Source organism: Curtobacterium sp. MCBA15_016 (assembly GCF_001865105.1).
GTDB lineage: Bacteria > Actinomycetota > Actinomycetes > Actinomycetales > Microbacteriaceae > Curtobacterium.
Map to the genome: position 1 here is coordinate 1 of NZ_MJGR01000004.1, position 54,991 is coordinate 54,991.

62 protein-coding genes (1 of these 62 cut by a window edge) are annotated in these 54,991 nt (G+C 72.8%); 29 read left to right on the top strand and 33 right to left on the bottom strand.

Annotation, left to right across the window (positions count from 1 at the left end):
- Positions 1-54: 54 nt before the first annotated feature.
- The gene (locus tag BIV03_RS02595) at positions 55-384 is read right to left on the bottom strand and encodes a hypothetical protein (protein ID WP_071294543.1); all 330 of its coding nucleotides are present in this window, start codon (positions 382-384) and stop codon (positions 55-57) included.
- 30 nt (positions 385-414) lie between these two features.
- Complete coding sequence (locus BIV03_RS02600) at positions 415-2,085, bottom strand: sodium:solute symporter family protein (RefSeq protein ID WP_071294544.1); 1,671 nt, start codon at positions 2,083-2,085, stop codon at positions 415-417.
- 139 nt (positions 2,086-2,224) lie between these two features.
- On the opposite strand from BIV03_RS02600, the gene aroQ reads away from it, so the two are divergent.
- Together aroQ and BIV03_RS02610 are read left to right on the top strand one after the other, a co-directional pair.
- Positions 2,225-2,668: a type II 3-dehydroquinate dehydratase gene (aroQ, locus tag BIV03_RS02605; protein ID WP_070418316.1), complete on the top strand. Its 444-nt coding sequence runs from the start codon at positions 2,225-2,227 to the stop codon at positions 2,666-2,668.
- A 96-nt stretch (positions 2,669-2,764) separates the two neighbouring features.
- The gene (locus BIV03_RS02610) at positions 2,765-3,817 is read left to right on the top strand and encodes a Gfo/Idh/MocA family oxidoreductase (RefSeq protein ID WP_071294545.1); all 1,053 of its coding nucleotides are present in this window, start codon (positions 2,765-2,767) and stop codon (positions 3,815-3,817) included.
- A gap of 35 nt (positions 3,818-3,852) precedes the next feature.
- Here the strand turns inward: BIV03_RS02610 and BIV03_RS02615 are convergent, their stop codons facing one another.
- The gene (locus BIV03_RS02615; RefSeq protein WP_071294594.1) at positions 3,853-4,449 is read right to left on the bottom strand and encodes an NAD(P)H-dependent oxidoreductase; all 597 of its coding nucleotides are present in this window, start codon (positions 4,447-4,449) and stop codon (positions 3,853-3,855) included.
- Positions 4,450-4,537: 88 nt separating this feature from the next.
- Between BIV03_RS02615 and BIV03_RS02620 the strand changes: the two genes are divergently transcribed.
- A complete protein-coding gene (locus BIV03_RS02620; protein ID WP_071294546.1) occupies positions 4,538-4,999 on the top strand; it encodes an MSMEG_6728 family protein in 462 nt (153 codons plus the stop codon).
- A 21-nt stretch (positions 5,000-5,020) separates the two neighbouring features.
- Here the strand turns inward: BIV03_RS02620 and BIV03_RS02625 are convergent, their stop codons facing one another.
- From BIV03_RS02625 to BIV03_RS02655, 7 genes are all read right to left on the bottom strand, one after another.
- On the bottom strand, positions 5,021-5,311 hold the full coding sequence (locus BIV03_RS02625; protein WP_071294547.1) for a hypothetical protein: 291 nt from the start codon (positions 5,309-5,311) through the stop codon (positions 5,021-5,023).
- 245 nt (positions 5,312-5,556) lie between these two features.
- Positions 5,557-5,823 (bottom strand): hypothetical protein, encoded by a 267-nt coding sequence (locus tag BIV03_RS02630; protein ID WP_070418313.1) that lies wholly within the window; start codon positions 5,821-5,823, stop codon positions 5,557-5,559.
- Positions 5,824-5,913: 90 nt separating this feature from the next.
- Entirely contained in the window at positions 5,914-7,053 is a 1,140-nt protein-coding gene (locus BIV03_RS02635) for a cysteine desulfurase family protein (RefSeq protein ID WP_071294549.1), read from the bottom strand.
- Between the two features lies 1 nt (position 7,054).
- Positions 7,055-7,933, bottom strand: a complete 879-nt coding sequence (gene nadC / locus BIV03_RS02640; protein ID WP_071294550.1) for a carboxylating nicotinate-nucleotide diphosphorylase — start codon at positions 7,931-7,933, stop codon at positions 7,055-7,057.
- Complete coding sequence (gene nadB, locus BIV03_RS02645) at positions 7,930-9,549, bottom strand: L-aspartate oxidase (RefSeq protein ID WP_071294551.1); 1,620 nt, start codon at positions 9,547-9,549, stop codon at positions 7,930-7,932. The genes nadC and nadB overlap by 4 nt, the downstream gene beginning before the upstream one ends.
- A 2-nt stretch (positions 9,550-9,551) precedes the next feature.
- Positions 9,552-10,823 carry a quinolinate synthase NadA gene (gene nadA / locus BIV03_RS02650; protein ID WP_071294552.1) on the bottom strand — a complete coding sequence of 424 codons (1,272 nt, stop codon included), beginning with the start codon at positions 10,821-10,823 and terminating at the stop codon, positions 9,552-9,554.
- 16 nt (positions 10,824-10,839) lie between these two features.
- Positions 10,840-11,538 (bottom strand): NUDIX domain-containing protein, encoded by a 699-nt coding sequence (locus tag BIV03_RS02655; protein WP_070418308.1) that lies wholly within the window; start codon positions 11,536-11,538, stop codon positions 10,840-10,842.
- A 122-nt stretch (positions 11,539-11,660) separates the two neighbouring features.
- Between BIV03_RS02655 and BIV03_RS02660 the strand changes: the two genes are divergently transcribed.
- The 3 genes from BIV03_RS02660 to BIV03_RS02670 all read left to right on the top strand — a co-directional run bounded on the left by BIV03_RS02660 (position 11,661) and on the right by BIV03_RS02670 (position 14,822).
- Positions 11,661-11,924 (top strand): acylphosphatase, encoded by a 264-nt coding sequence (locus BIV03_RS02660; protein ID WP_083403155.1) that lies wholly within the window; start codon positions 11,661-11,663, stop codon positions 11,922-11,924.
- Between the two features lie 128 nt (positions 11,925-12,052).
- Positions 12,053-13,531 (top strand): MDR family MFS transporter, encoded by a 1,479-nt coding sequence (locus tag BIV03_RS02665; protein ID WP_083403165.1) that lies wholly within the window; start codon positions 12,053-12,055, stop codon positions 13,529-13,531.
- A 43-nt stretch (positions 13,532-13,574) separates the two neighbouring features.
- Positions 13,575-14,822 (top strand): D-arabinono-1,4-lactone oxidase, encoded by a 1,248-nt coding sequence (locus tag BIV03_RS02670; RefSeq protein ID WP_071294554.1) that lies wholly within the window; start codon positions 13,575-13,577, stop codon positions 14,820-14,822.
- Positions 14,823-14,872: 50 nt separating this feature from the next.
- Here BIV03_RS02670 and BIV03_RS02675 read toward each other — a convergent pair whose 3' ends face one another.
- Positions 14,873-15,361, bottom strand: coding sequence for a 2'-5' RNA ligase family protein (locus BIV03_RS02675; protein ID WP_071294555.1), 489 nt, complete (start codon positions 15,359-15,361; stop codon positions 14,873-14,875).
- 143 nt (positions 15,362-15,504) lie between these two features.
- On the opposite strand from BIV03_RS02675, the gene BIV03_RS02680 reads away from it, so the two are divergent.
- From BIV03_RS02680 to BIV03_RS02690, 3 genes are read left to right on the top strand one after another with little or no spacing between them, the layout of a single operon-like run.
- Entirely contained in the window at positions 15,505-16,455 is a 951-nt protein-coding gene (locus BIV03_RS02680) for a MetQ/NlpA family ABC transporter substrate-binding protein (RefSeq protein ID WP_071294556.1), read from the top strand.
- Entirely contained in the window at positions 16,455-17,495 is a 1,041-nt protein-coding gene (locus BIV03_RS02685) for a methionine ABC transporter ATP-binding protein (RefSeq protein WP_071294557.1), read from the top strand. Before BIV03_RS02680 ends, BIV03_RS02685 begins: the two co-directional genes overlap by 1 nt.
- Complete coding sequence (locus BIV03_RS02690) at positions 17,492-18,163, top strand: methionine ABC transporter permease (RefSeq protein WP_254790696.1); 672 nt, start codon at positions 17,492-17,494, stop codon at positions 18,161-18,163. The genes BIV03_RS02685 and BIV03_RS02690 overlap by 4 nt, the downstream gene beginning before the upstream one ends.
- Positions 18,164-18,500: 337 nt before the next feature.
- Here BIV03_RS02690 and BIV03_RS02695 read toward each other — a convergent pair whose 3' ends face one another.
- Together BIV03_RS02695 and BIV03_RS02700 are read right to left on the bottom strand one after the other, a co-directional pair.
- On the bottom strand, positions 18,501-19,277 hold the full coding sequence (locus BIV03_RS02695; RefSeq protein WP_083403156.1) for an endonuclease/exonuclease/phosphatase family protein: 777 nt from the start codon (positions 19,275-19,277) through the stop codon (positions 18,501-18,503).
- 134 nt (positions 19,278-19,411) lie between these two features.
- The gene (locus tag BIV03_RS02700) at positions 19,412-20,815 is read right to left on the bottom strand and encodes an MFS transporter (protein ID WP_071294558.1); all 1,404 of its coding nucleotides are present in this window, start codon (positions 20,813-20,815) and stop codon (positions 19,412-19,414) included.
- A gap of 156 nt (positions 20,816-20,971) precedes the next feature.
- On the opposite strand from BIV03_RS02700, the gene BIV03_RS02705 reads away from it, so the two are divergent.
- From BIV03_RS02705 to BIV03_RS02725, 5 genes are read left to right on the top strand one after another with little or no spacing between them, the layout of a single operon-like run.
- Positions 20,972-22,186 carry an alanine racemase gene (locus BIV03_RS02705; protein WP_071294559.1) on the top strand — a complete coding sequence of 405 codons (1,215 nt, stop codon included), beginning with the start codon at positions 20,972-20,974 and terminating at the stop codon, positions 22,184-22,186.
- Positions 22,186-23,028 (top strand): IclR family transcriptional regulator, encoded by an 843-nt coding sequence (locus BIV03_RS02710; protein ID WP_071294560.1) that lies wholly within the window; start codon positions 22,186-22,188, stop codon positions 23,026-23,028. The genes BIV03_RS02705 and BIV03_RS02710 overlap by 1 nt, the downstream gene beginning before the upstream one ends.
- Complete coding sequence (locus tag BIV03_RS02715; protein ID WP_139201837.1) at positions 23,025-24,002, top strand: sugar kinase; 978 nt, start codon at positions 23,025-23,027, stop codon at positions 24,000-24,002. The genes BIV03_RS02710 and BIV03_RS02715 overlap by 4 nt, the downstream gene beginning before the upstream one ends.
- 17 nt (positions 24,003-24,019) lie before the next feature.
- Positions 24,020-24,682 carry a bifunctional 4-hydroxy-2-oxoglutarate aldolase/2-dehydro-3-deoxy-phosphogluconate aldolase gene (locus BIV03_RS02720; RefSeq protein WP_071294561.1) on the top strand — a complete coding sequence of 221 codons (663 nt, stop codon included), beginning with the start codon at positions 24,020-24,022 and terminating at the stop codon, positions 24,680-24,682.
- The gene (locus BIV03_RS02725) at positions 24,679-26,292 is read left to right on the top strand and encodes an amidohydrolase family protein (protein WP_071294562.1); all 1,614 of its coding nucleotides are present in this window, start codon (positions 24,679-24,681) and stop codon (positions 26,290-26,292) included. The genes BIV03_RS02720 and BIV03_RS02725 overlap by 4 nt, the downstream gene beginning before the upstream one ends.
- Positions 26,293-26,340: 48 nt before the next feature.
- Here BIV03_RS02725 and BIV03_RS02730 read toward each other — a convergent pair whose 3' ends face one another.
- Complete coding sequence (locus tag BIV03_RS02730) at positions 26,341-26,730, bottom strand: RidA family protein (RefSeq protein WP_070418297.1); 390 nt, start codon at positions 26,728-26,730, stop codon at positions 26,341-26,343.
- 249 nt (positions 26,731-26,979) lie between these two features.
- Between BIV03_RS02730 and BIV03_RS02735 the strand changes: the two genes are divergently transcribed.
- Positions 26,980-28,224, top strand: a complete 1,245-nt coding sequence (locus tag BIV03_RS02735) for a hypothetical protein (protein ID WP_083403157.1) — start codon at positions 26,980-26,982, stop codon at positions 28,222-28,224.
- Positions 28,225-28,294: 70 nt separating this feature from the next.
- Here the strand turns inward: BIV03_RS02735 and BIV03_RS02740 are convergent, their stop codons facing one another.
- The 3 genes from BIV03_RS02740 to BIV03_RS02750 form a co-directional block, all read right to left on the bottom strand.
- Positions 28,295-28,786, bottom strand: a complete 492-nt coding sequence (locus BIV03_RS02740; protein WP_070418296.1) for a pyridoxamine 5'-phosphate oxidase family protein — start codon at positions 28,784-28,786, stop codon at positions 28,295-28,297.
- A gap of 326 nt (positions 28,787-29,112) precedes the next feature.
- Positions 29,113-29,736 (bottom strand): hypothetical protein, encoded by a 624-nt coding sequence (locus BIV03_RS02745; RefSeq protein ID WP_070418295.1) that lies wholly within the window; start codon positions 29,734-29,736, stop codon positions 29,113-29,115.
- 181 nt (positions 29,737-29,917) lie between these two features.
- Positions 29,918-31,027, bottom strand: a complete 1,110-nt coding sequence (locus tag BIV03_RS02750) for an LLM class flavin-dependent oxidoreductase (protein WP_083295248.1) — start codon at positions 31,025-31,027, stop codon at positions 29,918-29,920.
- 110 nt (positions 31,028-31,137) lie between these two features.
- Here BIV03_RS02750 and BIV03_RS02755 point away from each other — a divergent pair, with 110 nt between their 5' ends.
- The gene (locus BIV03_RS02755) at positions 31,138-32,046 is read left to right on the top strand and encodes an SDR family oxidoreductase (RefSeq protein WP_071294563.1); all 909 of its coding nucleotides are present in this window, start codon (positions 31,138-31,140) and stop codon (positions 32,044-32,046) included.
- A 48-nt stretch (positions 32,047-32,094) separates the two neighbouring features.
- Here BIV03_RS02755 and BIV03_RS18980 read toward each other — a convergent pair whose 3' ends face one another.
- Positions 32,095-32,805 carry an SGNH/GDSL hydrolase family protein gene (locus tag BIV03_RS18980; RefSeq protein WP_139201838.1) on the bottom strand — a complete coding sequence of 237 codons (711 nt, stop codon included), beginning with the start codon at positions 32,803-32,805 and terminating at the stop codon, positions 32,095-32,097.
- Positions 32,806-32,906: 101 nt separating this feature from the next.
- Positions 32,907-33,695: an NRDE family protein gene (locus BIV03_RS02765; RefSeq protein ID WP_071294564.1), complete on the bottom strand. Its 789-nt coding sequence runs from the start codon at positions 33,693-33,695 to the stop codon at positions 32,907-32,909.
- 65 nt (positions 33,696-33,760) lie between these two features.
- On the opposite strand from BIV03_RS02765, the gene BIV03_RS02770 reads away from it, so the two are divergent.
- The 8 genes from BIV03_RS02770 to BIV03_RS02805 all read left to right on the top strand — a co-directional run bounded on the left by BIV03_RS02770 (position 33,761) and on the right by BIV03_RS02805 (position 40,635).
- Positions 33,761-35,107, top strand: coding sequence for a phosphopantothenate--cysteine ligase family flavoprotein (locus tag BIV03_RS02770; RefSeq protein WP_071294599.1), 1,347 nt, complete (start codon positions 33,761-33,763; stop codon positions 35,105-35,107).
- A gap of 59 nt (positions 35,108-35,166) precedes the next feature.
- A complete protein-coding gene (locus tag BIV03_RS02775; RefSeq protein WP_071294565.1) occupies positions 35,167-35,565 on the top strand; it encodes a hypothetical protein in 399 nt (132 codons plus the stop codon).
- Complete coding sequence (locus tag BIV03_RS02780) at positions 35,562-36,407, top strand: DUF2071 domain-containing protein (RefSeq protein WP_071294566.1); 846 nt, start codon at positions 35,562-35,564, stop codon at positions 36,405-36,407. Before BIV03_RS02775 ends, BIV03_RS02780 begins: the two co-directional genes overlap by 4 nt.
- On the top strand, positions 36,404-36,868 hold the full coding sequence (locus tag BIV03_RS02785) for a DUF1810 domain-containing protein (protein WP_071294567.1): 465 nt from the start codon (positions 36,404-36,406) through the stop codon (positions 36,866-36,868). The genes BIV03_RS02780 and BIV03_RS02785 overlap by 4 nt, the downstream gene beginning before the upstream one ends.
- 108 nt (positions 36,869-36,976) lie before the next feature.
- A complete protein-coding gene (locus BIV03_RS02790; RefSeq protein ID WP_071294568.1) occupies positions 36,977-37,627 on the top strand; it encodes a GntR family transcriptional regulator in 651 nt (216 codons plus the stop codon).
- A gap of 175 nt (positions 37,628-37,802) precedes the next feature.
- On the top strand, positions 37,803-38,264 hold the full coding sequence (locus BIV03_RS02795; protein WP_071294569.1) for a MarR family winged helix-turn-helix transcriptional regulator: 462 nt from the start codon (positions 37,803-37,805) through the stop codon (positions 38,262-38,264).
- Positions 38,265-38,548: 284 nt separating this feature from the next.
- Positions 38,549-39,412, top strand: coding sequence for a hypothetical protein (locus BIV03_RS02800; protein WP_071294570.1), 864 nt, complete (start codon positions 38,549-38,551; stop codon positions 39,410-39,412).
- 74 nt (positions 39,413-39,486) lie between these two features.
- Positions 39,487-40,635, top strand: coding sequence for a low temperature requirement protein A (locus BIV03_RS02805; RefSeq protein ID WP_254790698.1), 1,149 nt, complete (start codon positions 39,487-39,489; stop codon positions 40,633-40,635).
- Between the two features lie 100 nt (positions 40,636-40,735).
- Here the strand turns inward: BIV03_RS02805 and BIV03_RS02810 are convergent, their stop codons facing one another.
- The 4 genes from BIV03_RS02810 to BIV03_RS19405 are packed head-to-tail and all read right to left on the bottom strand — an operon-like array spanning position 40,736 to position 42,442.
- A complete protein-coding gene (locus tag BIV03_RS02810) occupies positions 40,736-41,044 on the bottom strand; it encodes a hypothetical protein (protein WP_070418287.1) in 309 nt (102 codons plus the stop codon).
- The gene (locus tag BIV03_RS02815) at positions 41,041-41,673 is read right to left on the bottom strand and encodes a hypothetical protein (RefSeq protein ID WP_070419458.1); all 633 of its coding nucleotides are present in this window, start codon (positions 41,671-41,673) and stop codon (positions 41,041-41,043) included. The genes BIV03_RS02810 and BIV03_RS02815 overlap by 4 nt, the downstream gene beginning before the upstream one ends.
- Positions 41,670-42,224, bottom strand: coding sequence for an RNA polymerase sigma factor (locus BIV03_RS02820; RefSeq protein WP_070418286.1), 555 nt, complete (start codon positions 42,222-42,224; stop codon positions 41,670-41,672). Before BIV03_RS02820 ends, BIV03_RS02815 begins: the two co-directional genes overlap by 4 nt.
- A gap of 56 nt (positions 42,225-42,280) precedes the next feature.
- Positions 42,281-42,442 (bottom strand): hypothetical protein, encoded by a 162-nt coding sequence (locus BIV03_RS19405; RefSeq protein WP_175473682.1) that lies wholly within the window; start codon positions 42,440-42,442, stop codon positions 42,281-42,283.
- 96 nt (positions 42,443-42,538) lie between these two features.
- On the opposite strand from BIV03_RS19405, the gene BIV03_RS02825 reads away from it, so the two are divergent.
- On the top strand, positions 42,539-43,204 hold the full coding sequence (locus BIV03_RS02825; protein WP_083403161.1) for an MOSC domain-containing protein: 666 nt from the start codon (positions 42,539-42,541) through the stop codon (positions 43,202-43,204).
- A gap of 25 nt (positions 43,205-43,229) precedes the next feature.
- Here BIV03_RS02825 and BIV03_RS02830 read toward each other — a convergent pair whose 3' ends face one another.
- Positions 43,230-43,613 (bottom strand): MmcQ/YjbR family DNA-binding protein, encoded by a 384-nt coding sequence (locus BIV03_RS02830; RefSeq protein ID WP_071294602.1) that lies wholly within the window; start codon positions 43,611-43,613, stop codon positions 43,230-43,232.
- A gap of 83 nt (positions 43,614-43,696) precedes the next feature.
- Between BIV03_RS02830 and BIV03_RS02835 the strand changes: the two genes are divergently transcribed.
- On the top strand, positions 43,697-43,996 hold the full coding sequence (locus tag BIV03_RS02835; protein ID WP_139201839.1) for an excalibur calcium-binding domain-containing protein: 300 nt from the start codon (positions 43,697-43,699) through the stop codon (positions 43,994-43,996).
- A gap of 10 nt (positions 43,997-44,006) precedes the next feature.
- On the opposite strand, the gene epsC is transcribed toward BIV03_RS02835, so the two are convergent.
- Both epsC and cysK read right to left on the bottom strand, forming a co-directional pair.
- Positions 44,007-44,591, bottom strand: a complete 585-nt coding sequence (gene epsC / locus BIV03_RS02840) for a serine O-acetyltransferase EpsC (protein ID WP_229086908.1) — start codon at positions 44,589-44,591, stop codon at positions 44,007-44,009.
- Entirely contained in the window at positions 44,588-45,526 is a 939-nt protein-coding gene (cysK, locus tag BIV03_RS02845) for a cysteine synthase A (protein WP_071294571.1), read from the bottom strand. The genes epsC and cysK overlap by 4 nt, the downstream gene beginning before the upstream one ends.
- Positions 45,527-45,720: 194 nt before the next feature.
- On the opposite strand from cysK, the gene BIV03_RS02850 reads away from it, so the two are divergent.
- The gene (locus BIV03_RS02850) at positions 45,721-46,392 is read left to right on the top strand and encodes a DUF899 family protein (RefSeq protein ID WP_071294604.1); all 672 of its coding nucleotides are present in this window, start codon (positions 45,721-45,723) and stop codon (positions 46,390-46,392) included.
- Here the strand turns inward: BIV03_RS02850 and BIV03_RS02855 are convergent.
- Both BIV03_RS02855 and BIV03_RS02860 read right to left on the bottom strand, forming a co-directional pair.
- Positions 46,383-47,417 (bottom strand): YhcG family protein, encoded by a 1,035-nt coding sequence (locus BIV03_RS02855; protein ID WP_071294572.1) that lies wholly within the window; start codon positions 47,415-47,417, stop codon positions 46,383-46,385. The genes BIV03_RS02850 and BIV03_RS02855 overlap by 10 nt on opposite strands.
- Positions 47,418-47,539: 122 nt before the next feature.
- On the bottom strand, positions 47,540-48,577 hold the full coding sequence (locus BIV03_RS02860) for a dipeptidase (RefSeq protein ID WP_071294573.1): 1,038 nt from the start codon (positions 48,575-48,577) through the stop codon (positions 47,540-47,542).
- A 44-nt stretch (positions 48,578-48,621) separates the two neighbouring features.
- On the opposite strand from BIV03_RS02860, the gene BIV03_RS02865 reads away from it, so the two are divergent.
- Positions 48,622-49,197 carry a GNAT family N-acetyltransferase gene (locus tag BIV03_RS02865; RefSeq protein WP_071294574.1) on the top strand — a complete coding sequence of 192 codons (576 nt, stop codon included), beginning with the start codon at positions 48,622-48,624 and terminating at the stop codon, positions 49,195-49,197.
- The gene (locus tag BIV03_RS02870) at positions 49,194-49,721 is read left to right on the top strand and encodes an SRPBCC family protein (RefSeq protein ID WP_071294575.1); all 528 of its coding nucleotides are present in this window, start codon (positions 49,194-49,196) and stop codon (positions 49,719-49,721) included. Before BIV03_RS02865 ends, BIV03_RS02870 begins: the two co-directional genes overlap by 4 nt.
- Here BIV03_RS02870 and BIV03_RS02875 read toward each other — a convergent pair.
- The 5 genes in view from BIV03_RS02875 to BIV03_RS02895 are tightly spaced (at most 43 nt apart) and all read right to left on the bottom strand, a layout consistent with a single transcriptional unit that may run on beyond the window.
- Entirely contained in the window at positions 49,688-50,521 is an 834-nt protein-coding gene (locus BIV03_RS02875) for a MurR/RpiR family transcriptional regulator (RefSeq protein ID WP_070418280.1), read from the bottom strand. The two genes, BIV03_RS02870 and BIV03_RS02875, sit on opposite strands and share 34 nt — an antisense overlap.
- Positions 50,518-51,777: an allantoate amidohydrolase gene (locus BIV03_RS02880; RefSeq protein ID WP_071294576.1), complete on the bottom strand. Its 1,260-nt coding sequence runs from the start codon at positions 51,775-51,777 to the stop codon at positions 50,518-50,520. The genes BIV03_RS02875 and BIV03_RS02880 overlap by 4 nt, the downstream gene beginning before the upstream one ends.
- Positions 51,774-53,015: an alanine--glyoxylate aminotransferase family protein gene (locus tag BIV03_RS02885; protein WP_071294577.1), complete on the bottom strand. Its 1,242-nt coding sequence runs from the start codon at positions 53,013-53,015 to the stop codon at positions 51,774-51,776. The genes BIV03_RS02880 and BIV03_RS02885 overlap by 4 nt, the downstream gene beginning before the upstream one ends.
- A gap of 43 nt (positions 53,016-53,058) precedes the next feature.
- Complete coding sequence (gene allB / locus BIV03_RS02890) at positions 53,059-54,456, bottom strand: allantoinase AllB (RefSeq protein ID WP_071294578.1); 1,398 nt, start codon at positions 54,454-54,456, stop codon at positions 53,059-53,061.
- A protein-coding gene (locus BIV03_RS02895) for an aspartate/glutamate racemase family protein (RefSeq protein WP_071294579.1) crosses the window boundary here: on the bottom strand, positions 54,453-54,991 show its 3' portion. It continues 226 nt past the right edge of the window; 539 of the gene's 765 nt are visible here — the last part of the coding sequence; its start codon lies off the right edge, out of view — the gene reads right to left on this strand; it ends in the stop codon at positions 54,453-54,455. Before BIV03_RS02895 ends, allB begins: the two co-directional genes overlap by 4 nt.

The following is a 54,991-nucleotide window of genomic DNA, read 5'->3' on the forward strand; positions in this document are numbered from 1 at the left end:
GAGGCGCGGTGCCAGCCGGCACCGCGCCTCCCGTCCGTCGGTCAGCTCAGCTGATCACGCGAGCTCGCGGCCCTCGCCGGCCGCCTTCTGGTGCTCCTCGGCCTCGGCCTGGCCGATGATGTCCTCCGCCGGGACGGGGTTCAGCCGGTCCCAGAGGAAGAAGAGCAGCCCGCCGACCAGCATCGACAGCCCGACCCACAGGTTGATGTGGATGCCACCGGTCTTCTCGGGGTCGGTGTTCCAGTGCACGATGCCGACGATGGTCACGATGACGCCGTACAGGACGAACAGGCCACCGAGGATGCGACGCAGGTCGAGTCGTCGGGTGGAGCGGACGAGGGCGGCCTTCTGCTCCTCGGTCATGGCGGTGTTGGTGTCGCTCATGGGAGATCTCCTTCGCGGGTCTTCGCGGGCCTAGAGGAACGGGAGGTACAGGACGACGCACAGGATCAGTGCGACGGTGCCGAGCAGCGCCGGGGAGCGGTACCAGGCGGTGTCGGTCGCGACGGAGTCGCTGTGCAGGTCGATCTTGCCGACGCCGTACACCAGCCCGCCGAGCTCCTTCTCGTCCTTCGGCTTCGTGACCATCGACACGACGAACCCGACGACGAGCACGGTGACGAACGAGATGATCGCGCCGTAGAGGGTCTCGGCGGTCGCGGTGGCGAACAGGTCCGGGTTGACGAGGTACGCGATCCACGTGATCGTCGGCGTCACGATGCCGAGGATGTAGCCCCACAGCGCACCGGCGGTGGTCATCCGCTTCCAGAGCAGCCCGAGGATGAACACGGCGAACAGCGGCGCGTTGAAGAACGAGAACAGCGTCTGCATGTACGTCATGATGTTCGACGCCTGCGCGGCGATGAACGCGGTCGCGATGCCGACGAGCACGCCGACGACGGTGACCCAGCGCCCGGTCTTCAGGTAGTGCACGTCGGGCATGTTCGGCTTGATGTAGCGCTGCCAGATGTCGTACGTGAAGACGGTGTTGAACGACGACACGTTCGCCGCCATACCGGCCATGAACGAGGCGAGGAGACCCGTGACCGCGACGCCGAGCACACCGGTCGGCAGGTACATCTGGATGAGCTTCGGGATCGCGTCGTTGTAGTCGAGGGCACCCGAGGCGAACTGGTTGCCCACGACGGCCGCGGCGATGAGGCCGGGGATGACGACGATCGCGGGGATGAAGAGCTTCGGGATCGCGGCGATGAGCGGGGTGCGGCGGGCGGCGGACATGTTCTTCGCCGAGAACGCGCGCTGCACCTCGGTGAAGTTCGTCGTCCAGTAGCCGAAACCGAGGACGAACCCGAGGCCGAGCACGATCGCGAGCCAGTTCGCACCGATCGGGTTCGTGACGTCGCCGAAGCCGGTGCCGGCCCACGCCTGCAGGTGCTGCACGCCCTGGGTCTCGGTGATGGCCTTCGAGAGGCCGCTCCAGCCACCGACACGGTGCAGACCGACGATCGTCAGCGGGATGAGGCCGGCGATGATCACGAAGAACTGCATGACCTCGTTGTAGATCGCGCTGGAGAGCCCCCCGAGGGTGATGTAGACGAGCACGAAGCCCGCGGACACGATGATCGCGAGCCACTCCGGCCAGCCGAGCATCGCCTCGATGACGATGGCCATGGCGTAGAGGTTGATGCCGGCGATGAGCACGTTCGACACCGCGAACGCGATCGAGTTCACCAGGTGCGGGGCCTTGCCGAAGCGGCGGAGCATGAACTCCGGCACGCTGCGGACCTTGGACCCGTAGTAGAAGGGCATCATCACGAGCCCGAGGAACACCATGGCCGGCACGGCACCGACCAGGTAGTAGTGCAGGGTCGCCATGCCGATCTGGGCCCCGTTGGCGGCCATGCCGAGGATCTCGGTCGCGCCGAGGTTCGCGGACACGAACGCGAGGCCCGTGATCCACGCGGGCATCGAGCGGCCCGACAGGAAGAAGTCCATGCTCGTCCGGACCTGCTTCCGGGCGGTGAAACCGATCCCGATGACGACCGCGAAGTACACGATGATCATCAGGTAGTCGACCCAGCCCAGATCGAGCCGGATCCCGTTGTTCGCTGCAGCGAGAACCATTCAAACTCCACGTCAGTGTGTTGCGATCGACAACTCCGCCGACCCGGACGGGAACGTTACACCGAATTGTGACCGTTCACATAGCCGAGGTATGCATCGCACCCGCAATGCGACTGCGGGCGCTCGGTAGGCTCCTGCCATGACCGAGCAGCCGCGCATCCTCGTCCTCAACGGCCCGAACCTCGACATCCTCGGACGGCGCGACCCGGACCAGTACGGCACGGTGACGCTCGCCGAGATCGAGGCGATCGTGCACACCGAGGCCGCGGTGCACGAGCTCGAGGCGGACTTCCGGCAGACGAACCGCGAGGGCGAGCTCGTCGAGTGGCTGCACGAGGCACTCGACGACTTCGTGGGCGTCGTGATCAACCCCGCCGCCTACGCGCACACCTCGGTCGCGCTGCACGATGCGGTCGAGGCACTGTCGGTGCCGGTCGTCGAGGTGCACCTCTCGAACACGTGGAAGCGGGAGCCGTTCCGGCACGTCGACCACGTCGCGACGGCCGCGACGGCCGTCATCGCCGGCGCCGGTGCGGACGGCTACCGCCTGGCGGTCGCGCACGTCGCGTCCCTGCTCGGCTGAGTCAGTTCCAGGAGGCGCGGGTCGGGCCTGCACCGCGCCTCCCGTCCGAGCGCTGGAACGTTCCGTCCGTGGGCATCGCGCGCTATGTTCTTATGTATGGACAAAGTGCGCATCGGGCTCGTCGGCTACGGCATCGGCGGGCGGGCCTTCCACCGGCCGTTCCTGACGGACGCCGAGGGGACCGACCTCGTGGGCGTCGTGGCCCGCTCGTCCGACAAGCGGGAACAGCTCGCGTCCGACTTGCCCGGCGTCCCCGTGCACGACTCGCTCGGCGACCTGCTGGCCGCCGGGGTCGACGCCGTCGTGATCACCACTCCCCCGTCGACCCGGCGCGACCTCGTGCTCGAAGCGGTCGCGGCCGGCGTCGCCGTGGTCGCGGACAAGCCGTTCGCACCCGATCCGTCGACCGCACGCGAGCTCCGCGACGCCGCCGCGCAGGCCGGGGTCGTCATCGCGCCCTTCCACAACCGCCGGTGGGACACCGACCTCGTGACGCTGCGCGGGGTCCTCGAGGACGGACGGGTCGGCACGCCGCTGCGGTTCTGGTCGCGGTTCGACCTGGTCGAACGCGAGGGCATCGCGACCGGCGTCGGGGGCGGCGTGCTCTCGGACATCGGGTCGCACCTGGTCGACCAGGCGGTGTCGCTGTTCGGACCGATCTCGCGGGTGTCGTGCACGCTCGACGTCCGGGACGCCCGCGCGCTCGGACGCGACCAGGACGGCGACATCGATGCCGGGTTCACCCTGGCGGCGACGCACGGCTCCGGCGTGGAGTCCGTCCTGACGTCGAACAAGGCGGGCTGGCTGGGCGCTCGTCGCCTGCGCGTGGACGGGGTCGACGGGACGTACGAGGCCTCGAGCACCGACGTGCAGGCGCAGGCCGCGGTCGCGGGGCACACACCGGCCGACGACCGTGCCGGGTGGGGCGTCGAGCCGGCCGGCGGGACGCTCACGACGGCGGCGGGGGCGGTCGAGGTCCCGTCGTCGCAGAGCTCGTACACGGACTACTACGAGCGGTTCGCGCGTGCGGTCCGGGGACTCGGGCCGGTGCCGGTGCCCGCGGATGACGCCGTGCACGTGGTGGACGTCCTCGACGCGGCGCGTCGCTCGGCGGCATCGGGCGAGACGATCGCGGTCCCCACGCCCTGACGCGTGCGCCGCGCCGCCGCACGGCGGGCTGCGGGTCAGAAGTCGGCGGGGCGCCGGACCTCGGTGGCGGCAGCGGTGGCGAAGCCCCCGCGGATGATCGGGAGCGCCCGCTGCACGGCCTGGTCGATGCGGAGCTCGAGGTCGACGTTCGCGATGTCGTAGCCGCCCTCGCGCTTGGCGAAGTCCCGCTCGTTGCCGAAGACGCCGATCGGCAGCGTCGTCGACTGGAAGAAGCCGAACAGCGGCCGCATCTGGTGCTCGACGAGCAGGGCGTGCCGATCGCTCCCGCCGGTCGCGGTGAGCAGCACCGGGGTGTCGACGAGGTCGTACTGCCCGATCCAGTCGAAGAAGAGCTTGAACGCACCGGAGTACGCGGCACGGAACGCCGGGCTGCCGACGACGAGGACGTCCGCCGCCTCGACCGTCTCGAGTGCGCGTCGCGTGCGGTCCGACATCGCCTCGCGGGACGGTGCCGCACCGAGGTCGGCGAGCAGCGGCCCGATCTCGACGGTCTCGGTGCGGGCGTCGTCGATCTCCTGCCCGAGGCGCGCCACCGTCGCAGCCACCAGGGTGGACGTCCGCGAGGGGTCCGAGGGGCTGCCACTGACGCCGACGACGAGTTCTCCGCTCATGTGCTCGATGCTCACACGCCTGGACTCCCGGCGGTCGGCGTGTGACGGCATGTGTCGGGTTCCAGCGCCGCCGCGTACCGTCCGCGCCATGCAGACGTTCTTGCCGTACCCGGACTTCCGCGCCTCGGCCGAGGTGCTCGACGACCGGCGGCTCGGCAAGCAACGGGTCGAGACGCTGCAGGTGATGCGGGCACTGACGCTGCCGGACTACGGCTGGCAGCACCACCCCGTCGTGGCGATGTGGCGTGGGTACCGTCCGGCGCTGATGGCGTACCAGCAGGCCACGTGCCGCGCGTGGACCGACCGCGGGTACGCCGACACCTGTCTGGAGAAGACCCTCGCCGACCTCGCGCTCGTCCCCGAGGACCTCGACGCGTACGAGCGGGCCGACTACCCGGTGCCGTCGTGGAACGCGGACCCCGCCGTGCACCGCTCGCACCGGTCGAAGCTCGTGCAGAAGGCGCCGGAGCACTACCGGCCGCTGTTCCCCGACGTGCCGGACGACCTCGACTACGTCTGGCCGGGGACGGTCGCGCCGGTGCCGCGCTGACGACGCGTCCTCCTCGTCGCCTCAGGCGATCGGGGTCCAGCGACCGCCGTCACGGCGGGTGACGACGACGGACAGCACCTCGGCCGTCGCTCGCAGCCCGGTGGCCGCGTGCTCGGCGACGGCATCGGCCACGTCGTCCGACGGCGACTCGAACCGGACCACTGCGCACGGGACCCCGCGCAGCAGCCGGACGTCCTGCGCCTCGACCACCACGAGCTCGGCGACGAGCCGGGCGGCCTCGGGGAGCACGGCGTCCGGGGCGGTGCCGGGTGCGAGCGCTCCGACGGCGAGGGTCACACGGTAGGAGGGCACGGTCCCACGCTAGTGCGAGCGCCCGGGCTCGTGGGCGCGGAGCAGCGCACCGGGACCCGCCGTGGGCACAGGGGGTTCGGGCATCGCACAGGGGAAGCGACGCCCGCGCCCACGACGGGTCACAGGTGCTGCGGAGCACGACGAATCAGGGGGTGTCGTGCCCCGCGCCGGACGCAGGTCAGGGAACCTGGTCCGGCTCGTCGCACCGGCGAGTCCGCAGGGGTCGGACTCGACGGTGCTGGTCCTCAAGGGTGTTCGGTGTCCTCTCGGTACCGGTCCGTCTCGGTCGGTGCGGGCATCGACCGTCGGGCCGCGGCGGGTCGGACCATGGGGAGCAGGGCACTCCCGATGGTCGCCAGTGCTCCGACGACGGCGATGAGCCCGAGCGGGGCGGTGCCGAGGTCGTGCTGCGCGGCCAGGACGAGCGCGAGGACGGTCGCGGGTGCGGGGAGGAGCTGGACCGCCCGGAAGTGGTCCTCCTGCCGGACCCGAGTCGTCATCGCGTTTGCCATGTGAACACTCTGGCGCACTTCGTCGGTCCGCAAAAGGGGGGACACGACCCCACTCATGGAGTAGAACGTCTAGTACACCCCTGTCGGGTGTCAGGCGAGGGCGCGGACGGCCGCGACGGCTGCGGCGACGGCATCGACGACCACCGGGACGTCCGCCGCGGTCAGGCCGGCGTCGAACGTCAGACGCAGCGCCGTCCGGGCGACCTCGTCGGACAGGCCGAGCGCCGTGAGCACGTGCGAGGCCTCGGTGCTGCCGGCCGCGCAGGCGCTCCCGGACGACGACACGACGTCGCGCTCCTCGAGCTCGAGCAGGACCGTCTCGCCGTTCACCCCGGGGAAGCAGAACGACGCGTGGCCGGGCAGCCGCGACGTCCGCGACCCGGTGACGAACGCCCCGGGCACCGACCGGAGCACCCCGTCGAGCACGGCGTCCCGGGTGGCGGTCGCGGTCCGGGCCGCGTCGTCCCGGCCCGCGGCGACGAGCGCGAAGGCCGTGGCGACGCCGACGGCACCCGCGACGTCCTCGGTGCCGGAGCGTCTCCCCCGCTCCTGTCCCCCACCGTGCAGCAGCGGTTCGAGCGCCACGCCGGACCGGACGGCGAGCACGCCGGTGCCCTTCGGTGCGCCGAGCTTGTGCCCGGACACCGACACCGCGTCGACGCCGAGCACGTCGAGCCCGACCGGGAGCCACGGCGCCGACTGGACGGCGTCCGTGTGGAACCGGGCCCCGACGGCGTGCGCGACCGCGGCGAGCGCCGGCACGTCCTGCACCGTCCCGATCTCGTTGTCGGCGTGCGCGATCGAGACGAGGGTGGTGTCGGGTCGGAGCGCTGCCGCGAGGACGTCCGGGTCGACGACCCCGTCGCGGTCGACCGGCAGGACCGTGACGTCGAACCCGTGGAACCGTTCGAGGTACCGGCAGCTCTCGAGCACCGCCTCGTGCTCGATCGCGCTGGTGACGACGTGGCGACCGCGCGGGGACGCCAGGGCGATGCCCTTCACGGCGGTGTTCGCACCCTCGGTCCCGCCGGTGGTGAACACGACCTCGGCCGGGCGGCACCCGAGCACCGCGGCGACGGTGGCGCGGGCGTCGGCGAGGCCCCGGGCTGCGGCGTCGCCGACCCCGTGCGTGGAGGACGGGTTGCCGAAGGTCCCGGTGAGGTACGGCCACATCGCCTCGAGCACCTCGCGGCGCACGGGCGTCGTGGCCGCGCGGTCCAGGTAGAACACGTCAGACGCCGACGGCCACGTCGACGTCGAGCCCGAGGTCGAGTGCCCGCGCCGAGTGGGTGAGCGCCCCGACGGAGATCACGTCGACACCGGTGGCGGCGATCGCGGCGACGGTGTCGAGGGACACCCCGCCGGAGGCCTCGACGAGGGCTCGCCCGGCGACGACCTGGATGCCGGCCTCGAGCTGGTCGGTGGTGAAGTTGTCGAGCATGATCGTGTCGACGCCGGCCGCCACGACGGGCTCGATCTGGTCGATGCGGTCCACCTCGACCTCGAGGTGGACGGTGTGCCCGAGCCGCTCGCGGGCCGCGGCGATCGCGTCCCCGATGCCGATACCGCCGGCGAGGAGCACGGCGAGGTGGTTGTCCTTCGCGAGCACGGCGTCGGACAGCGAGGTCCGGTGGTTGTGCCCGCCGCCGCACCGCACGGCGTACCGCTCCAGTGCCCGCAGACCGGGCGTGGTCTTGCGGGTGTCGACGATCCGGGCACGGGTGCCGGCGACGGCCGCCACGTAGGTCGCGGTCGCCGTGGCGATGCCGGACATCCGCTGGGCGAGGTTCAGTGCGACCCGCTCGGCACGGAGGACCGACCGGGCGGGACCGCTCACGGTCGCGAGGACGTCGCCCGCGGTGAACCGGCTGCCGTCCGGCACGTGCAGGACCGCGTCGATCGTCGGGTCGACCGCGTGCATCACGGCGACGAACACGTCGCCCCCGCTGAGGACGCCGGGCTCGCGCGCCACCAGGGTCGCGGTCGCCGTGGCGTCTGCGGGGATGAGCGTCTCGCTCGTGACGTCGCCCCAGGGGGCGTCCTCCTCGAGCGCGGTGTCGATGACGCGTCGGAGGGCGTGCGGGGGGATCGTTCCGGGGTCGACGGTCATGCGGGTACCTCCTGCGGGACGGCGGTGTGCTGGGCGACCCACGCGGTCGACGCGGGGGCTGCTGGATCGGTGTCGGGGTGGTCGGTGCGGGCGTGGGCCCCACGGGACTCGGTCCGGGCCTCGGCGGCGAGCACCGTGACCCGGGCGAGGTCGAGCAGTGCCCGGTCCTCGAGGTCACGGACGCCGGTCGGCTCGGGCGCGACGAGGGCTGCCAGGTCGCGTCGTGCGCTCGCGAGACCGCTCGCGTCGCGGAGGAGCCCGACCCGGTCCGTCATGACGGACTGGACCGCCTGGCGGACGTCGGCGGCGTCGGTGGGTCGAGCCGCGCCTCCTGGCAGCAGGGGACGGGAGGCGCGGATCACGTCGGTCGCACTCGGCACGCTGGTGACGGGGAGACCCGCGTCGCCGCGCAGGCGGAGTCTGCCGGGTCGCGGCACGTCGAGCGCGTCCGCTGCGCGGACCGCGAAGACGAGTCCTTCGAGCAGCGAGTTCGACGCGAGCCGGTTGGCGCCGTGGACGCCCGTGCAGGCGACCTCGCCGATCGCGAGGAGGCCGGGCAGGCTCGTCCGTCCCTCGGCGTCGGTGGCGACCCCGCCCATCGAGTAGTGCGCGGCCGGGGAGACGGGGACGCCCTCGCGGGTCCAGTCGAAGCCGGCGGACCGGGTGGCACGGGTGAGCCCGGGGAAGCGCCGGACGAGGAAGGCGGGGTCGAGGCCGGTCGCGTCGAGGAGCACGGGCCCTCCGTCCTGCTCCCGGACGGCGGCCGCGATGCCCCGGGCGACGACGTCGCGGGGGGCGAGCTCGGCGTCGGGGTGGACGTCCACCATGAAGCGGTGCCCTCGTGCGTCACGGAGCACCGCTCCCTCGCCACGGACCGCCTCGGAGACGAGCCCGCCGCCGGGGACCGCGAGGCGGGTCGGGTGGAACTGCACGAACTCGAGGTCGGCCAGCACGGCACCGGCACGCCAGGCGGCTGCCTGCCCGTCGCCCGTCGCGACGAGCGGGTTGGTGGTCTCGCGGAACAGGTGTCCGGCGCCACCGGACGCGAGCACGACGGCGTCCGCGTCGATCCGCCGGGGTTCGCCGAGGAGGTCGAGGACGTCGACCCCGACGACCGAGCCGTCCCGGACCACGAGGTCGACGAGGCAGGTCCGTTCGAGGATGGTGACGTGCCGGCGGTGCAGGGCGGCGATGAGGGTGCGCTCGATGGCGGCCCCGGTCGCGTCGCCGTCCGCGTGCACGACGCGCCACCGGCCGTGCGCCGCCTCGCGCCCGCGGGCCAGGTCGTCGCCGTACCGGTCGAGGCTCGTCGGGTCGGTGGTGCGGTCGAAGGGGACGCCGAGCGACAGCAGGTCACGCACCCGTGCGGGGCCGTCGGTGCAGAGCACCTCGACGGCGCGGGCGTCGGCGCTGCCCGCTGCCGCCACGTGGGTGTCCGCCTGGTGGAGCGACGCGGAGTCGTCGGCGCCGAGCGCGACGGCGACGCCACCCTGCGCGTAGGCCGTCGCGCCGTCGGCGAGCGCGCCCTTCGTCACCAGGGTGACGTCGTGACGGGCACTCGCGCGGATCGCTGCGGTGAGTCCGGCGATGCCGGAGCCGACGATGACGACGTGCACGGTCAGACCGTGGGTCGGGCGGCCAGCATGCGCTCGAGTGCGACCTTGGCGTCGGCCTGGACGTCGGCCGGCACGACGATCTCGTTGAGGACCTCGCCGCGCACGAGCGCCTCGAGGACCCAGGCGAGGTAGCCGGGGTGGATCCGGTACATCGTCGAGCAGGGGCACACCACCGGGTCGAGGCAGAAGATCGTGTGCTGCGGGTACTCGGCGGCGAGCCGGTTCACCATGTTGATCTCGGTGCCGATCGCGAACGTGGTCGGTTCGGTGGCGGCCGCGACGGTCTTCCGGATGAGGTCGGTGCTGCCGGCGTGGTCGGCGGCGTCGACGACGGCCATCGGGCACTCGGGGTGCACGATGACCTGCACGCCGGGGTGCTCGCGACGGGCCTGGTCGATCTGGTCGACGGTGAAGCGGCGGTGCACCGAGCAGAAGCCGTGCCAGAGGACGACCCTGGCGTCCTGCAGGGTCTGCTCGTCGTTGCCGCCGAGTGGCTTCCGCGGGTTCCACATCGGCATGAGGTCCGTGCTGATGCCCATCGCCTTGGCGGTGTTCCGGCCGAGGTGCTGGTCGGGGAAGAAGAGCACGCGCTGTCCGCGCTCGAACGCCCACTCGAGGACGGTCGCGGCGTTCGACGACGTGCACACGATGCCGCCGTGCCGCCCGCAGAACGCCTTGAGGTCGGCGGCGGAGTTCATGTACGTGACGGGGATGACCGGCACGCGGCCGTCGGCGTCGGGCTCGGTGCCGTAGACCTGCTCGAGCTCGGCCCACGCCGCCTCGACGCTGTCGATGTCGGCCATGTCGGCCATCGAGCAGCCCGCGGCGAGGTTCGGCAGGATCACGCGCTGGTCGTCGCGGGCGAGGATGTCCGCGGTCTCGGCCATGAAGTGCACGCCGCAGAACACGATGGCCTCGGCGTCGGGCTTCGTCAGCGCGGCGTTCGCGAGCTGGAACGAGTCGCCGAGGAAGTCCGCGTGCCGCACGACCTCGTCGCGCTGGTAGAAGTGCCCGAGGACCACGACGCGGTCGCCGAGGGTGGCCTTCGCCCGCTCGATGCGTTCGTGCAGCTCGTCGTCCGGGGCGTTCCGGTACTCGTCCGGGATGACGCCCTGCCGGGGTGCCGAGGTCGGGATGACGTCCGACATCGACGAGCCGGGGCCGTAGCCGGGCCGGGAGTCGAAGTCCCACGTCGGCATCGCCAGGTCGGGCGTGCAGGTGCTGCCGGCGGCCTGACCGTTGGAGATCAGTTCGATGGTGGTGGCGATGGACACGGGTGTTCCTTCGGTTCTACGGCTTCTTGCCCTGCTGCAGCGGACCGTTGTCCGCGTAGGCCAGGTCGGGGTTCGAGCGGTACAGCCGGGCCGGCCGGTGCCGGTCCCCGCTCGTGGTCTCGTCCGTCGGCAGGATCGCGTCGGTCTTCTCGACCTGGCGACGGAAGTTCGCGGGGTCGAGCGCACGCCCGAGCACCGCCTCGTACACCCCGCGGAGTTCGGCGAGGGTGAACCGGTCCCCCAGGAACGCCTGGGCGATCCGGGAGTACGACATCTTGTTGCGGAGCCGCCAGAGCGCGTACGCGACGATCCGGTCGTGGTCGAAGGCGAGCGGCGGGTGTTCGTCGGCGAGGAACCACCGCACGTTCCAGTCGTCCGGGACCGAGCTCGCCTCGTCCGGATGGACGAGTGCCCAGTACACGATCGACACGACGCGGCTCGGCGAGCGGTCGACGTCGCCGAAGGCGTAGAGCTGCTCGAGGTAGCGCGGCTGCACGTTGGTGGTCTCGCGGAGGCGGGCCGCGGCGGAGTCCTCGAGCCCCTCGTCCGGGCGCACCCAACCCCCAGGGAGCGCCCACGCCCCCTCGTACGGTTCGGCCACCCGACGCACGAGCGGCATCCACAGCGCCGGCGCCCCGGTGTCCGGGTGCGGGCGCAGCGCCACGATCACGGTGGAGACCGCGACGCGGATGGGGAGCTCGGGAGTAAGTGTCATGATGACTCGAAGTGTTCGGGTTGGGATGACACTATCACCGGGTTTCACGAGACGGAAACAGCGTCGAAAACTCCTGGTCGGACCGCGCGCCTACATTGAGCCGCATGACTACGGTGACGAGGATGCACGCCGTCGTGTCGGGGACGGTCCAGGGGGTCGGTTTCCGGTACTGGACCGCACGGAAGGCCGACGGGCTCGAACTCGCCGGGTACGCCCGGAACCTGTTCGACGGCACGGTGGAGGTCGAGGCCGAGGGTCCGGCCCCCGCGGTCGACGCCCTGATGACGTTCATCCGGACCGGCCCGCCGTCCGCCGAGGTCACCGACGTGACCTGCCGCGCGGTGGTGCCGCACGGCGACGTCGACGGCTTCGCGATCCTGCACTGACCCGGTCGCCGCCCGACGTCGACGGATGTCGGACCGAAGCGGAATAATCGAATCCACTCAGGCGGTTGCCCTGTCTGCGCCCATGGCGCCCCCTCGTTCCACCAGTCGTGATCCACCAGGAGCCCCGCATGACCCAGGCCGTCGATTCCGCACCCCGCACCGGGAGCGTCGCGCAGCCCTCCGCCGGCGAGACCCGACTCGTGATCGGGCTGCTGCTCGTCTCGGCGTTCGTCGTGATCCTCAACGAGACGATCATGGGTGTCGCGCTCCCGCGGCTCATGGACGACCTCGACATCAGCGCCGCGACCGGCCAGTGGCTCACCACGGGCTTCCTGCTCACCATGGCGGTCGTCATCCCGATCACCGGGTTCCTGCTGCAGCGCTTCAACACCCGGCCGGTGTTCGTCTGGGCGATGAGCCTGTTCTCGGCCGGCACCCTGATCGCGCTGCTCGCGCCCGGGTTCTCGATGCTGCTGCTCGGGCGCATCGTGCAGGCCAGCGGGACGGCGATCATGATGCCGCTGCTCATGACGACGGTCCTCACGCTCATCGAACCGGCGCACCGAGGCCGTGTGATGGGCAACATCTCGATCGTCATCTCCGTCGCCCCGGCGATCGGTCCGACCATCTCCGGGCTCATCCTCAACGCCTTCTCGTGGCGCTGGCTCTTCGGCTTCGTGCTGCCCATCGCCATCGCCGCGCTGATCCTCGGCATGGTCAAGGTCCGCAACGTGTCGACGCCCCGCAAGGCCCCGCTCGACGTGCTCTCGGTCGTGCTGTCCGCCTTCGCGTTCGGCGGCATCGTCTACGGCCTCTCGAGCATCGGCGAGGCCGGCACCACCGGGCCGCTCGTGCCGATCGTCTCCCTCGTCGTCGGCGCCCTCGCCCTCGCCCTGTTCGTGTTCCGGCAGACCCGGCTGCAGCGTGCGGACCGCGCCCTGCTCGACCTCCGCACCTTCCAGACGAAGGGCTTCACCGTCCCGATCGTCGCGATGGGCCTGAGCTTCATGGCGATGTTCGGCACGCTGATCCTGCTGCCGATCTACCTCGAGCGGGTCCTCGGGCTCGACGTCCTGAACGTCGGCCTGCTCCTGCTGCCCGGCGGCCTCATCATGGGCCTGCTGTCCCCGATCGTCGGTCGCGTCTACGACCGCCGTGGTCCGCGGGTCCTGCTCATCCCGGGCTCGATCATCGTCAGCGCCGTCCTCTGGGCGCTCTCGACCGTCGGCGTCGACACCAGCGTGTGGTTCGTCCTCGGCGCCCACGTCGTCCTGAGCATCGGGCTCGCCCTCACCTTCACGCCGCTGTTCACCGCGGCGCTCGGCGGGCTGCCCCCGAAGCTCTACTCGCACGGCAGCGCGGTCCTCGGCACGGCGCAGCAGCTGGCCGGAGCCGCCGGCACGGCGCTGTTCGTCACGCTCCTCACCATCGGTGCCTCGGGTGCGGCGGCCGGGAGCGGCGCCGCGGGCCTCGCCGAGGCCACGGCTTCCGGCGTGCGGACGGCGTTCCTCGTCGGCGCGGTGATCTCGCTGTTCGGGATCGTGATGTGCTCCCTCGTGCAACGCCCGGCGACCCCGGACGGTGCCCCCGCCCCGTCGATGCACTGACGGGAACCGCACGCGCCGGGGTGCGCGTGGCATCGTGGGCGTCATGCGGTCGACGACGAGCGAGCTGAACTGGTCCGGCACGGTCACCTACACGGCCGAACGGGTCCTCCGCCCGACGTCGATCGACGAGGCCGCCGAGATCGTCGCCCGGTCGCCCCGGGTGCACGGTCTCGGCACCCGGCACTCGTTCAACGACGCGCCGGACGCCCCCGGCGTGCTGCTCGACCTCACCGGGATCCCGACCGACCTCGAGGTCGACGCCGAGCGACGGACGGTCACGATGGGCGCCGGCACCCGCTACGGCGTCGTCGCGCCCGAGATCGACCGCGCCGGGTTCGCGCTGCACAACACGGGGTCGCTCCCCCACATCTCGATCGCCGGCGCCATCGCGACCGGGACGCACGGTTCCGGCACCGCACTCGGGTCACTGAGCACCGCGGTCCGGTCGTTCGAGGTGCTCGGGCCCGACGGGTCCGCACGGACGATCGGCCACGACGACCCGGCGTTCGACGGCGCCGTGCTCCACCTCGGCCTGCTCGGCGTCCTCACCCGGGTCACGCTCGACGTCCAGCCGAGCTACCGGATGCGCCAGGACACCTACGGACCGATCCCGTGGGACACCTTCACCGCCCACGTCGCCGAGGTCCACGCCGCCGCGACGTCCGTCTGCTCGTACACGGTGTTCGGCGACACGGTGGGCGAGGTCCTGCTGAAGTCGCGCGTGCCGGACGGCGACGACGACGTGGCCGTCCCGGACGAGCTGTTCGGCGCGCCCCGGCTGCCCGGCTCGCCCGGCGACGGACACCACACCGCCCGGGACGGCTCGGTCGGGCCGTGGTGGGACCGGCTGCCGCACTTCCCGATCGACTCCGTGCCGAGCCACGGCTCCGAGGTGCAGAGCGAGCACTTCGTCCCGCTCCGGCACGCGGGTGCGGCGCTCGACGCCGTCCGGACCATGGCCGCCCGCATCCAGCCGCACCTGCACGTCTGCGAGCTCCGCACGATGGCGGCGGACCCGTTCTGGTTGAGCCCGACGCAGGGCGAGGACGTGCTCTGCATCGCGTTCACGTGGCAGAAGCACCCGGTCGAGGTGGCCGCGTTGCTCCCGGACCTCGAGGCGCTCCTCGCACCGTTCGACGGACGACCGCACTGGGGCAAGATGAGCTCCCTCGACACGGCCGCGATCGCCGGGCTGTACCCGCGGCTGGCCGACTTCCGCGACCTCGTCGCGGCGGCCGACCCGGAGCGGACGTTCGCGTCGTCGTTCGGCGAGCGGGTCCTGGGGACGTGAGCCGCGCCTCCTGGGCCATCGTCACGACGCGGACGTGAGCCGAACCCGCGTCACCCGACCGGCGTGACCGTCCTGGACTCTCCGTCCCAGAACCGCACGCCACCGACCACGAGATCGGGGAGCGGGGTCCCGCGGAGCGCCGCGACGGCCGCACCGAGGTCCTCGTCCCGGACCCGTCGCGCGAACGTCAGGTGCGGCGACCACGCCCCCGGCGACGTGGTCTCGACGCCTCCCGGGGACGCCCGGTGCACCGCCTCGTGGAACGCGGCGAGCGCACGGTCGACGACCACCGCGCGGGCGAGCACCGAGCGCCCGGGTCCCGCGGGGAACAGCAGGACGCCACCGAGCCGGAGCCGCGACGGCACCGGCACGTCGAACCCGCTCGGGATCCGGAGGTCGTCGCCCGCGGCCAGCGTGACGTGGGGGCTGTTGGTGTCCGACCGTCCGAGGCTCGGCAGGTCCGCACGGACCAGCGCGTCCCACGCGGCGCGCACGGCGGCGTCCGACGACGGATCGAGGACGAGTTCGAGACTGCGCACGTACCGAGTGAACCAATGAACCGTGTGACAGCGATGTAACACGGCGGAACGGAACTCGCACCGTGCCGGGCGGCCCGTCACACTCGACTGCACGCCGCGGACCACCGCGGACCCCCACAGCACTGCCCACGAGGAGCTCCGACATGTCCGCTGCACCCGCTCTGCCCGAGAAGCCGAAGGGCAAGCGCCCGATCGGCTGGATCATCGCCGCCGCGGTGGTCGTCGTCGCGATCGTCGTCGCCCTCATCGTCGGCGCCGTCCGCTCCGGCGGGTCCGACGACGGCGCTGCCGCCGGTGGTTCGCCGAAGACCGTCACGATCGGCGTCGCGGACAAGTCGCTCTCCTACTGGAGCACCTACACGAAGCTCGCGAAGTCGAAGCTCAACGTGACGGTCAAGCTGACCAACTTCTCGGACTACTCGCTGCCGAACCCGGCGCTCAAGGACAAGCAGCTGGACCTCAACCAGTTCCAGCACATCCAGTACCTGGCCGACTACAACGTCACCTCGAACGACGACCTGCAGCCGATCGGCTCGACGGCCGTCTACCCGCTGCCGCTCTACGCGACGAAGTACGACGACGTCGCCGACCTGCCCGAGGGCGCCAAGGTCGCGATCCCGGACGACTCGATCAACCAGGCCCGCGCGCTGCTCATCCTGCAGGCGGCGAAGCTCGTCACGCTCAAGGACGGCGGGTCGGCCTTCTCTACGACCACCGACATCGAGTCGTCGAAGGTCGACGTCCAGCCGCTGAACGCCTCGCAGACGGCGAACGCCCTGCAGCAGGGCTCGGTCGCGGCCGCCGTGGTGAACAACAACTACGCCACCGCCGCCGGCCTGCCGATCTCCGACGCGATCTACCAGGACGACCCCTCGAGCGCGAGCGCGGCACCGTACGTCAACGTCTTCGCCGTGCGCAACGCCGACAAGGACAACACGACCTACCTCGACCTCGCGAAGCTCTTCCAGGACGAGTCCGTGCAGAAGGTCTTCAAGAAGGACCTGCCCGAGGCGGTCAGCCGCGACGAGAGCGCGTCCTCCTTGCAAGAGGAACTCGCGAAGGTCGAGCAGGACGCGAAGGCGGCCAAGCAGTAGTGCCGGTCCTCGTCGAACTCCGCGGCGTCTCGAAGCACTACCGCCGCGCCGACACCGGCGAGACCGTGGTGGCCGTCGAGGACGTCTCCCTGGACGTGCACCAGGGAGAGGTCCTCGGCGTCATCGGGTACTCCGGTGCCGGCAAGTCCACGCTCGTCCGGCTCGTCAACGCACTCGAGCTGCCCTCGTCCGGGTCGGTGACGGTCGCCGGCAACGAGCTCACGGCGCTGCCCGAGCGGGACCGCCGGACGGCACGGCGCAACATCGGGATGATCTTCCAGCAGTTCAACCTCTTCCGGTCGCGCACCATCGCCGGCAACGTCGCGTACCCGCTCAAGGTCGCGGGCGTGCCGAAGGAGGAACGGGACCGCCGGGTCGCCGAGCTGCTCGACTTCGTCGGGCTCCTCGACCGCGCCTACGCCTACCCCGAACAGCTCTCCGGCGGGCAGAAGCAGCGCGTCGGGATCGCCCGGGCGCTCGCGGCGTCGCCCGACCTGCTCCTCGCCGACGAGGCGACCAGCGCGCTCGACCCCGAGACCACGTCCGAGGTCCTCGGGCTCCTCCGCCGGGTGAACAAGGAGCTCGGCGTCACGATCATCGTCATCACGCACGAGATGGACGCCGTCCGACAGATCGCCGACCGCGTCGCCGTCATGGAGCAGGGGCGCGTCGTCGAGGTCGGGGACGTCTACGACGTCTTCGCGAACCCGCAGACCGGCGCGGCCCAGCGCTTCGTCCGGACCGCCCTGCACGACCGGCCCTCGGCGGAGACCGTCGCGCGGCTGCGCGAACGGCACCCCGGTCGCCTCGTCACGGTCCAGATCACCGACGAGGCCGGGCTGCAGAACCGCATCGACCAGGTCTTCCGCTCCGCCGGGGTGACCGCCGAGCTCGTCTACGGCGGGGTCGGCGAGATCCGGGAACGCCGGATCGGGTCGCTCACCTACGAGCTGACCGCGGCCCGTCCGTCCGAGATCGACGCGGCCGTCGCGGCCCTCCGTGCCGCGCGCATCACCACCGACGAGGAGGGGGCAGCGTGAACAACTCGTTCCAGAGCGTGATCGACACGTTCGACGTCTTCGTCGCGTCCGTCCGCGACACGATCGTGATGTCCCTGGTGTCGCTCGTCATCGCCGGCATCATCGGCCTCGCGCTCGGGCTCGCCCTGTACGCCACCCGCCCGGGCAACCTGCTCGGCAACCGGGCCGCGTACACGATCATCAACGTGGTCGTGAACCTCGTCCGGCCGATCCCGTTCGTGATCTTCCTGGCGGCGATCGCCCCGCTCTCCCGCGTGGTCGTGCAGACCACGATCGGCGTCCCCGCGGTGACCTTCGCGATCTCGCTCGCGGCGTCGTTCGCGGTGTCCCGGATCGTCGAGCAGAACCTGCTGTCGGTGGACCCCGGCGTCGTCGAGGCGGCACGGGCATCGGGAGCGCACCCGCTGTCGATCCTGCTCACGGTCCTCATCCCCGAGGGCCTCGGACCGCTCATCCTCGGCTACACGTTCATCTACATCGGCATCGTCGACATGACGGCGCAAGGGGCGTTGATCGGTGGCGGTGGACTCGGCGAGTACGCGATCACGTACGGGTCGCAGCGGTACGACTGGTGGATCGTGTACGTGTCGGTGGCGGCGATCGTCATCATCGTGCAGCTCGGCCAGTTCATCGGCAACCGGCTGGCGCGGGCGACCCTGCGTCGCTGACGCGCGGGGCACGCGCGCGCCCGGAAGGCGACCGCCAGGAGGCGCGGTGCCGGTCCACGAGACCGGCACCGCGCCTCCTGTGCGTCGCCTGCTGGGCGCGGGGCGCTCCCCGAGCGGGCACTCTTCGTCACGCTCACCGCGCTGACACGGCGCGTTCCGCCCACTCGGCGGGACGCACGCGGCGCGTTCCGCCCGCTCGGCGGACGACCACGCGCGCGGCACGCGGCGCGTTCCGCCCGCTCGGCGGACGACCGCGCGGGACGCACGCGGCGCGTTCTGCCCGCTCGGCCGACGACTACGCAGGACGAATGGGTGCCGGGCGGCCGGACGTGGCGCGTCAGGCGGCCGGGGACTCCACGGTGGCGACGGTGCCCGTCGCGCCCGGGTGCTCGTAGTGCGCACGCACCAGGATCGGCCGGTGGTCGGAGATGCCCGCGGGCAGGGTCTCCACGCCGGCGATGTGCAGCCCCACGCTCGTCGCGAAGTCGAAGTGCCCCGTGAACTTGCGGTAGCGCAGGTACGTCGGCTGGTCGGAGAGCGACAGCGCGAACCCGTGCTGCTCGATCTTCCGGCGCAGGTTCGTCTGGAACCAGGGGTAGTTGAAGTCGCCGACCATGATCGCCGGGGCGTCGTTCGAGAGCTCGCGGACGAACTGGTGCGCCGCCTCGATCTGCTTGCGGCGCAGCGAGTTCGTGGCGGTGAGGGGTGAGGCGTGGAAGGACGCGACGATGACCTCGGCGTCGACCTCCTTGTCGCGCAGGTGCATGGCGATCAGGCGCTCGTGCGCGGGCGCGAGGACCCGGTCGTGCAGCGACTTCTGCAGGGAGTGGATGCTGAAGTCCTCGACCTCGAACCGGTCGTCGCGCTTGTAGATCGCGAGGCCGAGCCGGTTCGCCTTGGTCGACGCGGCGAGGGAGAGGCCGGCGATCGAGGGGGCGAGGTCGTTGCTGTCGCACTCCTGCACGCAGATGACGTCGGCCTGGGACGCTTCAGCCAGGGAGGCGAGCTCGCCGTTCGCGGTGTGCTCGCGGAGGTTGTAGCTGACGACGCGCAACCCGGTCGGTTCCACGGCCGTCTCGGCTGTGATCGTCCCCTGCTGCTCTGGCGCGGCCATGCTGCCTTCCTGTTCCGGGCGTTTCCGGTCGCCCTGCCGCGGCAACCGTACTCGGCGTTCGCGGACTGTTGCTGAGACTGTAGCGCGGCCTCGGTTTCGTGCGTGTGACCGCGGGGAAAACGGACGATGCGCGCTCAGGCCCGGACGCGGCGGGCGGGGCGGACGGTCTCGCCGGCTGTACGGCTCATCAGGACGCCCTCGACGCAGGCCACCACGAGCAGGGCGGCGATGACCCAGAACGCGGCGTCGTACGGACCGGATCCGCCGAGGCCCGACGCGGCCCGGATGACCACGGCGCCGACCGCTACACCGAACCCGGCGGCGGTCTGCTGCAGGGTCGACGAGAGCGTGTTCGCCGGGGTCATGTCCGCCTGCTCGACGTCGGCGAACGCGATCGTGTTGTAGGCCGTGAAGCCCACCGACCGCGCCGCACCGCTGACGACGAGGAGCACGGCGAGGAGCCAGAACGGGGTGTCCTCGGTCATGAACACCATCGCGACGACGCTCAGCGCCGCGACCGCGCTCGACACGATGATCACCGGCCGGTACCCGAACCAGCGGAGGAACGGCGTCGTCATGGGCTTGATGCCGAGGTTGCCGACGAAGACCCACAGCACGGCGGACCCGGCGAGCACGGCGCTCCACCCCCACGCGTCCTGGAACAGCAGCGGCAGGACGAACGGCACGGCGGAGACGGCCAGGCGGAACAGGCTGCCGCCGGCGTGCGACACCCGGAAGGTCTCGAGCCGGAACGAGTCGAGCCCCATGATCGGGTGCGGTGCCCGGCGGAAGTGCCAGATCGCCAGCCAGCAGCCGACCGCCCCGACGACGCCGGAGAGCACGACCGCCAGGACGGGCACGCGGTCGAGGGCGAGCAGGGACGCCATGACCACGAGCGACCCGAGGCCGAAGCAGGCGAGCAGCGACCCGAACCAGTCGAACGGCACCCGCTCGGACGCCCGCTCCTGCGGCACGAGGACGAGCGCGGCGACGAACGCGATGACCCCGAGCGGGATGTTGATGAGGAAGATCCAGTGCCACGTGAGGGTGTCGACGAGCACGCCGCCCACGAACGGCGCGATGATCGGCGCGGCGAGGGCCGGCCAGGTCAGGATCGCGATGGCCGTGACGAGCTGCTCGCGTCCGGCGCTCCGCAGGACGACGAGCCGCCCGACGGGGACCATCAGCGCGCCGCCGAGCCCCTGCACGATGCGCCAGATCGTCAGGTCGACGAGCCCGGTGGAGAGGGCGCACAGCCCCGACGCCACGGTGAACAGGACGATCGCGCCGGCGAACACCGTCCGCGAGCCGATCCGGTCGGTCAACCATCCGCTCACGGGGATGAACACCGCGAGGGTGACCAGGTACGCCGTGATCGCCACGCCGATGGCCGCCGAGTCGACGCCGAGGTCCCGGCCCATCGCGGGAGCGGCCGTGGCCAGGATGGTGCCGTCGAGGAGCTCCATGAAGAAGGTCCCTGCGACGAGCACGGCCACCGCGGTGCTCCCCCGTCGTCGTGTCGTCATGGTCGTCGTCATGGCACGAGAAATGCTATGCCCGATCGGTTTCCGTGACGTCCGGGGACGGCGCTGACGGGATGGTGTTCTGCACCGCAGAATGAGGAGGACGAGCGCGTTGCCCCCGACACCCGGCCACCGGGAGCGTGGAGGCACCGCAGACGCACAGGAGGATCGATGACGACCACACCCGGCACGGTCACCACGAAGGGCGCGCCCGACCCGGCAGCACCGGCGCGCCGGCACGTCCTCGAGCACGCGTACCTGCCGGTGATGACCCTCCGCGAGTCGGCCCTGGCGAACAACACCGCGGTGATGCAGGCGTACGTCGAGCGGCACGGGCTGCTCTTCGCGCCGCACATGAAGACGCACATGGCACCGGCGCTCGCCGCACGACAGATCACCGCCGGCGCCTGGGGCGTCACGGTCGCCTCGGTCCAGCAGGCGATGGTCGCGTGGGAGCACGGCGTCCACCGGATCGTCGTCGCGAACGAGGTCCTCGACCCCACCGGTCTCGCCTGGCTCGCCTCCCGCCGCGCCGCCGACCCGGACGCCGACGTCCTCTGCTGGGTCGACTCCCCCGCCGGGGTCGAGGCCGGCCGCGCGGCACAGGACGCGGTCGACGGCGACCTGCACGTGGTCGTCGAGGTCGGCTTCCCCGGCGGTCGCACCGGCGTCCGCACCGCACAGCAGGCACGGGACCTCGCACAGCTCGCCCACGACCGGGGGCTCTCGCTCCGCGGGGTCGCCGGGTACGAGGGCGGCCTGCCCGACGTGCACGCCGCCCGCGCCTACGTCGAGGGGGTGCTCGCCGTCGCGGCGGCCGTCCGCCCGCTGGTCGAGGCCCCGCGCGCCCTGCTCAGCATGGGCGGCAGCGCCTGGTTCGACGGCGTGGTCGACGCGGTCGCCGCCCGCCCCGACGACCTCGACGTGCTGCTCCGGTCCGGCGCCTCCCTCACCCACGACGACGGCTTCTACGCCGAGCGCACCCCCTTCGGCCGCCACCCCGACGAGGGCTCGCTCCTGGCCGCGATCGAGGTCTGGGGACGCGTCACGTCGTGCCCAGAGCCCGGGCTCGCGCTCGTCGCGGTCGGCAAGCGGGACATCTCCTTCGACGAGGGGCTGCCGGTGGTCCGGTCCGTCCGACACGTCGGCCCAGGAGGCGCGGCTGGCGTCGTCCCCGTCGCACCCGACCCCGGGGCGGTCACCGTCACCCGCCTCGACGACCAGCACTGCTACCTCGCGCTGGCGGACGGGGCACCCGGGCTCACGCCCGGCGACGTCGTCGTGTTCGGCATCTCGCACCCGTGCACCGTCTTCGACAAGTGGCGCCAGGTGACCGTCATCGACGACGACGAGACCGTCCTCGACACGATCGCGACGTGGTTCTGATGCGCGCCACCACCCCCGTCGCCCCCTCCACCGAGGACGCTCCGGCACGGAACGCCGCCCTGTCGCTCCGACGCGGGCTGCGGCTGCTCGACCGCATCGCCGACCGCACCCGGAACGGCGAGCCGTCGGTGTCGCTGACCGTGCTCGCCGCGGAGCTCGGCACCTCGAAGTCGACCGTGCTCCGGCTGACCGCCCCGATGCTCGAGAACGACCTGCTGCGCCGCACCCCGGACGCCGGCTTCACCCTCGGGCTCGGGGCGCTGCTGCTCGGGCAGAGCTACCTCGAGGGCATCGACCTCCGCGCCGCCGCAGCCCCGTTCCTCCGGCGGACCGCGGAACGCACGGGGCTCACCTGCCACCTCGTCGTCCCGGACGGCACCGACATCGTCTACGTCGACAAGGTCGAAACGCGGGGCACGGTCCGGATGGGGTCGCGGATCGGCAACCGACTGCCGATGCGGAACACGGCATCGGGCAAGGCGATGGTGGCGTTCGGCGAGCCGGAGCTGCTCGACCGGGTGCTGGCGGAACCGGCCACGGCGATGACCGAGCACTCCATCGTGGACGACGACCGCTGGCGCGCCGAGATCGACCGGACGCACGGCCGTGGCTACGGCATCGACGACCGCGAGAACGAGCCCGACATCCGCTGCGTCGCCGCGCCCGTGCTCGACCACGCGAACCAGGTCGTCGGCGCGATGAGCATCTCGGGGCTCGCCTCCCGGTTCCCCGCCGCGGCCGTCCGCGAACTCGGCGACGGCGTCGTCCGGACCGCGCTCGAGATCTCGGTCGCGCTCGGCTCCTCCTCCGCCCAGCTCGCCCTGGCGAAGGGCACCCGGTGACCGGCCGCGTCCTGACCTTCGGGGAGACGATGCTGCTCCTCACCGGCGGGGACACGGGTGCGGTCCCCGACCTCGAGCACATGCGGGTCGACACCGGCGGAGCCGAGAGCAACGTCGCGATCGGCCTCGTGCGCGCCGGTGTCCCGACGACGTGGATCGGTCGCGTCGGCACCGACCCCGCCGGGGACCGCGTGACGCGCGACGTCCGGAGCGCGGGCGTCGACGTCGTCGCGGTGCCGGACCCGGACCGCTCGACGGGCATCATGATGAAGGAGCGCCTGGCCGACGGACGCACGCGGGTGACCTACCACCGCCGGGGTTCGGCGGGGTCGGCGCTGCGGGCGAGCGACCTGCCGGCGAGCGCCGTCGAACGCGCAGCGCTCCTGCACGTCACGGGCATCACCCTCGCCCTCTCCGAGGACGCCAGGGCCACCGTCCAGGCCGCGCTCGACCGCGCGGACGCCGCCGGGGTCCCGGTGTCCTTCGACGTGAACCACCGGCCCAAGCTCATCGACGCCGAGACCGCCCGCGCCCGATACCGGGCCGTCGCCGCACGGTCGTCGATCGTCTTCGCCGGCGACGACGAGGCCCGACTCGTGCTCGGACTCGGCGACGACGAGGGCGACGACGAGACGCTCGCACACGAGCTCGCCGCCCTCGGCCGGGGTCGTGCCGTCGTCAAGCTCGGCTCCCGGGGCGCGGTGGCGTCGGTGGACGGTGCGTTCCTGCGGCGCCCGGCGACCCCGGTGCGCGTCGTCGACCCCGTCGGTGCCGGTGACGCCTTCGTCGCGGGCTGGCTCGCGGCGACCCTCGGCGGAGCCACGACGGCCGAGGCGCTCGACCGTGCCGCCGACGCCGGTGCGCTCGCCTGCACGGTCGAGAGCGACTGGCGCCGCCCGGACCCGGCCGCGTTGCACGACCCGACCACCCCCACGGACGTCGACCACGCCGTCCACGACCGCGTCGACCGCTGAGGCGAGGAACGAAGACCATGACGAACACCACCAGCACCGACCCGTCCGCCGCTCCCCGCGTCCGGCACCGGCACGCCGCCGGCCCGGCGATCGCGATCCTGCGCGGCGGGACGGGTGAGCACGTCGAGGACGTCGTCGCGACACTGGTCGACGCCGGGGTCCGGGCGATCGAGATCACGACCAACACGCCCCGCTGGCGGGAGGGCATCGCCTGGGCCGCCGAGCGCTACGGCACGGGCGCGTCGATCGGCGTCGGCACGGTCCTCGAACCACGACAGCTCGACGAGGCCGCCGCCGCGGGTGCCGTGTTCGCGGTGAGCCCGCACCTCGACGCGGACATCGGGGAACGGGCGCACGAGCGTGGTCTGGGCTGGTACCCGGGTGCCGCCACCCCGACCGAGATCGTCCGCGCCTGGCAGCTCGGGGCACGCGCGGTCAAGGTGTTCCCGGCCGCACAGCTCGGCGGCCCCGCGTTCCTCAAGCAGGTCCTCGCCCCGCTCGACTTCGTCGACGTCATCCCCACGGGCGGCATCGGCGTCGAGGACGCGTCCGAGTACCTGGCGGCCGGCGCCGTCGCCGTCGGCCTGGGGTCGCCGCTCGTCGGTGACGCCCTGACGACCGGCGACCTGGACGGCCTCCGCACCCGCGCCGAGCGACTCGTCGCGGGGCTCGCACGGTGACGTCCGAGGTCCTGCTCACCGGCGGCTCGGTCGTCGACACCGACGGCACGGCCCACCGGTCGGACGTCCTCGTCCGCGACGGACTGGTCGCCGAGCGAGGCGGGCCGGGCGAGCGCCTCCGGGCCGGGGCCGACGCCACGGTGGTCGACTGCACCGGCCGGCTCGTCATGCCCGGGTTCGTCGATGCGCACTCCCACGCCGGGTCCCTCGTGTTCGACGAGCCCGTGCAGCTCGCCCTCCTCCGGCAGGGCGTCACGACGATCGTCACCGGACAGGACGGCGTCGGGGCGGCACCGGGCGACGGCTCCTACGCCGCACGGTACTTCGCGGCGATCGACGGCCCCCACCCGACGTACCGCGGCGGCGGCATCGGGGGGCTGCTCGCGACGTACGACGGCACGACCGCGCTGAACGTCGCCACCCTCGTGCCGGCCGGCACCGTCCGGCACGAGGTCACGGGCGACGACCCGGCCCCGGCCGACCCGGGCCAGCTCGACGCCATGCGCGCCCTCGTGCGGCAGGGCATGACGGACGGCGCCGTGGGGCTCGCGACCGGCCTCGACTACGTCCCCGGACTCCACGCCGGCACCGCGGAGATCGCCGCCCTCGCCGCCGAGTCCGCGGCCGCCGGCGGCACCTACGTGACCCACATGCGCGGCGGCTACGAGACGAACGCCGGCGCCGGCATCGAGGAGGTCGTCCGGATCGTGCGCGCCGGCGGCGGCCGCGCCCACGTCTCGCACCTCCACGCTCCCGTCGACCTCGCGCTGGCGGAGCTCGCCCACGCCGAGGCCCAGGGCGCCCCGCTGTCGTTCGACGCCTACCCGTACTCGCGCGGCTGCACGATCCTGTCGATGCTGCTCCTGCCCGCGGGCCTGGCCCGGCCGGGCACCGACGACCTCGCCCGGGCGCTCGCAGTGGACGGCGGGCGCGCTGCCGTCCGCGCCGCGGTGCTCGAACGGGTCCTCGGGCGCGCCGACCTCGGACCGGGCTGGGCCGAGCAGATCACGCTGTCGCACGTCCCCGCGCCCGAGTTCCACGCGCTGCAGGGCCGCACCCTCGCCGAGGCCGCCACGGCCACCGGGACGGACGCGGTCGACCTCGCGCTCGACGTCCTGGTCGACTCGGACCTGCAGGTCACGGTCGTGATGCGGGTGCCGCACCCGCGGACGCCCGAGCAGCTGGCGGAGCTGTTCCGGTCCGGCGGCCACACCGGCGGGTCCGACGGCATCTTCGTCGGGACGCACCCGCACCCCCGTGCGTACGGCACCTTCGCGCGGTACCTCGGGGACTACGCACGGCCCGGGCTGCTCACGTGGTGGGAGGTCCAGCAGCACCTGTCGACCCTGCCCGCCGAGCGCTTCGGACTCGGGCACCGCGGCGCCGTCGCGCCCGGGTGGATCGCCGACCTCGTCGTCGTCGACCCCGAGCGCGTCCGAGCCCGATCGACGTACGCCGAGCCGATGCTGCTGGCCGAGGGCGTCGACGACGTCCTCGTCGCGGGCGTCCCGGTGCTCACCGACGGCGTCCTGACGCACGCGACCCCCGGTGCCGGCATCCGCCGGACGACGTGGAGCCGTCCGGGCGGTGCGCGCACCGGGGGTCGATGAGGCTTCGCTCAGCGAGCACGCCGAGCGATCACGCCGGGGCCGGCCGGGTCACTCCGCCGTCGGGAGCACCGCCACGACGTCGATCTCGACGAGGATGTTCGCCAGGTGCGACTGCACCGTGGTGCGGACCGGGTACGGCTGCGAGAAGTGCTTGGCGTACTCCTCATTGAAGGCGGGGAAGTCGCGGTCGGAGTGCTCGAGGTGGACCGTCGACTTCACGACGTCGTCGAGCGTGGCGCCGTGCTCGGCCAGGACGGCGGCGACGTTCGCGAGCACCTGGGCGGTCTGCCCGGCGACGTCGTCGGCGATCTCGCCCGTGGCCGGGTCCTGCGGGCCGAAGCCGGCGGTGTAGAGGAAACCGTTCGCGACGATCCCCTGGCTGTACGGGCCGGCGGGCTTCGGCGCGTTGTCGGTCACGATGGCGGTCTTGTTCGGCACGGTGCTCCTCGGTGTCGATCGGGGTCGTTCGGACGTCGCCCACGGCACCGACCGCGCCGTCGCGGCCGGAGGACGACGCTCCCAGGCTAGGTGAGCGCCCCGCGCCGGACCCGCTCGCCCGTCGGGCTCGTTCCGGTCTGCAGAACGCGAGTCGCGCCTCCCGAGCCGAGCCGTGAGGAACACCCAGGCAATCGCCGTCTACGCTCGTACCGTGCCCTCTGCCATGCCCGAACACCGCGGAGCGCCGCGGTGAGCCGCCTGGACGGGACCCTGACGGAGTCGATCGCGAGCGGACGCCGCCGTGTCCTCGACCTCGCGACCGCCCTGCCGGCGTGGGCCGCCGTGCTCCTGGTGTGGACCGGCGGGCGCATCGTGTCGACGTTGTGGTTGGCGCTCGCGTTCCCGCTCATCGGGCGCGCCCTGCCGGAGAACGCGATCTGGGGCAACGACCACGGCTTCCTCAACTTCCTGACGGCGTGGGACGGGCAGTACTACGAGCAGATCTCGGTGCACGGGTACCCGACGACCCTGCCGCTCGACGCCGCGGGCCACGTCGCGCAGAACGCGTGGGCGTTCCTCCCGGCGTTCCCCTTCACGATCCGGATGCTGACCGCGTCGACCGGTGTGCCGTTCGACGTCGGCGCACCGGCGATCGCACTCCTCGCCGGACTGCTCGCCACCTACCTGCTGCACCGGCTCGTCCGCGACCGTGCGGGGTCGGCGGCGGCCATGTGGGCGGTCTTCTTCTTCACGTGCGGTCCGCTGTCGTTCCTGCTGCAGGTCGGGTACGCCGAGAGCATGTTCCTCGCCCTCGTGTTCGGGGCCCTCCTCGCGCTCGACCGTCGGCGGTACGGGCTCCTCACGGTGCTCGGGGTCGTCGCCGCGTTCACCCGGCCCGGAGCCCTCGCGATCCCGCTCGTCCTCGGGGTCGTCGCACTGGTGCGGTGGATCCGGGCGCGTCGGACCGAGGGGGTCCGGTCGCTCGACGCGTTCCCCGTGGCGGAGCGCGTGCGGGTCGTGGCCGCCGGCGTCGTGATGGTCGTCGCCGGGTTCGCGTGGCCGCTCATCGCCGCGCACGTGACCGGGTCGCCGAACGCCTACCTCGAGACCGAGATGTCCTGGTGGGTGAACTTCATCGGGCGGGTGGACTTCATGCCGCTCACGCCGTGGTTCCTCATCGCCGGCCGGTGGTTGGGCGTGGGCGGGATCCTCATCGTGGTGTTCCTGCTCGTGTCGTACCCGGTCTGGCTGCTGCGTCGGTCGACCCGGCGCCTCGGGTTCACGACCGTGGTCTTCTCGGCCTCGTACGCGCTCTACGTCTTCGCGGTGTCGTTGCCGATGGCCTCGACGCCCCGGCTCCTGATGCCGCTCGCGCCGCTGTTCGGGTCGCCGGAGCTCGTGGCGAAGCCGTGGATGCGGTGGACCCTGGTGGTCTGCGCGGTGCTCGGGCAGCCGGTGCTCGTCGCCGTGCTGTGGCTGCTCGGCCCGCCGTGACCGAACGGACGACGCCCGGCCCCCGCGGTGTGCGGGGACCGGGCGCGGTGCCGGGCGTGCGTCTTCGGCGCTAGAGCTCGATCGTGCCGTGGTCGCCGGTGTCCGGCTGACTCTGCTTGCCGATGGCGGCCTTGAGGGTCTGCACGAGGCTGCCGACCGGGCCGGTGTCCTGCGTCCAGTACTCGACCGAGTCGCCCTCGACGGTGAGGAGTCGGATCGAGGGGTCCTCGCGGCCGTCCGGGAACCAGGCCTCGGCGAACGGGGACCACAGCTCGTCGATGACGGAGTCGTCCTGGCTGACCGTCGCGGTGCCGGCGATCGACAGGTACCCGCCCTGCGACTCGATCGCGACGTTGACGTGCGGGTTCCGGGCGATGTCCTCGACCTTCTCGCTCCCGTCCTGCACGAGGAAGCGGAGTGTGCCGTGGAACGCCTTGTCCTGCACGGCGAGGGGCCGTGCGTGGAGCTGGCCGTCCTCGCTCACGGTCGTCAGGAGTGCCGTGTGGGCTCCGTGGACGATGTCCGAGATGGCTGCGCGCTGGTCTGCCTCTGTGTCGGTCATGGTGCTCCTCTCGCGTCGTGCGCCCCGTTGTGCTCGACGTGCGGCCGGCCCTCGGGGCGCTGTCCGTTCCGGCCAGTCTGCCCCTCGACGCTGAGCGCGTCCGGCGGACGGGGCTGCGGGGCCGTGCGGGCGCGGTCGGGGTCGCGGGCGCGGGCGCGGGCGGGAGTGTGCCGGAGTGTGCGACAACACCGATGTCGTACGACCTCGACGATGTCGCCACCGCGCGCGTGCAACTGTTGCGCCCGCAAGGAGCGACAACACCGACGTCGTACGACGGCGACGATGTCGTTCCGGGTCGCCCCGACCGCCCGGACGCGCGCCGCGCCTCAGACCGGCTCGCGGATGGTCGTCTCGACGTCGACGACCTGCGGGATCCGCGGCATCGAGGCGAACCCGAACGCCACCGGCGGGTCGAGCGGCGCCAACGACCCGAGCGACTCCCCCGCCCAGGTCCCCCGCACGCCCGTGACGTCGTGTGCCCCGGTCACGCCGTAGTACTCGCGACGCCCGTTGCCCGCCGACCCCGCGGTCCCCGACCCGGGTGCGACGAGCCGTGCGACCGGGTCGATCGCGGCGAGCCACCGGGGGTCGCGGGCGATCTGCTTGGGGACGATGCGGAGCACCCTCCCGAGCGGGGAGATCGTGCCGACGTCGATGGAGGCCTCGAGGGCGCCTGCCGACAGCTCGAGTCCCCTGGCGGTCCGGCGAGCCGAGACGTCGACGACCGAGACCGTGTCGAACCGGTAGGTCCCGGAGACGTACGCGGCCACGATCTCGTCGGGCGCGAGGAGCACCGAGGAGCCGTCCGGCAGCTCGAGGAAGACATCCGTGAAGGCTCCGAACGGCGAGCGCTCCCACATGCCGACCACGATGCGGATGCCCGAGGTCGTGCCGACGCCCATGATCCGACCACGGAACCGACGTTCGAGTGCAGCGGGGCGTGACGACATGCCCTGGACCGTACCCGGCGACCCCGTGAGCGGCGCGGACGGGGCGAGCCGCGCCTCCAGGCCCGCCGGAAGAACCCGGAAGGACCCGGACGGATCCGGCCGACCCGAACGGACCCGGCCGACCCGGCCGACCCGCCGCGGTCGACCCGCCGCGGTCGACCCGCCGCGGTCGACCCGGCGCCTACGCGACCGGCACCGGCGCCGCAAGCAGCTCGCGCACCCGCGGCGCGACCTGCGTGCCGTAGAGCTCGATCGACCGCATCATGTCCTCGTGCGGCAGACGCCCCGTCGCGTACCGCATGTCGAACCGCGAGACGCCGAGGATCCGCATGTTCCGCGCGATCTTCCGGGCGACCGTCTCCGGCGACCCGACGTAGAGCGACCCGCCCGCGGACAGCCCGGCACGGTAGCCGGCGACGTCCAGGGGCGGCCAGCCGCGCTCCCGACCGAGCTGGTCGGTGACGGCCTTGTGGTACGGCCAGTAGCGCTCGGCCGCCTCTTCGTCGGTGGCGGCGACGAACCCGGGCGAGTGCATCGCGATCGGCTGCTGCGGCAGGTCGAGCTGCGTGAGCGCCTGGCGGTAGAGGCGCGAGAACGGCGCGAACTGCGCGGGCTGCCCGCCGATGATCGCGAGGAACAGCGGCAGACCGTACGACGCCGCACGGATGACGGACTGCGGGGACCCGCCGACGCCGATCCAGGTCGGGATGGGGCCGTGCTCGAGCTTCGGGTAGACGTCCTGGTCGACGAGCGAGGCGCGTTTCGTGCCGGACCAGGTGACCGCGTCGCCGCCGCGGAGGGCTGCCCAGAGCTGGAGCTTCTCCTCGAAGAGGACCTCGTAGTCGGAGAGCTCGTACCCGAAGAGCGGGAAGGACTCGGTGAAGGACCCGCGGCCGAGGATGACCTCGGCACGACCGTCGGAGATGGCGTCGACGGTGGCGAAGCGCTCGTACACCCGCACCGGGTCGTCGGACGAGAGCACGGTGACGGCGGACCCGATCCGGATCGAGGAGGTCCGGGCGGCGATCGCGGCGAGGACGACCTCGGGGGCGCTCACGATGAAGTCGGCACGGTGGTGCTCGCCGACGCCGATGAAGTCGAGGCCGACCTGGTCGGCGAGGACAGCCTGGTCGACGACGTCGCGGATGCTCTGGGCGTCCGACTTGACGCTGCCGTCGGGCAGCTCGGTGACGTCGCCGAAGGTGTCGAGGCCGAGCTGCACGGGGCCGATCCGTTCCGGTGCGGGCGGTGGCACGTCCGAGGGGCGGTCGGTGCCGAATGCGTTGCTCATGGTGTCCTGTCCTCCCGACCGCACGTCCATGCATCTGCATGTTCATGCGTTCGCATCAATCTAGCACCCTCGCACCGGATCCGCACCCCCGGCGGAGTACGGTCACGCCCATGCCGCAGATCCCCGACCAGACCGGCCGCCGCATCGTCGTCACGGGCGCGAACAGCGGAACCGGCAAGGAGACCGCCACCCGCCTCGCCGCAGCCGGCGCGTCCGTCGTCCTCGCCGTCCGCACGATCGCGAAGGGCGACCAGGCCGCAGCCGACATCCGTGCCGCGCACCCCGGTGCCGACGTCGAGGTGCGGGAGCTCGACCTCGCTGACCTCGCGAGTGTCCGACGGTTCGCCGCGGGCATCGCCGCGGACGACCGGACGCTCGACGTCCTCGTCAACAACGCCGGGGTGATGGCGCCCCCGAAGCGGTTCGAGACGGTCGACGGCTTCGAGCTGCAGTTCGGCACGAACTTCCTCGGCCCGTTCGCCCTGACGAACCTGCTGCTCCCGACGCTGCTGCGCTCGCCGGACGCCCGGGTCGCCACGATGTCGAGCCTCGCGGCGATCCCCGGCCGGATCCGCTTCGACGACCTGCAGTGGGAGCGCGGCTACAACGGCTGGCGGGCGTACGCGCAGTCGAAGCTCGCCGACCTCCTGCTGGCGCTGCACCTGCACCGGCTGTCGGTCGAGCTCGACTGGCCGCTCGTGAGCACCGCCGCGCACCCCGGCTACACCCGGACGAACCTGCAGTCGGCGGGGCGGTCGCTCGGTCGGTCGAAGCCGGTCCGGTCCTCGAACCGCGCGCTGCCCTTCACGCAGGACGTCGAGCAGGGCTCCGAGCCGCTGCTGTACGCCGCGGTCGGGCCGAACGCGGTCGGCGGGGCGTACTACGGACCGTCGGGGCCGTTCGGGCTCGTCGGGCCGACCACGACCGTGTCGATCCCCGGGTCGGCACGGAAGGCCGACCTGGCGCGTTCCCTCTGGGCGGTCTCCGAGGACCTCACCGGGACCACCCCGCCCGTCTGAGTCGGTCGGACGGTCCAGGAGGCGCGGCTCGTCCCCGCCCGTCCGCCGTCAGAACCGCACGTGGTCGCGTTCGAACGCGGCCGTCACCGCCGCCGCGATGGCCCGCTGTCCGCGCACGGTCGGGTGCACGTCGTCGGACTGCATCCACGTCGGGTGCCCCTGCAGCGGCTCGCCGATGTCGACGTAGGTGCCGCCCTCGCGGGCGAGGGCGTGCCGGAGCGCCCCCGAGATGGACGCGAGCTGCGCGGGCGGGGCGTCCTGGTTCCAGATGGCGCTGAGGCCGATGAGCCGCGCGTGCGGCAGCCGACGGTGCACCTCGTCGACGACCTGGTCGGTGGCGCTCCGGACCTCGGCGGTGTCGAGTCCGAGGTCGTTCGAGCTCGCCTGCACGAGGACGACCTCGGGTCGGAGGTCGACCGCACGCCCGACGATGGTCGCATAGTCGCTCGCGCAGTCGTCGTCGTCACCGAGGGCAGCCACACCGGCACCGTCGCACGACAGGTTCGTGAGCGACCAGCCCTGGGCGTCCGCGACGACGGCCGGCCACGCCTCGGCGGTGGTGAGGCCGTGCCCGCCGCTGATCGAGTCGCCGACGACCACCACGCCGACACCCGCGGCGTCGTCCCAGGGGCGGGTCGTCGCCGTCGGGTGGGACGTCGCGTCGGCAGCGGCCGGCGGGCTCGAGGCGCACGCCCCGAGGGAGACGGCCACGACGACCGCCGTGAGGACGGCGAGCACGCTCCGGGTTGCGGTGGTCACGAACGGTGAAGGTACGCGCTCCGGCCATGTCCGGCCGCGGGTGCGCGCTGCGGGTGCGCTCAGGCGCGGTGCAGCGCGGTTCGGCTCGGCGAGGACCGCGCTCAGGCGCGGTGCAGCTCGACCGAACCGTCCAACCGGCCGGGCTCGGTCAGCCGCGCGTGCTGCAGGACGGTACGTCCGGGGGCGACCGCCGCGGCGACGATCGACAGCGTCGCGAAGTGCCCGTCCGGCTCGTGCGCGTCCCGGAGGATCGCGTCCGGGTCGTCGGCCGGCAGCGACGCCGACCCGGCGAGCAGTCCGAACCAGCCACCCCACCCGTCGCCGGCGTCGGCACCGGTGTCGGCCGCCCGCAGTTCGTCGAAGGGGCCGAGCACCGGCGGCCCGACCGGAGCGTCCACGGCACGGAAGGCGTCGAGCCACCGCCCGATGCGCGGCGCCGCGGGGTCGTCCGGTTCGCCGTGCGTGACCATGTGCACGCCGGGGCCGAGCGCGGTCGTCCGGACCTCGGTGCCGTCCCACGTCGTGACCTCGGCGCCGTCGGCCGTCGCCCGCACGAGGTTGAAGGCGCGCGTCGTGGGCAGGGTGCCGTCGTGGCCGGGGAGCGCCCCGGTGACCGCGTCGAGCGGGACGACCCCGCGGGTGGTCCACGTGCCGTCGTCGCTCGGCACCGGTTCGCCCCGGTTGAGCACGACCGCGAGCCCGGCGCCGTCGGACGCCGCGAGCCACGCCCCGCCCGCCGAACGGTCGCGGACGCCGCGGATCGACGGGTCGCGCTCGGGCCACCAGGCTGCCGGCGGGTCCCACGGCCGCTCCGGCGACTCGTCGCGCATGGCGAGCATCGTGACGGGCCACTCGGCCCCGGGGTCGACGCGGACGACGACGGTGCACATGGGATCGATCCTCGCACGACGTGCCGGGTAGCGTGACCGGTGTGAACGCAGCAGCAGAGCGCCGTCTGACCGTCGTCGTCGGGATCACCGGGGGCATCGCCGCGTACAAGGCCGTCGGCGTGGTCCGCGACCTCGTCAAGCGGGGACACGACGTGCACGTCGTCCCGACCGAGGGCGCGCTCCGCTTCGTCGGGCTGCCGACCCTCGAGGCGCTCAGCCGCAACCCCGTCACCACGAGCGTGTTCGAGGACGTCGCCGAGGTACGCCACGTCTCGCTCGGGCGCCGGGCGGACCTCGTGGTCGTCGCCCCCGCCACCGCGGACGCGCTCGCCCGGATGACCGCGGGGCTCGCCGGGGACCTGCTCGGCACGACGCTGCTCGCGACCGAGGCGCCCGTCGTCGTCGCTCCCGCGATGCACCCGCAGATGTGGGAGCACCCGGCGACCCGGGCGAACGTCCAGACCCTGCGGGAGCGCGGCGTCCGGTTCGTCGGCCCCGTGGTCGGGGCCCTGACGGGCGACGACGCGGGGATCGGCCGGATGGCGGAGCCCGAGGACATCGTCGCCGGGGCCCTCGCGGTGCTGGACGACCCGGCACCGGCCGGCCGGACCGGCCCGGACAACCCGACGGACGCGGGTCGCGGCGACGGGGACGACCCGCGCCTCCCGACCGACACCGCCCTCCCGCCGACCGCAGCCGCCGCCGAGAAGGCGGGGACCACCGGCGCCCGCGGTGAGCTCGGCGACCTCGCCGGCGTCCGCGTCGTCGTGAGCGCCGGCGGCACGCGCGAGCCCTTCGACCCGGTCCGGTTCGTCGGCAACCGTTCGAGCGGTCGTCAGGGCGTCGCGATCGCCGCCGACGCGGCCCGACGCGGCGCGGCCGTGACGCTCGTGAGTGCGAACGTGGACGCGTCGCTGACCGCCGGACTCGACGCGACCGTCGTGCCGGTGGGGTCCGCCCTGGAGCTCGCCGACGCCGTCCACGCCGCAGCAGCCGATGCCGACGTCGTCGTGATGACCGCGGCCGTGGCCGACTACCGGCCAGCCGAGGTGCGTGCCGACAAGCTCAAGAAGGAGGCGCAGGGCGACACCATGACGCTGGAGCTGGTGCGGAACCCCGACGTCCTCGCCGACCTCGTCGCGTCCCGCCGGACCGGCCAGATCATCGTCGGCTTCGCCGCGGAGACCGAACCCGACCGTGCCGCGCGCATCGAGCTCGGCCGCGCCAAGATCGCCCGCAAGCCGGCGGACATGCTCGTCGTGAACCACGTCGGCTGGTCCGCGGGGTTCGAACGCGAGGAGAACGCCGTCGAGGTGCTCGTCCCCGGCGGCGAGGTGGTCCGCGAGGCCTCCGGCAGCAAGGCCGACGTGGCGACGGTCGTCCTCGACCTCGTCGCGACCGCACTGACCTGACCTGACCTGACCTGAGGACTCTCCGTGCGTCCCGAGCGCGCCGCGGGCACGATGGACGCATGCGACGACGCGAGCGCGCACGACGCGCCACCCGGACCGCCACCCTCCTCGCCGTCGTGCTGGGCGGGGCCGGCGTCACCCACTTCCTGCGGCCGAGGGGCTACGACCGGATCGTCCCGGACGCCCTCCCGCCGCGCCTGACCACCCTGGCGTCCGGCGCCGCCGAGCTCGGCATCGCGACCGGCCTGGCGATCCCGGCCACCCGCCGTGCCGCGGGCTGGGCCGCCGCCGCGCTGTTCCTCGCCGTCTTCCCCGCGAACGTGAAGATGGCGAACGACCTGCTCGACAGCCCGCGGTCGACGCGGGCGATGCGGCTCGTGTCGGTGCTCCGCCTGCCGCTGCAGGCACCCCTCGTCGCCTGGGCCGTGCGCGTCGGCCGGCACGCGCCACGACGGTGACCGAGCCCGCGCGGGACCGAGCCGCGGTCCCCCTGCTGCACCGACCGGTGACGGTGCACGCGTGGGAGGACGTCGTCTTCGCGCACTGGCGTCACGACCCCGAGTCGCTCGCGCGTCTGGTGCCGCGCGGCACCCGCCCCGACGTCGTCGACGGCAGTGCGTGGGCCGGCCTCACGGCGTACGTCTTCCGCGAGACCCGGGTGCCGCCGTTCCCGCCGTCCGGACGCCTCGGCTCGATGACCGAGGTGACGATCGAGGTGCTCACCGTCGACGACCGCGGTCGCCGCGGGGTCGCCTACCGCACGGTCGACACCGCGAACGTGCCCGCGATCGTGGCGGCGCACGCCCTGCTCGGGGTGCCGTACACGTTCGCGCACGCGCGGGCGCGACGTCGTGGGGACACGCTGTCCTACCGGTCGGTGCGGCACCCGGCACGCTCCCTCCACCCGGTCCGCTGGCTCCGCGGACGCCGGGGCGGACCAGGGTCCGGCGCGGCGTGGCCCGGCGGTCCGGTCTGGCCGGGCAGCACGGGTGGGCCTGGAGGCGCGGTGCGACCCCGCCACGATGCCACCGTCCGGGTCGTGGCCGGTGACGTCGTCGACGACCGGCTGGCGACGGACCTCACCACCCGACAGGGCATCCACGCCCGGCACCTCGCGCAGACGCTGTTCTGGCAGCGCCAGCACCCACCGCTGACGATTCGGTCGGCACGGCTCGAGCGGCTCGGCGGCGACCTGCCCGACGCCGTCGGGATGCCCGGGCTCCTCGACCGCGAACCCGACTCGCTGCTCGTCGTGGACGGCACGACCGTCCGCTACGCCTGGGGAGACGTGGTCCGGTGAGCGACGATCCGCACGACACCGACCAGCACGGCACGGACCGGTTCGACCTCGACCGGTTCGTCCGCGCGCAGCAGGGTGTGCACGACACCGCGCTCGCCGAGCTGCGGCGCGGCCGGAAGTCGTCGCACTGGATGTGGTTCGTGTTCCCCCAGCTCGCCGGGCTCGGCCGCTCGCCCACCGCGCAGCGGTACGCACTCGACGGCATCGACGAGACCCGGGCGTACCTCGACCACCCCGTCCTCGGCCCGCGGCTGCTCGAGGCGACCCGTGCGGCGGAGTCCGCCCCGGCCCGGACCGCCGACGACCTGCTCGGGGGCATCGACGCGCTGAAGCTCCGGTCGTCCATGACCCTGTTCGCCGCGGCCGCCGCCGACCCGGAGCCGTTCCGGGCCGTCCTCGACCGCTGGTACGACGGCACCGAGGACCCGGTGACCCTCCGGCTGCTCCACCCCCACGACTGACACGCTCCGAGCCGACAGGGACACCGTTCACATATCAGGTACGGTGAACCGTGCGTCCGCACCGACCGGTGGGACGCCCGCCGACGCCACGATCCCGGAGGAACCCGCATGCCGGTCCCCAGCAGTGCACCGACCGAGCACCAGCTGCTCCGCGACACCGTCCGGCTCAAGATCCACGCCGCGATCATGGACGGCACGCTCGAGCCCGGCGAGCGGCTCAACGACGACGAGCTCATCGCCTGGCTCGGTGTCTCCCGCACCCCGATCCGCGAAGCACTGAGCCAGCTCGCACGCGCCGGCCTGATCGAGATGGCGCCGAACCGCTACACCCGCGTCACCACGCCGGACCCGACCGAGGTGGTCGAGGCGCTGCAGACCCTGGGCGTCCTGTTCGGCGGGGTCGTGCGGCTGGCGGTCCCGCGCCTCGGTGCGAGCGCGAAGAAGAAGATCCTCGCCCAGCTCGACGCCACGATCGCGGACTACGAGTCGCACGACGTCGCCGCGGTGAACCGTGACGCCCTCGCCGTGTTCGCCCGCTACGTCGAGGAGTGCGGCAACGAGAACCTCCAGCGCGTCTGCCGGGACACCATGGACGGCCTCGCGTTCCGACTGCGGCTGCCGAACCTCGACGAGCTCGTCGACTGGGACCAGATGACGGCCGACTTCCGCCGTCTGCGTGAGGCCACCGCGTCCGGGGACAACATCGAGGCGGAGCTCGCGACCGAGGCGATCCACCTGCTCCCCGGCGAGAAACGCTGACCCTGCCTGAACACCCGTACAGGAACACGCCCGTCTCGCCCTCGCGAGGCGGGCGTGCTCCGTCCGTCACGGCGGTCGGCGACAGCGCGGCGACCCGCGCGACGCTCTCAGTCACACGGTCCGACGAGCCGGTAGCATCGCCCCGACCACCCCGTCGAGCGACCCGGAGCACCGTATGAGCCACCGCCAGCCGGACCGTACCGAGATCGCCGCACGCCTCGCCGCGGCGGTCGGCCGGATCAACCGGCGGGCCCGCACGGACTCGGCCTCGCTCGGGTACGGCATCGTCTCGGCGCTGGCGACGATCCAGCGCGAGGGACCCCTGCGCCCGGGCGACCTGTCGCGGATCGAGGTCGTCACGAAGCCGACGATGACCCGCATCCTGACCGAGCTCGAGCAGCGCGGGTTCATCGAGCGCGAGGCGGACCCCCGGGACGGTCGGGCGTTCATGGTGACGGCCACCCCCGAGGGCATCGCAGCGGTCGAGCGAGCCCGTTCCACCCGCACCGGCATCGTCGCCGAGCTCATCGCCGAACTGCCCGACACCGACGTCGACGCCATCGCCGCCGCGCTCGACGCCCTCGAACGCGTCGCGCAGGGCGACCGCACCCAGGAAGCTCACACCTCGCGGGCCTGACCAGCCCGTTACCGAACCGTTACCAACGGGTGGACGGACGGTTCTGCCAGACAAACTGGACGGTGCACCCAGCAACACCGGTCATCGTGGCGGCTTCGCCCAGCGGCGGCCACCCCACGGTCGCCCGTCGGCGGACGGACGGGCCCCACACCACCGTCCGGTCCTCCCCCGGCTCGCGAACTCCTGACGACGGACGTCTCGTTCATCCGCACCCCTGCGCGCTCCCCCACCCCGCGTGCAGCGTCACGAGTCACGCACCACGAGCCGGCCGACCACCGGAATCGATGACAGGACGCAACACCGACCTCCCCACCACCACCGCCTCGACCCGACGTGAGGCCCTGAGCTCCCCCAACCGGCGCCTCCGCCGCGCGCTCCGCCGCCCCACCACGCTCATCGTGGGCGGGGCCGCAGTCCTCGCGGTCGCCGGAGGCATCGCCACCGTCGGCACGCAGCCCGCGATCGGCGAGGCCCTCGGCATGCCGACCGCCAGCGCGACCGCGGCACCGGCACTCGCCGGGACCGCGCTCGACCGGGCGCAGGCCGCGGCGACCATCGCCACGGCGGAGACGATCGCCGACTCGGCGAACGAGAAGACCGACACCGGCGTCCTCGAGCGCCGCATCGACGCGCTCGACGACTACCGGAAGCTCTCCGGCGCGGCACTGACCTCGCGGATCTCCTCGACGGTCGACGCCACGACGGCGGTCGCGGACGCCAGCGCCGCGCAGGACAAGCAGGACGCCGACGCGAAGGCCGCCGCTGCCGCCGCAGCGAAGCGCGCCGCGGCCGAACGGGCAGCAGCCGCCGAGGCCGCGCGCAAGCAGGCCGCCGCGAACACGGTCGAGGGCGCCAAGGCGACCGCGAGCTCGCTCGCCTCGTCGAAGTACGGCTGGGGTTCCGACCAGTTCCAGTGCCTCGACAACCTGTGGACCAAGGAGTCCGGCTGGAACTACCAGGCCGTCAACGCGAACGGCGGCGCGACCGGCATTCCGCAGGCGCTCCCCGGGTCGAAGATGGCCACGATCGCGTCCGACTGGCGGACGAACGCGACCACCCAGATCACCTGGGGCCTGCAGTACATCAGCGACGCGTACGGCACCCCGTGCGGCGCGTGGTCGCACTCGCAGGCGTCGAACTTCTACTGAGCCGACGCCAGGCACGCACGACGAACGACCCCGGGTCCTGCACCCGGGGTCGTTCGTCGTGTAGGCATACGCAGGTGACCACCATCGGACTCCGCCGCATGGCACCCCGCGACCCCACCGAGGGGCACCGCGCCGCCAGCCCCCTCGAGCTCCTCTTCGACCTCGTCTTCGTGGTCGCCGTCGGGTTCGCCGCGACGAACCTGCACGAGATCGAGGTCGAGGGGCACGTCTCGTCGGCCGTCCTCGCGTACGCCTTCGTCTTCTTCGCGATCTGGTGGGCGTGGATCAACTTCACCTGGTTCGCCACCTCGTTCGACACCGACGACTGGCTCTACCGCGTGATGACCTTCGTGCAGATGGCGGGGGTCCTCGTGCTCGCCGCCGGGGTGCACGCCGCGATGGTCGAGGGGTCGACCACGGTCGTCGTGCTCGGCTACGTCATCATGCGGCTCGCCCTCGTCGGGCAGTGGCTCCGGGTCGCCGCGTCGTCGTCGGAGTACCGGCGGACCGCACTCCGGTACGCCGGCGGCATCGTCGTCGTGCAGGTGCTCTGGGTGCTCGCGCTCCTGCTGCCGGACGGCGTCTCGTGGGGTGTGATCCCGGTGCTCATCCTGCTCGAGGTCCTCGTCCCGCCGTTCGCGGAGGCCGGCACGCAGACCACCCCGTGGCACACCCGGCACATCGCGGAGCGCTACTCCCTCTTCACGCTGATCGTCCTCGGCGAGGGGCTCGTGGCCTCGGCGAACGCGGTCATCGACGGCATCGCGCACGCCGACCACCTCGGGTCGCTCCTCGTGCTGGCGGCGTGCGGGCTCGTGATCGTCGCCGGACTGTGGTGGATCTACTTCTCCCGCGAGCAGCACGACCACATCCGGTCCCTGCCGACCGCGCTCCTATTCGGCTACGGCCACTACCTGGTCTTCGCCGCGGCCGGGGCACTCCCGGCGGGGATCGAGGTCGCGGTGAGCGCCGACGCGGGCGAGGCCGACCTGTCGCACGCGACCGTCGCCGCCACGATCGCCGTGCCGGTCGCGCTGTTCGTGCTGTCGATCTGGGCGCTGGCGCTCCGGCCGTCCCTCAGCCTCGGCTGGAACGTCGTCGTCGTGGCACTCGCGCTCGCGGTGCTCGCGAGCATCGCCGTGCCGTCGGTGTCCCTCGTGGCGACGGCACTGCTCGTCGCCGCCGTGGTCGTCGTGCTGGAGGTCGCCGACCGGCGACCGTGACCCGCAGGCGGACGTGAGCGAGCCGGTGACGGTGACCGGCTGACGGACGGGAGGCGCGGCGCGGGCCCGCGACGTCCCTCCCGAACCGCAGGCGGGTGCGTCAGCCGACGCGCGCGATCCGCACGTCGACCCGGCTGAGCGGCAGGCCGTGCTCGGTCGCGGCGGCGAGCGCCGCGAGGTGTGCCGCGCGTGCCGTCTCGGGTGCCGGGACGGAACCGTCGGTCCCGATCACGATGCGGAGGACGTCGTCGTCGAGCACCACGCGCGCGACCGTGGTGCGGGTCGCGAGGTTCTTGGCGGCACCGACCGCGCTGCCGAGCGTCGGGCGTGCCCGGTAGAGCTCGGCGACCCCGGGGACCGCGACGACCGCTGCCTCGATCGCGGCGAAGGTCTCGTCGTGGCTGCTCATGCTCGTTCCTCCTCGGCGTCGGGGCCCGGCTCGTCGTCGGACGGTGGCAGCAGGTCGCGCACCACAACGTCCACGGACTCGACGAGCAGGTCGGTCTCGGTCGCGAGGACCTCGGCGACGGTCTCGCGGATGTCCGACGCCACGCGCTGGATCGTCGACCCGGCGCGGACGGCGATCTCGACGACGATGCGCACCGGGGCACCGAGCTCGGTGACGTCCCCTTCGAGCGTGCACCGTGCGATGAGCGCGTCGGGCACCGCGTCGCCGGCGGTCCGGACGAGCGAGCGGATGGCGCCCTCGGTCATGACCGGGCGTTCGGTGGGCGCCGCCGGGCGGAGCGGGACGTCACGGCCGGCGCGTGCCTCGAGCGAGATGTTCGCGAGCACGCCGCTGATCCACGACTCGTCGGCGGGTGCTTCCTGTTCGGCAGCGGCCTCGAGCGAGCCGAGCGAGGACTGCCGGAGCCGCACGATGGCGGCGAGGGCGTTCTGGCACGCGGCGGAGTGGTCGATGCTCGGGTCGGCCGGCTGCATGCCGGCGTCGAGGTAGTCGGCCAGCTCGTCGATCGTGTGGCCGTCGAGGTCGTCGGGTTCGAGGGAGTCGAGCCGGACGGGATCGGGTTCGGTCATCGCCATCCCTCCATGAGACGGATCATGTTCTTGCGCGCCCGGGACAGCAGTCCCCGGACGGTCGAGGTCGGGAGGTCCAGTTCCTCCGCGATGGCCTCGTACGAGTACTCGAGCACTTCCTTCATCACCCACGTGCGGCGCTGCGCCTCGGGCAGTTCCGCGAGCGCCGTCTCGACCGCTTCCTCGCGGGAGCGGGCCTCGGCGACGCGTTCGGGTGCGTCGTCCGCCGGTGCCTCGACCTCGAGCTCGGTGACGTCGTCGTGGAACCGCCGGGCCCGGATGCGGTCGATGCACTTCCGGCTGAGGATGCGCATGAGCCACGCCTTGACCCGGGCACCGTCCTGGAGCGTGTCGAGCTGGTTCCAGGCGGTGATGAACGTCTCCTGCACGACGTCGTCGAGTTCGTCGGTCGAGCCGAGGGTCCGGCGGGCGTAGGCACGGAGCAGGGGGGTGTGGCGCCGGATGAGGACCTCGAACGCCCGGACGTCGCCGTCGGACGATCGACCAGCGAGGACGGCGTCGTCGAGGTCGGTGAGGGGCTGGTGGTGCACGCTTTCCTTCTACTGGTGTGGGGTCGGGGGTTCCTGAGTGCGGTGCCGTCGTGCCGCTAGGCCGTGTGGGCCGGGTGTCCGTGCGTGCGGCGGACCTTCATCGGGCCGACGGGCCGCGCGGACAGCGACCGGACGCGTGCCTGCGCCAGGACGTGCTCGTGCCCGACGCGGACGAGCGCGGTGGTCGCGAGGTGTGCTGCGGGTGCGGTGTCGGTCATGACGGGGTCCTCCATCGGGGTGCTCACCGATGGGACGGAACGAACAGCCGGATCGTCACACTTCTGCGTGCGCGGGTTCTGCGGCAGGCTGGGGGCATGTCCCTCGTCACCGCCGTCTGCCGCGTCGACCGCCTGCTGCCCGACTCCGGCACCATCGGGGTCACCGCGATCGACAAGCGCCCCGTCGACGGCCCCGTCCGGGTCCGTCCGCTCGGGCTGTACGCCGACGTGCAGGCGGACCGGAAGCACCACGGTGGCGAGGACCAGGCGGTGTACGCCTACGCGGACGAGGACGCGGCGTACTTCGCGGACCTGCTCGACCGGGACGTCCCGCCGGGGCTGTTCGGCGAGAACCTGCGCACGACGGGCGTCGACGTCACCGGCGCCGTGACGGGGGAACGCTGGCGGATCGGCGAGACCCTCGAGCTCGAGGTCACGATCCCGCGGATCCCCTGCGGCACCTTCGCCCGCCGGATGCGGGTGGACAAGTGGGTCAAGCGGTTCACGGAGGAGGGCCGCCCCGGCGCCTACCTCCGCGTGGTGCGGTCCGGGCCCGTGTCCGCCGGCGACCCGGTCGTCGTCACCCACCGACCGGACCACGGCGTCACGATCGGCCAGCTCTTCACGGGCCTGACGCCCGAGCAGGCACAGGCCGTGCTGTCGTCGGGGCGCGGGACGGGTCCTGGTGGCCCGGGGACGGGTGGGCTCGCGCCGAAGGTCGTCCGGGACGTGTCGAAGGTCCTGGCGCGCGCGACCGCCTGAGTGCGGGCGGTCCGCCGGGCCGTGGTCAGTCCTGCTGCGTCCGGCGCACGGGGTCGATCGGGCGCTTCGCCTGCGGCAGCTTCGCGACGACGAGGTCGTACGCGTTGCCGACGAGGTCCTCGACCAGGGTCTCGTCGATGCCGTCCCCGGGTGACAGCGTGATCCAGTGCTGCTTGTTCATGTGCCAGCCCGGGGTGATCTCGGCGTGGTCGCGCACCAGGGCGGCACCGTGGGGCGGCGCGCACTTGAGGTTCACGATCGGCACGCCACGGAGCTCGGAGGTCATCACGAACATCTTGCCGACGACCTTGTAGACGAACGCGCCTTCACCGAAGGGCTGGGTCTCCGCCACCGCGGGCAGGGCCATCGCGGTGCGGATCGCGACCTCGTGCAGCGTCTCGCCGTCCATGTGCTCCAGCATGCACCGGACCGCCGACGGTGCACCTCGTTCTGGGGTGCGTGCGGACCCCGGTTCCGAACTATCCTCAGGCCGTGCACATCACCCGAACCCTCAGCATCGCCGCCGCCACCGCCGTGCTCGCTGCGACCGCCGTCGTCGGCGGCGCCTCGACCGCGCAGGCCGCCCCCACCGTCTACAAGAACTGCACCGCCGTGCAGAAGGTGTACTCGGGCGGGATCGCGAAGAAGTCCGTCACGAAGAACCGCGTCACCTCGAAGGGCAAGGTCACGTACCGGGCACTCAAGGGCACGGTGAAGAAGGACGACGCGCTGTACGCGGCGAACAAGAAGATGGACGCCGACGGCGACGGGATCGCCTGCGAGAAGAGCTGACCCCGGCGCGTCAGAGGGGCGGGACGCCCTCGTGTCCCGAGCGCGGGCGGGCCGTCCCGGCGACACCCGTCACGACCGACCCCGGTGGGACGTCCTTCGTCACCACCGTGTTCGCGCCGACGACGGAGTCCGCGCCGACCGTGATCGCGCCGATGAGCGACGACCCGGCACCGAGCACGACGCGGTCCCCCACCGCCGGGTGCCGACGGGCTCCGGGCCCGTGGTCGCCCCCGCGGCCGCCGAGGGTCACCCCGTGGAAGAGCACGACGTCGTCGCCGACCACCGCGGTCTCCCCGATGACGACCCCCATGCCGTGGTCGATGAAGAACCGACGGCCGATGCGGGCACCGGGGTGGATCTCGATGCCGGTGACCGACCGGGCGACCTGCGCGAGGACCCGGGCCGCGAACCGCGACCCCGGCAGGCCCTCGGCGATCCAGAGCCGGTGCGTCAGTCGGTGGGTCCAGACGGCGTGCAGTCCCGAGTAGACGATCGCGTTCTCGAGATCGCCACGGGACGCGGGGTCACCGCGGCGTGCTGCGGCCAGGTCCTCCCGGACGGTCCGCAGCACGCCTCGTCGGGCGGGACGACTCACGCAGTGAGTCCCTCGAAGAGGACGGTCGACAGGTAGCGCTCACCGGTGTCGCACACGATCGCGACGACCCGCTTGCCCGCGTTCTCCGGGCGTGCGGCGATCTCGATCGCGGCGTGGATGATCGCGCCGGACGAGATGCCCGCGAGGATGCCCTCCTGCGTGCCGAGGTCGCGGGCGACCCGGAGCGCGTCGTCCAGCTCGACGTCGAACACCTCGTCGATGACCGACTGGTCGAGGACCTCGGGGATGAAGTTCGCGCCGATGCCCTGGATCTTGTGCGGACCCGCCTTGCCCTCGGTCAGCAGCGGCGAGTCCTTCGGCTCCACCGCGACGATCTGCACACCGGGCACGCGCTCCTTGAGGACCTGGCCGACACCGGTGATCGTGCCGCCCGTGCCGACGCCCGCGACGAACACGTCGACGTGCTCCTCGGTGTCGCGGAGGATCTCCTCCGCCGTCGTCTTCCGGTGGATGGCCGCGTTCGCCGGCGTCTCGAACTGGTGGGCGAGGATCGCGCCGGGCGTCTCGGCGACGATCTGCTCCGCCTTCGACACCGCGCCCTTCATGCCCTCGGGCCCCGGGGTGAGGACGATCTCGGCACCGTAGGCGCGGATGAGGGCACGACGCTCGACGCTCATCGTCTCGGGCATCGTGATGACGACCCGGTACCCGCGAGCCGCGCCGACCAGTGCGAGCGCGATGCCCGTGTTGCCGGAGGACCCCTCGACGATCGTCCCGCCGGCCTGCAGCTCGCCGGACTCCTCGGCCGCGTCGATGATCGCGACGCCGAGCCGGTCCTTCACGCTCGCACCCGGGTTGTAGAACTCGAGCTTCGCCAGGACCTCGGCGCCGCCCTCCTTCGGGAGGCGGTTCAGCCGGACCAGCGGCGTGTTCCCGAACGCCTGCGAGATGTTGTCGTGGATCGTGCCGCTCATCGGTACCGTCCTCTTCGGGTCAGGTCGCGTGCCTCCGCCCTGGAGGCACGGCGTGCGCTGCGATCCTAGCGATCGGACCTCGGGTGGTGCTGCCTCGTGACGCGTGCTCCGCACCGGGCGCTCGCCGTGCCTCCCGTCCGTCACGCCGCGACCGCGACGCGCGTACCGTGCGCCGCAACGACGAGGAGGTCGCCATGTCCAAGGAGCAGCAACCCGACGCCACGCCACCCGTCGTCGATCGCGCAGCGTTCGACACGGCGCTCGCCGCGCAGGTGCGCGACGAGAAGGAACTCACCCGCCACGGCGACCGCATCTCGGCCGCGCGCCGACGGCTCCCGATGGTCCGCGTCGACGACTACGAGTTCACCGGTCCCGACGGTCCCGTGCGACTGACGGAGCTGTTCGCCGGGAAGTACCTGCTCCTCGTGCAGAACGTCATGTACGGACGGGACTGGGACGCCGGCTGCCCGAGCTGCACGTGGGCCGTCGACAACCTGCCCGCCGGCATGGGCCGCCTCGACGACGAGGGGATCGCGTTCGCGATGGTCTCAGAGGGGCCGATCGAGCGGCTCGAGGCCTGGCGGCAGCAGCACGGGTGGCCGCACACGTGGGTGTCGTCCGGCGCGACGAGCTACCACGACGACTGGGGCTGGACCGTGCACAGCGACGACTGGGACGGCCCGGTGCCCGGGTACTCGTACTACCTGCTGCGCGACGGTGTGCCGTACCTGACCTACGCGACCGGTGCGCGCGGGACGGAGGCGATCCTGCCGGTGCCGCACATCATGGACCGCACGGTGTACGGACGGCAGCAGGACTGGGAGGACAGTCCCGAGGGCTGGCCGCAGTACCCCACCTACGGCTGACCGGACCGCGGCCCCTTCGGTCCGAGCAGAGCGCGTTGCAGCTGGGCTTCGGACGGCAGCACCCGCTGCAGCTCCGGGGGCAGGAGCTCGTAGGACGCGACGCCGACCGGAGCGTTCGACGTCCCGAGCGCGTACCGGACGACCGCATCGTTCTTGCCCGTGACCAGGAGCAATCCGACCGTGTCGGCGTGGTGTGGGCGTCGGAGGTCCGCATCCACGAGGGCGACGTAGAACGACAACTGACCGACGTTGTCCGGCCGGAACTCCCCCGTTTTCAGTTCGACGACCACGTACCGGAGTTGCTCGACGTGGAAGAAGAGCAGGTCGACGAAGAAGTCGTTGCCGTCGACGTCGAAGTGCACCTGCCGGCCGACGAAGGCGAACCCCGTCCCGAGTTCTCGTAGGGTGTCCGCGATCCGGTCGACCATCGCCTGCTCGATCGAGCGTTCGTCCCGGTCACCGTCGACGGCGAGGAAGTCCAGGATGTACGGATCCCTGGTGATCTGCTGCGCCAGGTCCGCACCGTCGTCGTCGAGCAGCCGACTGAAGTTCGTCGCGGCGGCGGCATGCCGCTCCGCGGCACGACTGCGGAGATTGTGTCGCAGGACGTTGCGCGACCAGCCTCCGGCCACCGCCTGACGGACGTACCACGCTCGGAGTCCGCTGTCGGGGACGCTGAGCAGGACGGTGATGTGCCCCCAGGGCAATCGGTCAACAGCCTGTTGACCGATTGCGTCTTCGTCGGGCCACGTTGCGGCGAACTGTCGCATGTACTTGAGGTTCGTCGCAGAGAACCCCTTCATGGACGGGAACTCCGCACGGAGGTCAGCCGCGAGGCGGGTCAGAACACCCGTTCCCCACGCGCCGTTCCGCGATCGCTCGAGCAGGATCGAGCCGATCGACCAGTACAGGTGGACGAGGTGCGCATTCGCCGCGAGCTGCGCGCGAGATCGAGTGCTGGTGACACGGTCTCGGATGGAGCGGAGCGTGTCGGCGTACTCCCCGGGCACAGGCTGGTCGATCATCCGCCGATCGTGCACGGCGAGTCGGTGCCGCGTCCACGATCTGGGATGCACGGCAGCCGCCAGGTGAACGCGGTCCCATCCCCTCCGGACCGAGCCGGCCGCCGCGGCGCCCGCGGACGTCGTCAGCGCACGTGCGCCGTCCGCGCGAACCGCTCGTCCGTCGCCGCGAGCACCCGCAGCACGTTGCCCCCGGCCAGGGCGCGCAGGTCCTCCGGGCCCCAGCCACGACGCTGCAGTTCCGCCGCCAGCACCGGGTACCGCGACACGTCCCGCAGGTCCGGCGGCAGCACGGGCGTCCCGTCGTAGTCGCCGCCGAGCCCGATGTGCGCCGCGCCGGCGACCTCACGCGCGTGCTCGACGTGGTCCGCCACGTCCGACACCGTGACGAGCGGGGGCTCCCCCACCGAACCGGCGTCCTCCCACTCGGCCCACGCCCGGGACACGAACTTCGGCACGAAGGTGATCATCACGACACCGCCGTTGTCGCGCAGGCGGGCGAGCACGTCGTCCGGGACGTTCCGCGGGTGGTCGTTCACCGCGATCGTCGAGGAGTGGCTGAACACCACCGGCTGCGTGGCGACGTCGAGGGTGTCGCGCATGGTCTCCGGCGACGTGTGCGACAGGTCGACGAGCATCCCGATCCGCTCCATCTCGGCCACGACCTCGCGCCCGCGGTCGGTCAGGCCGCCGTGCGGGTGGGAGCCGGTGGCCGAGTCGGCCCAGGGTGTGTCGTCGTTGTGCGTGAGGGTCATGTACCGGACCCCGAGCCGGGCGAGGTCGCGGAGCACCGCCAGGTCGTCACCGATCGAGTGGCCGCCCTCGGCGCCGAGCAGCGACGCGGTGCGCCCGGCGTCGACGGCCGCGACGACCTCGGCCGCGGTCCGGGCGAGGGTGAGCGACTCCGGGTACCGCTCGATGATCCGGTGTGCGAGGTCGACCTGCTGCAGCGTCGCGCGGACGGGATCGGGGACGTCGGTGGGGACGAACACCGACCAGAACTGCCCGACCACCCCGCCGGCACGGAGCTTCGGCAGGTCGGTGTGCAGGGACCCCTGCTCGGAGTCGATGCCCTCGACCCCGGAGTCGTGGGTCTCGCGCCGCTCCCAGGGCAGGTCGTTGTGTCCGTCGATGACCGGGAACGGGAGCGCGTCGAACGTCATGCCACCGACGCTACCGCGACGACCGCCGTCGCTAGGCTCGCCCCATGGACCCCGTCACGCTGCGGACCGAGCGGCTGGTCCTCTCGGTCCCCGAGCTCACCGATGCCGACGACGTCGTCGCCTACGCGACCGATCCCGACGTGGTGGCGTTCATCCCGATGCCCGAACCGTACGGTCACGCCGAGGCCCGCCACTGGCTCACGGCCGTGGTGCAGGACGGCTGGGCGTCGGACACCCGCTACGAGTTCGCCCTCCGCCGTGCCGACGACCCACGGCTGCTCGGTACCGTCGGGCTCTTCGGGTTCGCCGGCGGCGGCGCGGAGATCGGGTACGCGACCCACCCGGACGCCCGCGGGCACGGCTTCGTGACCGAGGCGGCGGACCGCGTGCTGCAGTGGGCGTTCGCGCCGGCTCCCGACGGGCTCGGGCTCGCGCGCGTGCAGTGGCGGGCGATGGCGGAGAACCGTGCGTCGATCGCCGTCGCGCAGCGGCTCGGCATGCGGTACGAAGGGCGTCAGCGGTCCGCGGTGCTCCAGCACGGCCGGCGCCACGACCAGCTGCTGGCAGCCGTCCTGCGCGACGACGACCGATCCGTCCGACCGGACTGGCCGACGTCGTGACCGTCGCGTTCCGGGTCGTCACCGACCTCGCCGCCCCGCCGGAGCGCGCGTTCGCGCTGTCGCTCGACATCGGCGCGCACGAGCGGTCCATGGCCGCCACGGACGAGCACGCGGTCGCGGGTACCACGGCCGGCACGATCGGGCTCGGTGAGTCCGTCACGTGGCGCGCGCGGCACTTCGGGATCGTGTGGCGGATGACGAGTCGGATCACGGCTCTGGAGGCGCCCCACCGGTTCGTCGACGAACAGGTGCGTGGACCGTTCGCCCGGTTCCGGCACGAGCACCGGTTCGAGCGGTCGGCCGGCGGCACGCGGATGGTCGACGAGATCGAGTTCCGCGCACCGCTCGGGGTGCTCGGGGTCGTCGCCGAGCGGCTCGCGTTGGCCCGGTACCTGCCGAGGCTGATCCGGGAGCGCAACGCCTCGCTGGCGGCCGAACTCGCCGGCGAGCGCGGCGGTGCCGGCGACGACGAGCGCGGCGACGGCACGGGTCAGGGCGCGGCGAGCTCCCCCAGCGCGTCGTAGGCCTGCGCCACCGCGTCCACCCGTGCGCGTCCGCCCGGGCCGGATGCCTCGTACACGTCGTTCGCGACCGCGGCGACGACGGCGAACAGCGCCGCCATCGAGTCGAACGCCGACGGGGAGTCCACCGGGCAGAGGATCGCCGTGGCCGCCGGGGCCGCGATGACCGCCGCGGTCGGGTCGCCCAGGACGACGACGTCCGCGCCGCTGGCGACGCAGTGCCGCACGAGCTTGCCGATGCCGGCGGCGTGCCGGCGCACCGTGACGATGATGACGAGGTCGCGTCGGTCGAGGTCGGCCACCTCTTCGCCGAGGCGCTGTCCCGGGGCCGGGCCGATGCGGACGTCCGGTCGGACCTGCGCGAGCTGGGCGCGCAGTTGGAGGGCGATCGGGTACGCCCCGCGCTCCCCCGCCACGAGCACCCGGCGGGCGCGGACGATCCGACGGGCGAGACGGGGACGGTCGGCCCGGGCGAGCGAGGCGAACGCGGCGTCGAGGTTGCGCGACTCGACGGCGCGCTGGTCGACGTGCGCCGCGTCCTCGGCGGCCCACGGCAGGCCGGAGCCCCGCGCCGACATCAGGTTCTGCCGGACCTCCGCGGCGTCCTGGAAGCCGAGCGACCGGACGAGCCGGGAGACCGTGGCCTTCGAGGTGCCCGACTCGGCGGCGAGCTCGGCCGAGGTCCCGACGAGCAGGAGTTCGGGGTCGTGGCGCACCATCGCGGCGACGCGGCGCTCGGCCGGGGACAGCTGCTCCCACACCGAGTCGATGCGCGCCCGGACGTCGGGGCCCGCGGTGCTCACGCTGCGGCCACCCGTCCGACCGCGACCGCGAGCGCGTCGAGCCCGAGGGCGATGTCCTCGGTGGAGACGAACTCGTCGGGGTGGTGGCTGATGCCGTCCGGGTTGCGGAGGAAGAGCATCGCGACGTCGGTCACGAGCCCGAGCGACATGGCGTCGTGTCCCGCGCGGGAGAACAGCTCGATCGGACGGGGCTCCCCCGTCGACTCGATGCCCGCCCGGACGGCGTCCATCAGCCGCGGTGCGCAGAACACCGCCGGCGCACGGTGGACCTCGGTCGGCTCGACGCTGACGCCACGGCGCTCCCCGATGAGCGCGAACGCGTTCGTGATCTCGTCCCACACGGCGTCGCGTCCCTCGTCGAACTCCCCGCGCAGGTCGACCGAGAACCGTGCCAGCCCCGGGACGACGTTCACCGCGCCGGGTTCGACGGTCATGGTGCCGACCGTGCCGACGTGCTGCGATGCCCGGCAGATCCGTTCGACGGCGAGGGCGGCCTCTGCGGCGGCGAGCAGGGCGTCGTGCCGTCGGTCGTAGGGGGTGCCGCCGGCGTGCCGCGCCTCGCCGACGGCCTCGACGGTGAACCGCCGCGCGCTCGCGATGCTCGTGACGACGCCGAGCGCCTGACCGGCCTGTTCGAGGTACGGCCCCTGCTCGATGTGCGCCTCGAGGTAGCCGGCGAGCGCCGACGGTTCGACCGCGGCCTCGTGCACGCGCGACGGGTCGAGCCCGAAGCGGGTGAAGGCGTCGCGGAGGGTGACCCCGTCGCCGTCGGTGAGGTCCCACCAGGACTCGTCCCAGACACCGGCGACCGCGGAGGACCCGAGCAGCGCCTTGCCGAAGCGGGTGCCCTCCTCGTCGGAGAACGCGATGACCTCGAGCGCGACGGGGAGCGGGCCGTCGGCGGTCACCCGCGCCACCGTCCGGATGGCCATGAGGACCCCGACGATCCCGTCGTACCGGCCGGCGTCCACCACGGTGTCGAGGTGCGACCCGAGCAGCAGCACGGGGGCGTCGGGGGTCGTACCGTCGACGCGGCCGTGCAGGTTGCCCGCCGCGTCCTGCCAGGTGCTGAGGCCGGCGTCGCGCATCCAGCCGGCGACGATCGCGTTGACCCGTGCGTGCTCCGGCGAGAGGTAGACGCGGGTGATCCGGCCGGGCTCCTCGGTGACGGTCGCGAGTTCGTCGCACCACCCGGCGATCAGCGTCGCGTCGGCGGTGGCGGTCGCGGAGGCCCGGACCGCGGACGGCGCGCTCACGCCGACACCCCGGCAGCGACGACGCCTGCACCGGCGTAGACGTCGAGCGCCGCGTCCACGCCACCGCCGGACGGTACCGCGTGCCCGGCCCGGCGCAGGGCGTGCTCGAGCGCGGCGAGGGTCGTCACGACGGTGTCCTTGCGCGCGTTGTAGCCCATGGTGCCGATCCGCCAGACCCGTCCGTGCAGCGGCCCGAACGACGTGCCGATCTCGATGCCGTGGTCGTCGAGCATCGCGGCACGGACCTGGTCGCCGACGACGTCCGACGGGATCTCGACCGCGACGACGTTGTGCATCTTGTGCCCGAGGTCGCCGAAGACGCCGAGACCGAGTGCCTGCACCCCGGCGGTCATCGCGCGGCCGGCGGTCTCGTGGCGTGCGACCACGGCGTCGCGGCCCTCCTCCAGCAGGATCCGGGCGCACTCGTTCGCGGCGTAGAGCATCGACGCGGCCTCGGTGTGGTGGTTGAGCCGTCGCGGGCCCCAGTAGTCGAGGATCATCGCGAGGTCGAGGTAGTTCGACCGGATGGGTTCGTCGGCGACCTCGTCCCCGGGTTCGCGGATGCCCGCCTCGACGCTGCGCCGCTGGTCGAGCACGGCGACGGCCCGCGGCGAGACGGTGAGCGGCGCGCTGCCGGACGGTCCGCCCAGGCACTTCTGCAGCCCCGCGCTCACGGCGTCGATGCCCCATGCGTCGACCTCGAGCGGGTTGCCCCCGACGGTGGCGGTCGCGTCCGTGTAGAACAGCACGCCGTGCCGTTCGCAGATCGCTCCGAGCTCGTCGAGCGGCTGGTTCATCGTGGTCGAGGTGTCGCCCTGCACGATCGCCAGGACCTTCGGGCGCACCTGCGCGATCGCGTCCTCGATCGCCGACGGGGTGAACACCTGCCCCCACTCGGTCTCGATCGTGTGGACCTCGGCCCCGGCACGCCCGGCGATCTCGGCGAGCAGGTGCCCGAAGCGCCCGAACACCGGCACGAGCACGCGGTCCCCCGGGGCGAGCAGGGACACGAGCGCCGCCTCGATGCCGGCGCGGGAGGTCCCGTCGACGAGGACGGTCGCCTCGTTCGTGGTGCCGAACACCCGCCGGTACAGCTCCTGCGTCTCGTTCATCGTGGTGGTCATCCACGGGTCGTACTGCCCGACGAGCGGTGTCGACAGGGCACGGAGCACCCGCGGGTCGGCGGTGATCGGCCCCGGTCCCATGAGCAGACGGGCGGGTGGGTTCACAGGGAGCATGTTCGGTCCTCTCGTTCCGGTGGAGATCGTATCGGAACGATCGTTACAGCGGTGTTCCCGCGAGCACGGGTCGGTCGACGAGCGCCCCGCTGACGGACGTGACGCCGCCGTCCGCGGTCGCGACCAGCCGCCCGCGCAACCAGGTCTCGGTGACGCTGCCCCGCGCCTCCAGGCCGGCGAACGCCGAGACGGGGTTGCGGTGCGCGAGCCCGGCCACGTCGACGACCGCCGAGGCGGTCGGGTCGAACACCGCGAAGTGCGCGAGTGCGCCCGGCGTGATGCGTCCGCGGTCGGCGAAGCCGGCGAGCGCCGCCGGGCCGGTCGTGAAGTGCGGCAGCAGCTGCTCGAGCGCGACGCCGCGGCGCAGGGCCTCCGTCCACACGGCACGGAAGCCGACCTGCAGCCCGGCGATCCCGCCCCAGGCGGTCCCCCAGTCGTCGGTCTTGAGGTCCGCGGTGGAGGGCGAGTGGTCGGACACGATCATGTCGATCGTCCCGTCCAGGACCCCGGCCCAGAGCGCGTCGCGGTTGGCGTCGTCGCGGATCGGCGGGCAGCACTTGAACTCGGTCGCCCCGTCGGGGATCGTGCCGGCCTCGAAGGCGAGGTAGTGCGGGCAGGTCTCGACCGTGATCCGCACGCCTTCGTCCTTCGCGGCGCGGATCATCGGCAGCGCGCCGGCGTCCGACAGGTGCAGGACGTGCACGCGCGCGCCCGTCTCGCGGGCACCCTCGACGACCCGGGCGATCGCGGAGCGCTCGGCGTCGACCGGGCGGGTGGCGAGGAAGTCCTCGTAGTGTTCGCCGAGCGCCGCGTGGTCGACCAGGAACTCGGGGTCCTCGGCGTGCACGATGAGCAGGGCGTCGATGCGGGCGACCTCCTCGATCGCCGCGCGCAGCTGCGGTGCGTCGAGGTGCGGGAACTCGTCGACCCCGGACGGCGCGGTGAAGCACTTGAAGCCGAACACGCCGGCGTCGTGCAGGCCGTCGAGCGACCCGAGGTTCGCCGGGACGGCACCGCCCCAGAACCCGACGTCGACGGCGACGCGGCCCGCGGCGCTTGCGCGCTTGACCTCGAGCGCCTCGACGGTCGTCGTCGCGGGGATCGAGTTGAGCGGCATGTCGATGATCGTGGTGACGCCACCGAGTGCGGCTGCACGGGTCGCCGAGGCGAAGCCCTCCCATTCGGTGCGGCCGGGCTCGTTCACGTGCACGTGCGTGTCGACCAGGCCCGGGAGCAGGACGTGCGCGTCGGGCACGGTGCGGTCCTCGACGGCGTCGACGGGTTCGTCCACGGCCACGACGGCGTCGACCCGCCCGTCGCGGACGACGACGGCTGCGGGCCGGAAGGCGCCGTCGATCCAGGCGCGGCCGGCGCGCAGGACCAGGTCAGCGGGTGCGGGTGCGGCCGTCGTGTCGCCGGCGGGGCCCTGGAGGCGCGTCATGCGCCCGCCCCGACCGTCGCGCCCGCCATCGGCCGGCGTTCGAACCCCGCGAGCAGTCCCGCCATCGGCTTGGCCGGGGGTGGCGCGTACTCGCCGCGTCGCCCGGTCGTGAGCCCGAGGCGCACGAGGGACTCGGCGAGCACGGTGGCCGCCGCGACACCGTCCACGACCGGCGCCCCGACGGCCCGGGACACCTCGGCGCAGAAGTCCGCCATGCCGGCGCAGCCGAGCACCACGGCGTCGGCGCCGCCGGCGAGCACGGCCCGGCACTCCTCGACGACGAGTGCCCGGGCGTCCGAGTCCGGGTCCTCCAGGCGGAGCACGGGGACCTCGCACGCCCGGACCTCGGTCACGAGCGACGCGAACCCGTACCGTTCGGCGAGCTCGTGCGCCCGGCCGGTGGTCCGGCTCAGGGTGGTCACCACGCCGAACCGGCGCCCGAGCATCGCGGCGGCGTGGAAGGCCGCCTCCGCGATGCCGATGACGGGTCCGGACGCGACCTCGCGTGCCGCGTCGAGCCCGGGGTCCCCGAAGC

Coding starts and splice junctions, on each gene's coding strand:
- BIV03_RS02815 (WP_070419458.1), bottom strand. CDS start 41,673: ATGACCGAACCCGATCCCGTCCGGCTCGACTCCCTCGAACCCGACGAC.
- BIV03_RS02630 (WP_070418313.1), bottom strand. CDS start 5,823: ATGGCAAACGCGATGACGACTCGGGTCCGGCAGGAGGACCACTTCCGG.
- aroQ (WP_070418316.1), top strand. CDS start 2,225: ATGACCGAGCAGCCGCGCATCCTCGTCCTCAACGGCCCGAACCTCGAC.
- BIV03_RS02695 (WP_083403156.1), bottom strand. CDS start 19,277: ATGGCCGCGCCAGAGCAGCAGGGGACGATCACAGCCGAGACGGCCGTG.
- BIV03_RS02750 (WP_083295248.1), bottom strand. CDS start 31,027: ATGAGCAACGCATTCGGCACCGACCGCCCCTCGGACGTGCCACCGCCC.
- BIV03_RS02740 (WP_070418296.1), bottom strand. CDS start 28,786: ATGACCGACACAGAGGCAGACCAGCGCGCAGCCATCTCGGACATCGTC.
- BIV03_RS02660 (WP_083403155.1), top strand. CDS start 11,661: ATGCACGCCGTCGTGTCGGGGACGGTCCAGGGGGTCGGTTTCCGGTAC.
- BIV03_RS02825 (WP_083403161.1), top strand. CDS start 42,539: ATGTCCCTCGTCACCGCCGTCTGCCGCGTCGACCGCCTGCTGCCCGAC.
- cysK (WP_071294571.1), bottom strand. CDS start 45,526: ATGAGCGGCACGATCCACGACAACATCTCGCAGGCGTTCGGGAACACG.
- BIV03_RS02615 (WP_071294594.1), bottom strand. CDS start 4,449: ATGAGCGGAGAACTCGTCGTCGGCGTCAGTGGCAGCCCCTCGGACCCC.
- BIV03_RS02800 (WP_071294570.1), top strand. CDS start 38,549: ATGACAGGACGCAACACCGACCTCCCCACCACCACCGCCTCGACCCGA.
- BIV03_RS02755 (WP_071294563.1), top strand. CDS start 31,138: ATGCCGCAGATCCCCGACCAGACCGGCCGCCGCATCGTCGTCACGGGC.
- BIV03_RS02850 (WP_071294604.1), top strand. CDS start 45,721: ATGTCCAAGGAGCAGCAACCCGACGCCACGCCACCCGTCGTCGATCGC.
- nadC (WP_071294550.1), bottom strand. CDS start 7,933: ATGACCGTCGACCCCGGAACGATCCCCCCGCACGCCCTCCGACGCGTC.
- BIV03_RS02860 (WP_071294573.1), bottom strand. CDS start 48,577: ATGACGTTCGACGCGCTCCCGTTCCCGGTCATCGACGGACACAACGAC.
- BIV03_RS02665 (WP_083403165.1), top strand. CDS start 12,053: ATGACCCAGGCCGTCGATTCCGCACCCCGCACCGGGAGCGTCGCGCAG.
- BIV03_RS19405 (WP_175473682.1), bottom strand. CDS start 42,442: ATGACCGACACCGCACCCGCAGCACACCTCGCGACCACCGCGCTCGTC.
- BIV03_RS02680 (WP_071294556.1), top strand. CDS start 15,505: ATGTCCGCTGCACCCGCTCTGCCCGAGAAGCCGAAGGGCAAGCGCCCG.
- BIV03_RS02710 (WP_071294560.1), top strand. CDS start 22,186: ATGCGCGCCACCACCCCCGTCGCCCCCTCCACCGAGGACGCTCCGGCA.
- allB (WP_071294578.1), bottom strand. CDS start 54,456: ATGACGCGCCTCCAGGGCCCCGCCGGCGACACGACGGCCGCACCCGCA.
- BIV03_RS02705 (WP_071294559.1), top strand. CDS start 20,972: ATGACGACCACACCCGGCACGGTCACCACGAAGGGCGCGCCCGACCCG.
- BIV03_RS02765 (WP_071294564.1), bottom strand. CDS start 33,695: ATGTGCACCGTCGTCGTCCGCGTCGACCCCGGGGCCGAGTGGCCCGTC.
- BIV03_RS02885 (WP_071294577.1), bottom strand. CDS start 53,015: ATGCTCCCTGTGAACCCACCCGCCCGTCTGCTCATGGGACCGGGGCCG.
- BIV03_RS02810 (WP_070418287.1), bottom strand. CDS start 41,044: ATGAGCAGCCACGACGAGACCTTCGCCGCGATCGAGGCAGCGGTCGTC.
- BIV03_RS02700 (WP_071294558.1), bottom strand. CDS start 20,815: ATGACGACGACCATGACGACACGACGACGGGGGAGCACCGCGGTGGCC.
- BIV03_RS02745 (WP_070418295.1), bottom strand. CDS start 29,736: ATGTCGTCACGCCCCGCTGCACTCGAACGTCGGTTCCGTGGTCGGATC.
- BIV03_RS02790 (WP_071294568.1), top strand. CDS start 36,977: ATGCCGGTCCCCAGCAGTGCACCGACCGAGCACCAGCTGCTCCGCGAC.
- BIV03_RS02670 (WP_071294554.1), top strand. CDS start 13,575: ATGCGGTCGACGACGAGCGAGCTGAACTGGTCCGGCACGGTCACCTAC.
- BIV03_RS02655 (WP_070418308.1), bottom strand. CDS start 11,538: ATGACACTTACTCCCGAGCTCCCCATCCGCGTCGCGGTCTCCACCGTG.
- BIV03_RS02595 (WP_071294543.1), bottom strand. CDS start 384: ATGAGCGACACCAACACCGCCATGACCGAGGAGCAGAAGGCCGCCCTC.
- BIV03_RS02865 (WP_071294574.1), top strand. CDS start 48,622: ATGGACCCCGTCACGCTGCGGACCGAGCGGCTGGTCCTCTCGGTCCCC.
- BIV03_RS02600 (WP_071294544.1), bottom strand. CDS start 2,085: ATGGTTCTCGCTGCAGCGAACAACGGGATCCGGCTCGATCTGGGCTGG.
- BIV03_RS02795 (WP_071294569.1), top strand. CDS start 37,803: ATGAGCCACCGCCAGCCGGACCGTACCGAGATCGCCGCACGCCTCGCC.
- BIV03_RS02830 (WP_071294602.1), bottom strand. CDS start 43,613: ATGGACGGCGAGACGCTGCACGAGGTCGCGATCCGCACCGCGATGGCC.
- BIV03_RS02775 (WP_071294565.1), top strand. CDS start 35,167: ATGCGACGACGCGAGCGCGCACGACGCGCCACCCGGACCGCCACCCTC.
- BIV03_RS02620 (WP_071294546.1), top strand. CDS start 4,538: ATGCAGACGTTCTTGCCGTACCCGGACTTCCGCGCCTCGGCCGAGGTG.
- BIV03_RS02855 (WP_071294572.1), bottom strand. CDS start 47,417: ATGATCGACCAGCCTGTGCCCGGGGAGTACGCCGACACGCTCCGCTCC.
- BIV03_RS02610 (WP_071294545.1), top strand. CDS start 2,765: ATGGACAAAGTGCGCATCGGGCTCGTCGGCTACGGCATCGGCGGGCGG.
- BIV03_RS02720 (WP_071294561.1), top strand. CDS start 24,020: ATGACGAACACCACCAGCACCGACCCGTCCGCCGCTCCCCGCGTCCGG.